Here is a 44,179-nt window from a genome sequence, read left to right as displayed (position 1 = left end):
CTGCTGGCTCCTTTCGCCGCGCGCGCCAAGGTGCTGCTGATGGCGCCGCGGATGATGATCAGGATGTCGTCGCGGTTGAGGTCATAGCTCGGGCGCAGCCAGGGATGCGCGGGCCGCGCCGGGATGTCCGGGTAGTAGCCGAAGAAGTGAGTACCGTCCGACTTGTTCTCGGTCTCTCGGCGGCCAAGGCGGTTACGGCCGGAGAGCTTGCTGCGGTCGCGGTTGACCGTGTGGCCGCCGCCGATTGCATCGGCATCCTGCCGGCGATAGATCGTGCCGCTGTAACCCTTGGTGCCGTACTCGACGAACTTCAGGTAGAAGAACTCGCGGTTGTCGGCCTTGCCAATGATGCCGATCCGGGCGTCCAACCCGTTCTTGCTAACTTTGACCTGCAGCGCGCCGGCACCGTCGCCGGTGTCGCGCGGGATCAGGTTCTGCTGCGTGGCCAAAACCAGGTCGGCGGCCTGCGCCATCGCCTTGGGCAGGTCGCTCTGCTCGATGGCAGCAATCCGGCGGAGCACACCACGCAACTTGAAGTCACCCTTGATGCGCGATCGCCGAGCCATGGGTTACTCCTTTTCGGCGCCCCGCCTTGCAGACTTCACGGGGGCGGGTACATCGTCATCTTTGGCCAAGCCTCTGGCCTTCAGCCGTTCCAGCACGTCGGGTGCCAATTTGCTCAGGTCGTCGCCTTTCTCGGCCTGCACGGCGCCACTCAGGCGCCCTGTCGCTCGCATAACCATCGGTCTTACCTCGGGGTTGGGGTTACGTTGGAGCACAGCAGACGAAGCAAGCTGCGCTTGTTATCGGGCAGCGCGGCCTCGATCACGTAGGTGATACCGCCGTGCACCAGGCGGCGCCCCGCGATCAGATCGCTTCGGGGCCGCGTGCGAATCTCTGCAGTGACCAAGGCCTGCAACTGACTAGCAACGTCAGCGAGCCGTCCGCTGGGCAGGGTGATCTCCACCCACACCTTGCGCAGCTCCACCCATTGCTCGGTGAAACCACCGCCACCGTCGGGGACGCTCTGCTGCGCCTGCAGCGAGGCCCGATGCCGGAACGCTCCTGCTCTAGCCATTTCAGAACCTCGCCGGTACTTCGATTTCCGCCAGGAGCGAGTCGAGGAATGACGACGGCAGTTCGGCGAGTATCGTCCCCGCCACCATCGTCTCCCTGAACTCGTAGGCCGTGGCGGCACTCATCAGCAGCCACAGCCGAGGCCCCGGATACACACTCGGATCGAGCCCGGCCTTGTAACGAATGCGGAGGACTCCAGAGGGTCGGCCACCAGGGAAATGCAGAAAGCTCTCTCGCTGGCCCTGCTCCAGATATCGCGGCACATCCAGCTCAGCAGCAGAACCATCCGCAGCGATGCGATGCACCGACAGAACCTCGGTCGCCTGGCCGACGTCCAGCGCGTGTCCGGAGGCATACTGCTCCGGCCACTCCTCCGAATACTCGGCCGGGCGGATCGCCGCCCCGGTGCGCCCTTCCGCTTGCGCGACCACACCAGGAATGATGACGTGCTCGATCAGCTCGGGCTCCAGGTCCTCGACCTCCACCCGACACTGCCGAGCCACGTCCTCCAGGGTGATCGGCGCATCGCCGCTATACGCGACACGCCGGGCCATGGTTAGGGCTTCTCTTCGTCGTCGCTGTCGCTGCCTTCACCAGCCTCACCAACGGGCGGCGACGACTCCGGCGAAGTGGCAGGCGGGGTTGGCGCAGGCGCCGGAACTTGATGCTTCCGGTTGTTTTTGCGCACCGTCGGTGCGGCAGATGCAGCTTCGGAGGCGTACTCAGCAACGCCACCCTCAACCAGCTCCTCCGCGCGCTCCTTGTCGAATCCCGCCACGTCATTCGTGAAGTAAGTGCGCCACCCCTTCAGGAAGCGCACGGGTACATTCTTGCTCATCGCATCACCTGCAGATGAAGATCAGAAAGAGTCCCGCCATCAGGACGGGGCGTGAATTACATGCCGGCGCCCCACTTAACGGCGGTACCCACCACCACCAACTCGACGTGGCGCGGGCCGAAGTCATGCTTGGCAATCACGCGCACCAGGGTCTGATCGCGCTGGAAGGCGCTGACCATGTTGCCCTGCGCGTCCTTGTAGGAAGCTTCAGCGGAGAAATTGATGACCAGGTCCATGTCCTCGCCGATCATTGCGTCGCCGAAGTTCACGAAGTAGATCTCGGACTCGTCACCGTCGACGCCCAGGTTGACCGGGATCTGCGTGCTGAGGCCCACCGGGTAGCCTTTCAGCATGCCGGCATCGATCTCCGGGTAGGCCTTGTTGCCATTGCCGTCGCGCAGCGCCTGCAACCAGCGGAGGGTGCGCGGGTGCATCAGCCACCCGCAGCCGGTCATGTCGATGTAGGCCGTTTCCACCCGCAGCATCATGCCGCCCAGGTAGAGGTCGATCTGCTCCAGGGTCGGCGCCACCGGTGCCGGCAGCACGTTCGCCGGGATGGCCCAGTAACGCAGCCCCTTGGGCAACACGCCCGAGCCATCGGAGCGGATGAAGTGCAGATCCTCGGAGAGGCCCATGCTGACAGTCAGGTCGTTGGCGACAATCTGGTCGACACGCGGGTTGACGCCGGACATGCGGATCAGATCATTGGACACCGGTACGATCGCCGCTGCCTTCTTCGCCGACAGCTTGGTGTCGTCGAAGGTCATGCCGGTAACCGGAATGTCGGTCTCGGTGCCGATGTAGGTCACCACGGTGTTGCCCGAGATACGCGGCATGGTCAGGTTGCCGTTGTTGAGCGGCACGCTGCGCACACCCATCTTACGGACGATGGATCGCGGGCGCAGGGACTCGATAACCTCGGTCGCCATATTTTCCGGCACCAGGACACCGCCAGCGCCGGGGGTTACGGTGCTGAGCGCCATCTGCACGTCGCTGCTGTAACCGCCATCTTTGGCCAGCTTGGCGGCCTCACTCTGGTTGCCCTGAGTGGCAGCCAGCAGGCGGACCATCTGCGCCACCTTGGCGCCGGCCACGGGCTTACCATACGGGCCTTCCACGCGGCTCGCCGGCGGACCGGTGATGCCGCGCGCACCTTCATCGACCGGGGCCGCAGCGGAAGCGGCGGCGCGCTCTGCGGTCTCCGCGCGGCTGATCTTGTCGGTCAGGGCGGTGATCTGACTTTCCAGATTGCCGAACTCGGTCATCTGCTCGGCGGTCAGGCTTCCGCCCTCGGCCTCGATTTTGGCCAGCGCCTGGAGCTGGTCGTTCAGCTTGGCGCGTTCGCTACGCATTTGAAGTACAAGGGACATGGTGCCTCCTGGGCATGAAAAAGCCCGCACTAGGCGGGCTCGGTTACTGCCGCGAACGCGGTCAGAGATTAGATTGAATGGCGGCAGCCTTGGCGCGCACCGAGATACTGCCCGACCGGCCGGCTCGGCTCAGGGCCACGGCGCGCGAGATTTCGTCCACCGCGTCCTGCGGGCTCTGCAGGCGGTCGGCGAGACCGGCAGCGATTGCTTGTTTACCGCGATACAAACCGGCCTCGGTCGCCATGACCTGCTCCGGAGAGAGGCCGCGATACTCGGCCACGGCGTTAACGAACAGCTCGTAGCTCTCCTGCACTATGGCTTCCAGCACCTGCATGGACTGGTCCGTCAGCGGCTCATGCGGGCTCAGGTCGTTCTTGTGGGCGCCCCGGTAGACGGTCGTCACCTTGACGCCCGCCTTCTCCTCCATTGCGGAGCGGTCCATATGGCTGGCGATGACACCGATGGAGCCGACGCCGCTGGTCTGGCTCACCACCAGCTCGCTGCAGGCGCTGCCGATCAGGTAGCCGCCGGAGTAGGCCATGAAGTTGACCAGACCCGTTGTGGGCTTGATCTGGCTCATGGCTCGAAGGTCGGCGGCCAACTCGAAGGCGCCAACAGCCGCACCACCGGGGCTGTCGATATCGAGCACGATGCGCTCGACAAGCGGATCCGCCACCGCCTGCTTGAGCTGGGCGCGCAAATCCTCGTAGCTGGTCATCGTCTCGCAGGCATTCAGGTGGCTGCCACGGCTCACCAGCACTCCGTGCACCGGGATGACTTCCACCCCGGTCTTGCCGATGGCCGCGCGGCGCTGTTCCTCCATGCGCTCCATCCGGGCGGCGTAATGGTCATCGTCATCGTCGTGCCACAGCTTGTCGGAGACTGCCGGGCCGATGTTGATGATGTTGAGGTTCATCGCCTGGTTGGCCCAGCGCACGCCAAGATCCAGCATGTCGGGCGTTACCAGCAAAGGCTGATTGAAAAGCAGGTTGGCGGCTCGCAGGTACTGTTTCATTGCGCCAGGATCCTCTCGATCTCGCGCTGCTGAAGCTCCAGCTGCGCGCGCACGTTGGGGTTGTTCAAGTCGGGCATACCCTTCGACGCGTCGACCATGTTCAGCGGCTGCAGGTACACATCGCCGCCATCCACGGGCGGCATGTTTTCCAATCGGCGGATGTCGTTGACCGACAGCCACCCCCACTGGCGCCCGATGGCGTAGGCTTCGTATCGACTTTTCTGGTCGCCGCGCAGCAGGCCGGACAGGTTGAACTCGATGAAGTAGTCGCGGCGATCACCTGGCAGCAGGTAGTCGCGCATCATGGTTTCTTCGTGCCGCTTCACCCACGGCAGCAGGCCGAACACCACGAACCAGATCATCAGCTGCTCGGTCGTGTTGTAGTTGGCCTTGTCCAGGTCGTTCACCAACGGCAACGGAATCTTGTAGATCCGCGCGGCATCAGCCCCCGAGAGCTTCAGGAGGTTGACTACTTCGGCGTCGACGTTGGTCATCGACAGCGGCCGGAAGGTCATCCCCTCCTGCAGCAGCGCGACCTTATGGGCGTTGTCGATACCGCTGTACTTCTCTGCCCAGCGGTCGGTGATTCGATCGATGCTCGCCTGATCCTTGATCGCAGGCGCCTCCTTCGGGCGCTCGATCACACCCGACACCGACACCCCATTGGCAAAGGACTTGCCGGTGTACTGCCGCACCGCCTGCGCCAGGCCAACTGCCTCTGCGTGCAGCTCGATCGGCGACAGTCCGGTGTAGTGGTTCAGGCTGTGCCAGCGCACGTGGTGCACCATGCGCATGGGCAACCGCTCGGCGTAGTTGCCCACCTGGTAGTAGGGCAGCAGGTCGGCCCCCTTGTAGACCACCACCTTCTCGTAGGTCAGCGGCCAAAGCGCAGAGACGTTGCCATCTCCCCGCCGCTCCACCAGGGTGTAGGAGTTTCCACGCAGCCCCACCGACATCTGCTCGCATTCGCGCAGTTCGTAGGGTGTCTGGAATCCGTTAGGCTGGAAGCGCAGCACGTCGTACAGCGGGTGATTGGTCGCCGGCTCGCGCTGCCCCTTGTCCTTGCGACGGTACAGTTCGAGCGGCAACTGGCCAATGCTCTCAGCCAACAGGGTGACGCAGTTTTGAATAATGGGTAGGGCTAGCGCCGACTCCGGCGTTACCACAACCCCGCTGCTGTTCGAGCGGCGGCCAAGCATCCCGCGCCAGAAGCTGGTATCAGCCTCCACCAGGTTGCCCTTGCCACCACCGAGAAGGCCGGAGAAAAACATGCTCAGCCCCCCTTCCCTTGCGCCCGCTGCGCGGCAGATGCCTTGTCAGCCAGGCGAGCCCAGGCCACCAAGCAGACGCCAGCCACGATGAATGCCGCCGGCTGATAGATAAGCGCCACGCCGGTAACGAGCAGGGCGAAGCCCAGCAGGCCGGCCAGCCAGGCCAGAATGACCAGCTTCATATCCCTACACCCTCGTCGTAGATGGAAGTTCCGGAATCAGTAGCCTGGCCACTGATGCCCGTTGCGATGACTGCGGCGACCACGCCGTCGATGCGGCCGATCGCCTTTGCCTTGTCGACCTTGCGGTTTCCGGCTGGGTCGCTGACGACCACTGCGTTGCCAGCGTTCCAGGTCAGCACCGGGTTGCCGTCGTGGCGGAGCGTTTCCACCTCAACCGGCTCCTGCGCAACCAGCTCCAGCTCGTCCCCTGAGCCCTCGCCGTCATCCGTTGGTGGCGCCAATCCCAGCAGGCGGCGCTCGAACTCATCGACAGCCGGCCCCATGTCCTTGAAGCCCTGGCCAAACGGCACCAGCTCGGGCAACGTGATGCCGTGTTCAGCCATCAGCTGCAGCAAGTCCTCGATCCGCCAGCGGTCGTAGCCGATCTTCAGGATCTGGAAGTAGTCGCAGATCGTCTGCAGACGCCGGAGCACGTGCAGCTTGCTGATCGCGCGGCCCGGCGTGGTCTCCAGATAACGCTCGCGGATCCAGGCGCTGTACGGCACGCGGTCGCGGCGCTCCCTCTCCTCCAGCTGGAAGTCAGGGATCCAGAAGTACGGCAGGATCCGCCAATGCGGATCCCAGGCGACCGGGTAGAACTTGATCACGAACGAGGTCAAGTCGGTGGTGCTGGACAGGTCCAGCCCCGCCACCGCTGGACGATTGCGCAGCACCCGCATGGGCACCCGCTCCTCGGCCTGGCTCCAGACGTCCCAGCTGATCCAGGGGGAGTCCGCCTGCGTCCATTCGCAGAAGTTCAGGCGCCGCACGACAGACTCTTTCGCCGGCAGGCCGCGCGCCTCCTGTACTTGCTCGCGCAGGTACTTCCGGCCAGGGATCCCGTCGGTTTGACCCTCAACGACAAAATCAAGCGAAGGATTCACCTTCGGCCAGCAAGCCTCGTCCTTGAACGGGTCGTCTCCCTCATCCAGGGAGCAGACGAAACCGAACAGGGTGTCGTTATCCTCCTGCCCCGCGCAGACCCGCTTCGCCAGCTCATGGTACTGACCGCAGACGCTGTTCTTGTCCGACCCGCTATTGGTGATCATCAAGATCAGCGCGTTGCGGCGGGACTTCGTGCCGGCGCGCATCATGTTCACAGCCGACGGCGTTTTGTGCTCGTGCACTTCGTCGAGGATGCCCATGTGCGGGCGAGGACCGGACTGCCCTTCATCGGAGCTGATGGGCCGGAAGAAGCTGGCCGTGCTCGCGTAGTAGAGGTTCCAGACCTTCTCGTTGCGCCCGGACTGCTCCAGGCGGCTTGAAAGCGAGCGCGACATGTCGACCATCGACACGGCATCCCGGAACAGGATCTGCGCCTGGTCCCGCTTGGTCGCGGCAGCGTAGATCTCCGCGCGCTGCTCGCCGTCGGCCACCAGGCCATACAGCCCGATGCCGGCCACCAGCGGCGACTTTCCGGAACCTTTGCCTGTCTCGATGTAGGCAGTACGGAAGCGGCGATAACCGTCAGTCCCGTACCAACCGAACAGGCTCCCGACAACGAACGCCTGCCACGGCCCCAGCCGAAAAGGCAGCCCCTCGTAGTCGCCGCCGTTCAGGCACAGCACGTCCTCAAAGAACCCGATCGCGCGGTCGGCCATGTCCTGGCGCCAGACCAGTCCCCGCAGCGCGCCGCTTTCGAGGTCACGCAGATGGCGCCGACAGGCGTTGCGCACATCGGGGCCGGCGACGATTCGGCGTTCGAGCACGTCGACGGCGAAAGTCTTGACCCTGCACTCAGCTGAAATATCGCTCAGCAGCGTCTCGTTGTTCATTGGGGAACAGCTCACCTTGCGGGCCGGCCAGCGCCTTCATGGCGCGGCGAGCGACCGGGGAGAATCCAAACAGCGCGCCAGCCTGGTTCGCGCGGCGCTCTGCATCGTTCGCGAGCTGCCGCCAGACGCTGATTTGCTTTGCGCCGCTCTCGTACGTCTGCACGTCTCCGCTGTCTCCGACCTTGCTCAACTCGGCGATCTTGCGACGGAACCGAACCCAATCCGCCACGGCCTCGCAGTAGGAGGCAAGCGCCATCATGTCGAGGGTGCTCACCCAGCCCAGCGAAACCAACGCAGCGGTCACACGGTCCCATTCCTGCGATGCTTCTTCGGAAAGAAAGTCCGGCTTGGGTGGCGCCTCCACGGGCACTACAGGGGCCTGCGCAGCCGATAGCAGCGCGGCCATCCCCTTCTTACTGGGGTCGCCGCGCAGCGCGTGAACCGTTGCCGGAAGCGGCGGGCGACCCGAGTTGGCATTCCCAGCCATGGGCACCTCCAGAAATCGCTGCAGGCCGCGCCATTACAGGCTTTCGGACTAGCAGAAACTGGCTAAATGTTGTACAAAATCAGACCCCCACCCCCCTCATTTTTCCCGGCGTTGCGAGGAGAGGGCGAGTGGCGGTCTAGTCATCGGCCAGGTGGAAGTTTTTAACCCCCCCTCCCCTGTCCGCGCTCAGCGGTTCCAGTGGTGACGAGGGTCGAGTGGCCGGCCATCCGTCGAGCAGCCTGCCAGCCGGCCCGACCGCTCCAGCCGCTGCTTGGTCGAGTCGTGGCAGAACTTGCACAGCGACTGCCAGTTGTCCCGATCCCAGAACAACCTCCAAGCATTGGCGATCCGATCACGGTCGCCGCTTGCCTTTGCTTCGCCGAGCTTCGGCGCTTCCCTGTGGTCGACGACCACCGCCGCGACGGGCCGATGATCAGTGCTGCACATCGTGCACCAGGGATGGCGACGCAGGTGATCCGCCCGAGCCAGACGCCAACGATGGCCGTAGCCACGACTGGCGCTGGTGCCTCTGCGTTCAGGAGCCGCGGACCGAGTCATCGCCGGGCACATCGCAGACACCAATACGCTTTGCCGCCCAGCGCTCGTACAACCCAACCGCCACCTCGGCACCGGCCGCAGCAGTCAGGCTGCCGATAGCCGAGGCCAGCATCAGCGGGGCACCGAGCGCCAGGGCCAGGAACAGCACCGCGACACCGCAGACCACCGACGCACCGGAACGCAGCACCAGGCGGCGAGCAATGGCGCGACCACTCAGGCCAGCCTTGTCGGCTCGCCACAACTCACCGCTGACTCCACCAGCGATGGCGAGCAGGATCACAACCCACAATGGCATCTCAGCCAGGGCTTGCTGTTCGGACGGCATGTCGACTCCTCGAAGAAGACGCCCCCGATCCCGGGGGCTGAACCGGCGCGCTATCAGCGGGCCAGGGGTAGGTGCCGGCACGGAGCCGGCGTGGCGCGGTGACCAGGGCGGGGAACCCAAGCGCCAGAAACGCGAAACCCGGCGCGGTGGCCGGGTCTCTGGTTGGTGTCGAAGTGGCAATTCCCTCACGCACTTCAACTAGCTTGCGGACTTTTTACAGGCGTTCTCCGGTGGCAGCAAGCGCAACTTAATGCCACGCGGCAATATGTGGAGTACACGCTGATAATGTATCGGCGAGAAACGGAAATATCTTATTACGGCATTACAGAGCCTACGGCTCTGTCCCACTTGTCCCACCTTTTTACTATATATGTGCGCGCAAACTAAAGAATAAAAAGAAAAGCATGCGCGCGAGCGCGAACGCGTGCACGCTCATGCTCGCACACATTACATAGGGGATTTAGTGGGACAGTGGGACAGCGCAAGGGAGGAGGTGCCAGGCGCACGGGACTGCGCCTGGCGAAGAGGCAGTAGGCCGATCAGGCGGCCCGCCGGCCGAGCAGCAGCTCGGCGATGGCAGCGTGCAGGACGTTAAGGCGCTGGTAGTACTGAGTGCGACCCAGCCTGCAGGACGCCCACTTCATAGAGTCGGGGCTGTCGTAGTCGGTGTAATGAACGCGCACCAGGTGCTCCATATCCGGCGGCAAGTGCTTATTTACGATAAGCTCGATATCCGCCGTAAGATCCCAATGGCAAGTTGAACTTCGTGTAGTCCGGATCAACTCGCCCTTAGTTGCCATCAGGGTTGCGATCATACTCCCGCCGCCACCAACTTCAACATGTGTATTCTCCGGCGGGTGAAGTTCTGCGGCCCATGTCTTCAGTATCTCATCAATGGCTTTGATCAAAATGCCGCCTCCTTTTGGACAGGCTGCGCGCCCCGGCGCCAAGACTGAGGACGTTCGTATCCCCAAGGGCGGACGGTGGACTTACCCGACGAGCTAAGTCGCTTCCGGTGCCAGCCAAGGCGATTCATGATATGGCCGACACGCATCTGCTCCGGCTTACCCCAGTGGCCATAGTCGAGGTTCAACGCCTCCCCGAGGATCTTGTCGCTGGTCACGGTCTCGCCTACATAGTCCTCCAGCCACGGCAGGATCTTGTACTCCCAGGCATCGACGGTGTATCGAGCATCCTGCTCCTCCTCGAACAGATCCTTCTCCTCCTTCGTCACCCACCAGATTTCACCGGCCTTGTAGCTGAACACCGCTTCCGCCCATAGCTGATCACGAATCTCCCGCAGAGCATCGAGGTCGACCTTAGTGCACAGGACCGGCCAGTAACGACGGTTACCCGTGGTGTCCTTCAGGTACTCCTCCTGGTTGGTGGTGCCTGCGAATACACACTGGCGCGGAACATCCGCCGTGCGGCGGCCGTAGCTTTCACGGAAGGTGTCCACCGACGCGGAGAAGAACTGTTTGGCCTTGGTCGAGTCGGCCTTGTTGAAGGCGTCCAGCTCGCCCAGCTCGACGATCCATTTACCCCGGATCATCTGGAAAGCTTCCTTGTCACCAAGGGTAAAAGGTGTGTCCATGAACCATTCACCGCCCAGCACTGCCAGCGCGGTGGATTTCCCCTCGCCCTGCAGGCCCTCCAGAATCATCACGTTATCGACCTTCGCACCAGGCTTCATGACCCGCGCGACTGCGCCGATCATCCAGCGCTTGGAGACCTTCGAACTGTAGGGTGAGAGCGTGACGCCGAGCACATCGTGAAGCCAGCGCTCAAGGCGAGGCACACCATCCCATTCCAAACTATTCAGATATCGCCGCACCGGGTGGAAGCTGTTCTTGCTGGCCGTGACGCTGACGCCCTCCAGCACGGTTCCGGACTTGGCCAACAGGTTGTAGTGCTGCGCGAGCCATTCAGTCGTCAGCATGTCGTCAAGGTCTGTCCACTCCCCCGGCTCGCCGCCGTAGGGCGGAGTCTTGAGCTTCACCGTCTTGCTGCTGAACTGGTCGAAGCCGAGCACGCCCTTCCAGCATTCATCGTTACCGAGGATCAGGCTCACGTTGATCATGTGCCCGGACAGCCCGCCGCTCTGCGTGCGATACAGCAGCGTGCGCCACCCCTCATCTGCTGCCGGCCGAACCACCGCCATCACCTGGCGGCGAACGGCGTCCAATCCCTCGGACAGATGCAGGTCGTTCCAGTCGGTCCACTTCTCCTCGCGCTCACCATCGAACGCCGGGACAACGTACAGGCCGCCGAGGATCACCGCCGCGTTATTGGCCTTCTCAACGCCAGGGTTCCACGGCGTCACCTTGTCCGCCTTGGTCGTCTTCCAGTCGTCGTCGGCGCAGAAGATCAGCGGACGCCCCGGATACTCATCGCGCATCGCCTTGCCAGCCGGGAGCAGGTTGCCCGCGTCGAAGGCGACGCACACCGTCAGCGACGTGGCCATGTGCAGGCTGACGCCAGTTGCATACCCCTCCGCGATCAGGATCGGCGCACCTGGGTCAGGGACGGGGCCGATCAAGCAGTACGCCCCTTCCTTCTGCATGCCGAAGGGCCAATATTGCTTGTCACGGCCGGTGTCAGCCTGGCGTTCGGGATGAATCACCTGCAGGCCGACAATCCCCTTCACCGTCTTCATCGGGACCAGCAACTGGCCGTTCCGACCATAGCGGACATTGATACCGACGATCTGCTTGCGGTCCAGGTAGGGGCTCCGGCCCTTCTCGGGCAACTTCTCCCACATTGCGGACGCCCGGCGGGCAGCCAGCCGCGCGGCCTTCTCCGCACGCTCAGCAGCTCGGCGCTTCGCGTCCTCCTGGCGAGCGCGCATCAGTTCGCGCTCCTCGCTGGTGAGCTTTGCACCCTTGATCTTGAGCTTCTGCGACTCCCCAGACCGCCAGTCACCAAACGCCCCAAAGTAAAGGGTCACCCCCTTCTCGGTGGTATAGGGATGCAGCACATACCAGCCGGTCTCCTCCCCCGCACTGTCGCCCGCTGACTTGCAGCGCGTGAGTTTGCCGAACACCCAATCAGGGCGCCGCTTACTGAACGGCTCCAGCCCGTAGTCCTGCAACTGCACCAGAACTTCATCCAGCCCCTGCTCAGCCATTGGCACGCCCCCGCTTCTCGGTGATCGACTGGCAGAAGGTGCGCAGCGTGCAACCAGGTGCCGCGAGCTGTCGGGCGGACGGAATTTCATCGCCACAATCCAGGCACTCGCTGAGGGATTGACCAACGAAGGCAGGCTGACGCGCGGCCAGCAAATTATCCATGGTCTCCAGCATTGCGTCGTTGGCACGGTCGGCGATGTCAGCCATGGGCCACCTCCGCCTCACGCTCCAGCAGCAGCTCCAGGGCGAGCAACGCACCCTGCACACGGCGAAGCAGAAGTTTCTGCTCGGCCAGCTCGCGGCGGTCGATTAGACCATCGTTCGCCAGGTGGTTAGCGATGGTCTGCGTCAGTATTGATTGGCGCTGCAAGGTCTCACTGATCGCCTTCAGGATCGAAGCGGCAGAATCCATCTCCTCCTTAAACTCGCGCCGGATCTCCTCTATCACGCCGCGAAGGTCAACCCAGGCCGCATCGCCATACGCCTCAATCAGCGAGTCGATGATTCGTGGATCACGGGTTGCCGTGGTCACCTCCTCAATGTCCTGCGGGTTCATGTGGCTATTGGTGTGAGTAGGGCTGAGCTTGTGCTGCAGGGTTGTCTCGTTGCGGCCGAAGATCGCAGCGATTGCTTTGGCACCACCGGGATAGTCCCGGCTGGCGTGGTAGAGAGAGAGGTTGAGCGGAAGAATTTCGCGCTTTGCGCGCTCGGTGCAACTGAGAGCTACACGACTCATGGCATTAATCCCCAAAGTCTGCCCGTGACCGTGCCGACAGCCCTTGGTAGAGTTGTGGCGTGGTCACGTCAGGTGGTCACAAAAGCGGATGGCTGCTCTGTGGTGGAAAGGCCATCCGCGCCCCAATGGCAGGGCGAACATTCCATTGCTCGCTCTGCTGTTACAGCCTGCTGATCTGTGGTGGAGATGCAGGCAACCCAAGGCATCCGTGCCTTGGCTCGGGGAGCGGGTCCGGTTGGCGGTGGGTATTTGGTGTGCTCCCGCCGGCCGGCCCGCCACCCCACCCTCGGTGGTGACGAGGGGGTGTTATGCGGCTTTGTTCGGAGCGGGGAACAGCTCAGGCAGGTCTGGACGCAACTCGTACCCCTGAACGACGCCACCGCAGGCCCGAACTACAGCGGGCACTTTCTCCGGCGGGATCCCCCGGCGCTTCCAGTTGAAAATGTTCTGAGGTGTAACACCCACGGCGCGGGCCAGCTCGGTGGGGGAGCCGGCTGCCTTGATGGCCTTGGAAAGGGCCTCCAGCGGCTTTTGTTCTTCAGTCATGGCATCAACCCTTGATCAAACAAACCAAACAACACACCAAACAATACGTGTGTTATCAAACTTGCACAAGGGCATTAACATTTTGTTTATGACTACACGCCCGAAATCAAACAATGCAGAGCGCTTCGCCCTGGCTCTCGAACAAGCCGAGATGAAGGGGGTCGACCTCGCTCGTCGCCTTGGCATCGACAACGAACAGAACATCACCAACTGGAAGTCGCGCGGTGTGCCATCGGCTCGTTTATCTGCCGTGGCCTTAGCCCTTGGAGTGTCGCGGGATTGGTTAGAAACCGGACACGGCAATATGCATGGAAAGCCCAAAGGTTCCGCATTTGCAGAGGAGCGGGCAGGCTATGCGCTGGAGCCGCTTCACCCTTGGGATAACGACACCCCACTTGACGACGACGAGGTCGCATTGCCCTTGTACAAGGAAGTCGAGCTTGCATCCGGAAATGGCCGGACAGCAGTTCAGGAAGTACCAGGTCGAAAACTCCGCTTTTCCTACGCTACCCTCCGGGAATGCGGCGTACTCCCTGACAACGCCTTTTTCGCCACCAACTCTGGCCACAGCAATCACCCCCTGATCCTTCATGGCGCGACTCTGGGGATCGATAAGGGGATGACGCAGATCGTCGATGGCGAGATCTACGCTCTTGACCATGACGGCCTGCTGCGAGTGAAGATTCTGGAGCGCCTGCCGGGCAACGGGCTCCGGATGCACAGTTACAACTCCACCGAGTTTCCGCCGGAGGACTTCTCAATCGAGAAGATCCTTGAACAACGGATAATCGTGCTTGGCCGAGTGTTCTGGTGGTCGACCATACGCCCCATGAAATCAGGGCCGCTCATCTAACCAAACAAAATGTGTTGACCTAAACGCCAAACATATTGTTTGATTGCCTCGACTCTCCACCACAGAGCGAGGCAATCATGGCTACTTCCGCAACGGTGCATGTCCACCCGGCATGCGCCTCCAATCCCCGACTGATCGAGCGCATCCAAGCCGAAACCGGCTGCCTGGTCGTCGTATCCAACGGCAAACCACGCCTTAACTTCCACGTCGTTCAGAATGGCCAGGCTCAGCTCGAAGCCCTGGACCACCTGGAGGGCAGGCGCTTTATCGTAGTCAGCGATCACCCTCCATTCGGAGGTGACGCGGCATGAGCAATCAATTCACCCTCTCCGATAACTCTCTACGCATGCTGTCGGCTCAACTGGAGCTGAACGGCACCTTCCGACACACCTGCCGCTCGGCCTATGGCCAACAGCAGATCGAGCTGGTGATGAAGGTCGAACGCGATCTCGAAAAGACCAACGTCACCATCACCATGGGCGGCGAGAAGCACTCCATCAGCTTCATCAATCGCGTACTCCACAACGACCGACTTCTGGCCGACTACATCGACGCCATCGCCAACGGCCGCGTGGACTCTGCCGCACCGGCCAACCCGCGCGTCCTGCAGCACACTCCCGAACCTGAGTCTCCCCTGGGCACAGAACAGCAGGAGTCCATCCGAGGCCTGGTGCGCCGCGGGGGCTTCCTGGAGCTGGAAGTTGGCCTTGAGCACCCCATCCGGGTGATGGTTCACCGAACCTTCAACACCCCTGGCATCTGCACGATCCTCAGCATCGGCGCGCGGAAACCCAGGACTGTCTGCTGGACGATCCGCAACGAGACCGACAGCTACTGCGCCAAGCGGCTGCAGGAGTCCGTGGAACACCTTGTCACTGTTGCCACGCCGAAGCCGGCGCGCGCGGCCTGAGAGGTGCCCAATGCGCAATCAGTCCCTACAGGAAGCGGCCAAGGAACTGGAGATCACTCGCCCAGCCTTGATTAAGCGCATGCGCGAGGCAGGCCTGATCGACGACAAGAACCTCCCGACTCATCCACTGCGGGACCGCTTCTATCTCGAAAAGCACGAGAGCAGCTGGCACCACCCGGAGCTTGGGCAGCAGTACAGCTACTCAACCCGCGTGCGGCCCGCCGGCATCGCCTGGCTGCGCGAAAAGCTGGGCATTCCTCTGCCGCTACCGCCAGCGGTACAGGATCGCCGCGATGTCGGCTGACCAAGGCCTGCGCCCCCGCCACTACGCCCGCCAGATCATTGGCCTGCGCTCGCAGGAGGAGCGCAGAGCCGCCCTAGCGAACGTGCCGGCGGAATGGCGTGACCTGGTACGGACCCACGTAGAGATCGCCTGGAATCACCCGAAAGGAGGCAAGGCATGAAACGCAAACCGACCACAAAGCAGGCCGTCCAAAGGAGCCTGCTGGATATCGTCGCGAGGGGCTGCCGAGAAGCCCGCGAGGCAACGAGTGAATACAGCCGGGATACAGCCATGGCGCGCGCCCACGGCGCGATCACGCTCGCGTATTACTCAGACGTCATCGACCAGAAAAGCTACAACGCCCTATGGGATCTGGCCTCAAACGCGCGCAGCCAGCGTGCAACCGAAATGATCTACGACCAAAAGCCCTATACCGGCGCGCAGTTCGCCGAGTCCCGCTGGAAATCCGGCAAGGCGGCGGCATGATCCTGCGTCCTGACCAGCAGCCAGAGCTGCGCCTGCTACCGGCGCCCAGGCGGGAAACCGTCGACTTGGTGTACCGCACCTTCAGTGAGGTGCTGATTCCACTGGAAGCGCTGCGCGAACGCTACTTCCGCAACCTCAACAAGGACAACTTCGCCAAGGCCATCAAGGAAGGGCGTATCGGCCTGCCGATCACCACCCTGGACGACAGCGCGAAGGCTCTGCAGTACGTCGAGGCCCACCACCTCGCCGCCTACATCGAGCAACGTGCCTACCTTGCCGACGAGGAACTGGCCCGCCGCATCGGCACCGCTTGAAACCAACACCGCGCCGCCACCACCGGCGCATCCACCACTAGGAGCACACCACATGGAACTCAGCACCACGCAACTCATTGCCGCAGCCGTGATCGTTGTCTTTGCGCTGATCACGCTCGGCATGGCCCTCGCTGTAGGCTATCGCGCTGGCCACGCCAAGGGTTATAGCGCCGGCCACGCCGATGGCGTCGACTACTGGCACCCACTTTTCCAACGGGAATCAAGAGAGCGCGACGAGGCCCGGCGCCTGCTCGACTGCCGCAACCGGGAAATCACAGCGTTGCGCGCCAACATCCGGATCGAGGCCGATGACAACGCTGCTGTCATCCGCGAACTGCACGAACGCCTGGCCAGCGTCGAACCGCTGACCGAGGAGGACCGGGCCACTCTCCACGGCATCGCCGGAAAGCTCACGCTAGCCGCCGGCACGTTCGCCGGCATGCGCGCCCATGACCATGCGCGTCTCGCCAGGGCGTTCGCTTCCTATGCAACCGACCTGGCGAACCGGCCGGCAACCGCACAGCACCGCCACCCGGACACCGAGCTGATTGAATGGCTGGACCGGGAAGCGACCGTCCACACCGAACTCGAATACGGCGAACTCCGCTTCCTGCTGGCCGGCAAGCCCGAGGGCTACAACCACATCCGCGACCTGCTGCGCGATGCCATGGAGCAGAGCACCGAGATCGAGCAGAACCACCAGGTAACCCTGGAGGCATCGGCATGAGCTGGATTCTTACCAATAGCGGGCAGCGCTTCGACATCCTCGAACCGAACAGCGGTATGGTCCACCCGCAAGACATTGCCCATAGCCTGGCCATGCAGTGTCGCTTCAATGGCCACTGCGGAACCTTCTACAGCGTGGCTCAGCACTGCATCATCGTCGCCAGCCTCGTGCCGGACGAACATAAGCTGGCGGCCCTGCTCCACGATGCAACCGAGGCCTACATAGGCGATATCGTGCGCCCCTTGAAACAGGCCGTGCCCGATTTGCGCCAGATTGAGCATCGGATCTGGCACGCCATCTGCGCCCGCTTCGATATTGACCCTGTGCTGCCGGCCTGCATCCACGACGCCGACATGATCGCGCTCGCAACCGAGCGCCGCGACCTCATGCCCGAGCACCAGGACGAGTGGGAATGCCTTGCCGGCACCCAGCCCATTCAACAGTTCATCAGGGCTTGGTCAGCCGATGAGGCGCGCCTGCGCTACTGGCAGGACCTGCTGCAGCTGCTCGCCACTACCCACCGCGCGAGGGCTGCCGCATGACCCGCATCCACCCGGCTCGCCGCGTAGCGGCACAAGACCAGGGCGGCGCCCTGGCACCCGCCACCACGGGCACCCAAGTTGCGGCCGCGCGAAAGCGCGGCGGTGGCCTGGCACGCCGCACCCTGCTGACTCTGAGTCTCGCAGGCCACCCTTCGATGCCCGAGGGTGGCGCCATAAAAAGCCTCTGCTGCGCAGCAGCAGGCATATTCCTACCCAAAGCCCAAGCCCGCGCGGGGGTCGCATACCCCACGACACGCGTGCGCCGAGGCGCAAAAGATGCTGCAACGCTTCGCTCCCCCAGCGCGCCGCACGCGCAGCCTGTCGAGGGGTATGAGCACGTCAGTGAAGCTCAGTTAGCCGGGGTCGTGCATGTTTCTCGTGCGCTCATTTGCAGGCAACCCTTGCTCAAGCTTGACGATTTCCTTCCAGCACGACTCGACATTCCGCTTGTAGTACTCCCAAAGGTGCCGCAGCGCTGCCTCTCCATCTCCCTGCTTACCGGAAAACTTATCCAGGTTCGCGATGACGGCCGGCAGGTTCTGCCTCAATTGGTGTGTAAGGGCCACTCGACGCGGGTCATGATCATCATCAAACGTAGTGTTCAGCCTAACCAGCACCCTGCTCACCGACTCTATGTCACTACGAGCATCAAAGCCCTTGTAGAGCCCGTACGGGAACATGAAACCCAACCGACCGCTGACCTCATAAGCCGTGTAGTACAGGCGCCGAGCAAGACCCAAGTTCTTCCTGAATTCATCAGCCTCGCGCCTGCGGCCCTCTCGCCAGGGAAGCCACAGGGCAATGCCCAAGCCGATGAGGCTACCAACCGCCTGGACCCACCCGGACGCATTGCTGCTACTCCATGGCCAACTGAAAATCCAAACCGCCAGCACAACAGCAAACGGCGACAACAACACACCGATCAACAGGCTGCGCGGGCGCAATCTGATCGTGAATTCGTTCGGAAGCATGGCCATCTCCTTGCCATCAGTAATGGCCGGAGCATGAAGGCATTGGGCCAGCCGGTCCAGGGGGTGGCAGCATGACCGCCTTCCGCCGGCACGAACTCGCCCAAGCCGTCTACCTCGCCCAGCTCCCCCTCGACCTCCGCGAATACCTGAACGTCGACCTGTTCGCTGGCGGCGGCGGAGCCTCGGAGGCTATGGAGGAAGCCACCGGCGAGTGCGTCGACATCGCCGTGAACCACGACGACGACGCTGTGAGCATGCACATCGTCAACCACCCGCAGACCACCCACTACCGCGAAGATATCCGCCGCGTGGAGCCTCGCGTTGCCACTCGCGGCCGCCCGGTGGGCAGGCTGCACGCTAGCCCTGAGTGCACCCACCACAGCCAGGCTCGGGGTGGCCAGCCTCGCAGCAAGGAAAGCCGCGCGCTGTCGTGGATGGTGATCAAGTGGGTCGGCCAGACGCTGCCGCTGATGCTCACCATGGAGAACGTGATGCAGATCCTCCAGTGGGGGCCGCTGATCGCCAAGCGCTGCGCGCAAACCGGGCGTGTGATCACCCTCGACGTGGTGCCGCACCCCATCACCGGCAAGCCCATGCACCGCGTGGCAGAGCCCGGCGAGCGGGTTCCCGTACAACGGCAGTACCTGGTGCCCGACCCCAAGCGCAAGGGCAAGACCTGGGCGCGCTTCCTGCACCTGCTGCGCGACCTGGGCTACAAGCACCACTACGACAAGCTGGTTGCTGCCGACTACGGCGCCGCGACTACCAGGGAGCGCCTGTTCTTCATCGCCCGACGCGATGGCGTCCCGCTGAACTGGCCGGAGGCAACCCACGCCAAGAATCCCCGCCATGTGCAGCAACCGTGGGTGCCCCAGGCCGCTCACATCGACTGGAGCCTGCCGTGCCCGTCGATCTTCCTCGACGAGGAAGGCGGCAAGGCTGCCGGTGTGCGCCGCCCTCTGGCCGCCAAGACCATGGAAAGGCTCCGCAAGGGGGTGAAGAAGTTCGTCCTCGATCACCCGGATCCCTTCATTGTCAGCGACACCGCCCACCCAACACTCGCCCCATTCGTCACCGAGCATGCGAACGCCAGCAACCAGCGCAACATGCCGGCCAACGAACCCGGGCGAACGATCTGCAGCGAGGTGAAAGGCGGACACTTTGCCGTCGTCGCGCCGGTACTGGTGGGCGCGGGCGGTCCGTCCTATGCCGGCAAGCCGACCAGCTGCGAGCAGCCTGCCGGCACGATCCTCACCGAGAACCACCGCGCGCTCGGCGTGGCGTACCTGGCACAGCACAACGGGGGGCACAATAAGACGCTCGGCCGGCACCCGGAGGAGCCGGCGACCGCGCTGACCACCACCGGCAGCCAGCAGAACGTCGTGACCGCCAACCTGGTAACCCTGCGGAACGGCTGCATCGGCCGCGACCTACGCGACGGCGCCCCAGCGATCACAGCCGGCGCCGACGACCTGGCACTGATGGAGTGCACCCTGTCGCCGGAGAACGAAGCCGGGGCGCTGCGCGTAGCGGCCTTCCTGATGGGGTACTACGGATCCGACAACACCTATGACCCGCGAGATCCGGCCGCAACCATCACCACCCGCGACCGCCTTGCCCTGGTGACTGTGACGATCAAGGGCAGCCCCTATGTGATCGTCGACATCGGCATGCGGATGCTCACTCCGCGCGAGCTGTACCTGATCCAGGGCTTCCCGCCGGACTACAAGATCGACTTCGGTCACGACGGCCGCAGGTTCAGCAACAAGGCCAAGGTGCGGATGTGTGGCAACTCGGTATCGCCGAAGCCCTACTACGCCCTCCTCAAGGCCAACCCCCTATTCCCCGAAGAATCCATGCGGGAGGCTGCATGAACACCCAACTCAACCAACTGCAGCGCCTGCTGGTCGAGATCGACAGCATCATGAGCAGCGCGGAAGCGCAGATGCTGGTGCGAGACATCCGTAAGGACCTCAAGCTCGGCCGCAACGTAGCGGCCAAGGCGATCAGGCTCCTGCAGGAGCGACCCTCTCTGCCGGTAGAACTTGTCGGCATCACGGCTCAACTCGAAGAGGGCAATGGCTTCTGGCACTCCTGCTCCGGCTGCTACGAAACCGAAGACGGACACCCGGTCGGCCAGTACCCTCACAGCTCGACAATGAAATGCCCTCTCGGCTCCGGCTGCAGCGAATGCGGAGGACTCGGGGCCGTGTGGGATAACAACGACTACACACCGGCCTGTGAGACCTGCCTCGATGCGGGCAGGATCGAGTACGACCCGGAAACCGGCGAGCACACATTTGCACCGTGCCCGGATTGTCCGTGCGAACAGGACGATGATCCCGCAGCAAACGCGCAGGAGGCGAAAGGCAATGCGTAAAGCCTTGCTCTACACCGGAGGCCTCATCACCTTCGGCCTGGCCGTGACAGGCATCTACATCGCCCTGCCAATGGTGCCGGCTCTGGTCGCACTGGAATGGGGGTGCCACCTGTGAAAGAAGCCTTCCCGAACCCGCCCCTAGAAAACGCAGTCATCAGCGCCAACGTAAGCACCGGCTTCCGCCTCACCACGAAGGACGGCAAGCCATTGCGGATGGCCTTGGTAGACGAGGCAGGCAGCATTGTTGAAGTAGGTGAGGACGTGGCGCTAGCTGCCTGGCGCGTCTGCATCGAGGTACAGGAGAACTTCTGGGAGGGTAAAGGGCACCTGATCGTGTACACCAGCCCGCCGTGTCAGACGTTCAAGACCAAGAAAGCAGCCTGATCAAACCGGGCGGTCATTTCCGACCGCCCACTCCCCTGACTTCCTATCTAGCCGCATCCAGCGCCGCTGTCCCGACCTCGATATCAGCAACACATCCATGAAGGGCGCCTTCCGCCCCGCCGGCCTGATACCGCGCAGGTAGATCACGATCTGCGAGAACGTATCCATCATCATCTGCCGCACCCGCTCCCGTGACTCAGCGTCCTGCGCCATTACTCCCTCGGCCAAAGAAGCCCAACGCGCCGCATCGGCCGGGCTTTGGTACCGAGCCAGCCCAGCCAGCTCGCGCTCCAGCTGCTGCACACTGGCCTGCCGCACCTGCAGCTCCTGCTCCAATTCACGAGCTTTACGAACGAATGCCAACGGCGCAGCACCTTCGCTCTCACCGGCCAGCAAGGCATCGGTCACCCGCTCCAGCTGCTGCTCCACTTTCTGGACCTCGGTGCGCGCCTCCACCAGGCGCGCCCTCAAGGCAGTCGCCTGGTCGACCGGCTCCATGAATCGCTGCAGGTTCATCTGGTCGGAGCAATAGTCCATCAGAGCGCGCTCCAGCGGCACAACACTGCAGCTGCCATGAACCCTGCACTCCGAATGCTCAGCTGTCACCGAACAGGCAAGGCGTCGGTGACCTGGCATCAGCGTCCCGTCCGGTCGAACCTTACTCATCTGATTCTGCGCCTCCATTGCTGAGCCACAGTAGCCGCACCAGGTGAGGCCGATGCTGGTCACGACGCCTGGAATAGCCCCTTTGCCACGCCGACGATGGCGCTGGCCGGTAAGGGCGCTCAGCTCAGCAAACTCGGTATCACTCAGAAGACGAGGGTAGTAATCCTCCAAGATGAACTCGTCATCATCAACCGAGATCCGCTTGCCGCCACGCAACGGCTGCAGATGAACCAGGCGATAGAGCTGCTGGCCACCCAGCTTTAACTCAGCAGGATCCATCCCCTTCTCTTGCATCAGTTCCAACGTCCGCTTCGCCCCGAGCCCTTGGCGATAGCAGTCCAGGGCGAACCGCACAGCCTCAACTCTCGCCGGCACGAACTGCCAGGCAGCCCCATCCCACTCCAGCCAGTGTGGATCTGCACCATTGCGGATCAGCCCGCGATAGGTGCCGGCTACCCATCCCTCACACTGCCGACGGATCGCCGCTTTCACCCGCTTACTCTTGGTATCGCTCTCCTCGTGCGCCCGGATCATGACCAACAGGCTGTAAACCAGATCCATCGGCTGAGCCTTCAGGCTTTGCCGGTTGTACTCTCGCCCGTCGCTGGCGGTGACCACGGAAATGCCGGCGTTGATGATCTGCGCGAGCTGCGCCTGCGCCAGAATCGGCTCAGCCCGGCTCAATCGGTCCAGCCCCTCGACCACCAACACCGAGCCTTCAGGAATCCGCCCGGCGTCCACCGCCTGGAGGAATACCCCGAGGGCACCTTGCTTGATGTGCTTTTGGTGATAGGCGGACAAACCTTCGTCTCGAAGGGTCAGCGACTCATCCAGCACCAGGCCACGCTCAGCGGCCCAAGCCTTTGCGTACTGGGCCTGACGGTCGGCACTATGTCCAGCGGCTTGCTTGGGGTCCGAAAACCTCAAATAGCTGTATACTTTCGCCCCAATTTTTGGCATGTCAGGATCCCCAGGAACAAGCGTGATGCTTTGCGAGACACTGAGTATATATTCGCAATCATTGGGGAACCTCAAGGCGATCCTCATCTTCACCGCTTTCCTGCCGCAGTTCGTCGATCCGCGTCAGGCCGTGGGCGCCCAGTTCGCCCAACTCGGCGCAGCCTTCCTGCTGCTGGAATGGCTGGCCATCGCCCTTTACGGGCTCGCCGGGGTCCGCCTCGGCAAGCTGCTCGCCGGTGCACGCGCCCGGCGCCTGTTCAACCGTGGTTGTGCCGCGCTGCTGGGCAGCGCCGGGCTGGGCCTGCTGCTCAGTCGCCGTCCGGCCTGACCGAATTCATTCTTCGAGAATCTCTTTCAAGGAATCCCCCTCATGTCGAAATCCCTGTTCAGCATCGCTTTCGGTGTCGGCACCCAGAACCGCCAGGGCAACTGGCTGGAAGTCTTCTACGCGCAGCCGCTGCTCAACCCCAGCGCCGAACTGGTCGCAGCCATCAGCCCGCTGCTGAATTATGAAGGCGGCAACCAGGCGATTGCCTTCACCGCCCACCAGGCCTACCAGCTGGCCGACGCCGTCGAGAGCGTCGACGCTGCCCAGGCCGCGCTGCTCAACCGCCTGGCCGAAAGCCAGAAGCCGCTGGTCGCCACCCTGCTGGCCGAAGACGCCGCCCCCAGCTCCACTCCCGAGGCGTACCTCAAGCTGCACCTGCTGTCCCATCGCCTGGTCAAGCCGCACGGCCTGAACCTGACCGGCATCTTCCCGCTGCTGCCGAACGTGGCCTGGACCAACCAGGGCGCCGTCGACCTGGCCGAACTGGCCGAGCTGCAACTGGAAGCGCGCCTGAAGGGCAAGCTGCTGGAAGTCTTCTCCGTCGACAAGTTCCCGAAGATGACCGACTACGTGGTCCCGACCGGCGTGCGCATCGCCGACACCGCCCGCGTACGCCTGGGCGCCTACATCGGTGAAGGCACCACCGTGATGCACGAAGGCTTCGTCAACTTCAACGCCGGCACCCAAGGCCCGGGCATGATCGAAGGCCGCGTCTCCGCGGGCGTGTTCGTCGGCAAGGGCTCGGACCTGGGCGGCGGCTGCTCCACCATGGGCACCCTGTCCGGCGGCGGCAACATCGTCATCAGCGTCGGCGAAGGCTGCCTGATCGGCGCCAACGCCGGCATCGGCATCCCGCTGGGCGACCGCAACATCGTCGAAGCCGGCCTGTACGTCACCGCCGGCACCAAGATCGCCGTGCTGGACGACCAGAACAACCTGGTGAAAGTGGTCAAGGGCCGCGACCTGGCCGGCCAGGCCGACCTGCTGTTCCGCCGCAACTCCCAGACCGGCGCAGTCGAGTGCAAGACCAACAAGACCGCGATCGAGCTGAATGAAGCGCTGCACGCACACAACTAAGCTGGGCGCCCCGCTGATGCGGGGTACGCACTAAGCTTGGAGAAGCGGGGGCTGCGGCCCCCGTTTTACTTTTTCCGCAACCGGCCGCACGCCCATGTCCATTCCCTCACCCTGGCGCTCCGACTTCCCGGCCCTCGCCGCCTTCGAGGCCGAAGGCCAGACCTACCTCGACAGCGCCGCCACCGCGCAGAAGCCGCGCGCCATGATCGACGCCCTCGCCGGCTACTACGCCAGTGGCGCCGCCAACGTACACCGTGCCCAGCACCTGCCCGGCGAGCGCGCCACCCGCGCCTTCGAAGCGACCCGCAGCCTGGCCGCCAGCTGGCTCAATGGCGGCAGCCCGGCGCAGATCATCTTCACCCATGGCGCCACCGAAGCCCTGAACCTGCTGGCCTACGGACTGGAGGCGGACTTCCACAGCGGTGACGAGATCGTCGTCAGCGCCCTGGAGCACCACGCCAACCTGCTGCCCTGGCAGCAACTGGCCAAGCGTCGCGGCTTGAAACTGGTGATCCTGCCGCTGGACAGTGACGGCCGCACCGAGCTGAACCGCGCCGCCAGCCTGATCGGCCCGCGCACGCGCCTGCTTGCCGTCAGCCAGCTGTCCAACGTGCTTGGCACCTGGCAACCGCTGCCGGAGCTGTTGCAGATGGCTCGGCAGCACGGCGCGTTGACCGTGGTGGATGGCGCCCAGGGCGTTGTCCACGGCCGGCACAACCTGTCGGCACTCGGCTGTGATTTCTATGTCTGCTCCAGCCACAAACTTTACGGCCCGGAAGGCCTCGGCCTGCTCTGGGGCCGCCCGGAGTCGCTCGAGCGACTGGCGCACTGGCAATTCGGCGGCGAGATGGTGCGCGTTGCGGACTACTTCGACGCACAGTTCCACAGCGCCCCGATGGGCTTCGAGGCCGGCACCCCGCCCATCGGCCCGGTGATCGCCCTGGGCGCCACGCTGCAGTGGCTGGCCGCCCAGGACAGGGCCGAAGTCAGCGCCCACGAGGATTTCCTCCACGCCCGCCTGCTCGCCGGCCTGCGCGCCCGTGATGGCGTGCGCGTGCTGGGCGAACCGGAAGTGGCGCTGGCCAGTTTCGTGGTCGAGGGCGTGCATGTGGCCGACCTCGGCCATCTGCTCACCGAACAGGGCATTGCCGTGCGCGCCGGGCACCACTGCGCCATGCCGCTGATGAAGACCCTCGACGTGGCCGGTGCCCTGCGGGTCTCCCTTGGCCTCTACAACGACAGTGCCGACCTGGAACGTTTCTTCATCGCTCTGGACAGCGCCCTGGAGTTGCTGCGATGAGCCTGCCCGCCGCAGCCGCCGAGGCGCTGCAGGCCTTCACTGCCTTGCAGGGCTGGGAGCAACGGGCACGCCTGCTGATGCAATGGGGCGAACGCCTGGAGCCGTTGAGCGAAACCGAGCGCAGCGACGGGCACCGCGTGCAGGGCTGCGAGAGCAACGTCTGGCTGCTGGCTGACTCGCGGGATGGCCGCTGGTATTTCCGCGCCTACAGCGATGCGCGCCTGCTGCGCGGGTTGCTGGCGTTGCTGCTGGTACGGGTGGAAGGCTTGCCGGTGGACGAGCTGTCTGCCATCGACCTGCCCGACTGGTTCAATCGGCTGGGCCTGGGCCGGCAACTCTCGCCGTCGCGCAGCAACGGCCTGAATGCAGTCCTGAAGCGCATGCAGGAACTGGTCAGCGACTGAGCACCTGCTTTTTCGTAGGAGCGAGCTTGCTCGCGAACCCGCCCGACACCAAGGCATCCAGCCGAAGCGTTCGCGAGCAAGGGCTAGGCGCCCCTCAGTCCTACAAAGGCGCCTAGCCTGCGGAACGCTCCGAAGGCCGCCGCGCCCCGGCGACGATCTTGTCCACCGCCCGCGCCGCCGCGACCATGCCGAAGGTCGCCGTGACCATCATCACCGCGCCGAAACCGCCGGCGCAGTCCAGCTTCACGCCCTCGCCGACGAAACTCTTCGACTGGCACACCGTGCCGTCCGGCTTGGGATAGCGCAGTTGCTCGGTGGAAAACACGCACTGCACGCTGTAGTGCCGGCCCGGCGTGCGCGAGAAGTTGTAGTCGCGGCGCAGCATGGAACGGACCTTGGCGGCCAGCGGGTCGTTGAACGTCTTGTTCAGGTCGGCGACCTGGATCTGCGTCGGATCGACCTGCCCGCCCGCGCCACCGGTGGTGATGATCTGCAGCTTGCGGCGCTTGCACCAGGCGATCAGCGCAGCCTTGGCGGCGACGCTGTCGATGCAGTCGATCACGCAATCCAGCTCCGGGGTGATGTAGTCCGCCATGGTTTCACGAGTAACGAAATCGGCTACAGCGTGTACGACGATGCCGGGATTGATTGCCTTCAGGCGCTCGGCCATGACCTCGACCTTGGGCTTGCCCACGGCGCCGGCCAGCGCATGCACTTGGCGATTGGTGTTGGTGACACAGACGTCATCGAGATCGAACAGGGAAATCTCGCCCACGCCGCTACGCGCCAGGGCCTCGGCCGCCCAGGAGCCCACGCCGCCGATCCCGACCACCGCCACATGGCTGGCCGCCAGACGCTCCAGGCCCTCACGGCCGTAGAGCCGCGCGATTCCGCCGAAACGCTGTTCATCCAGTTGCATCGCCCACACCTCGCATCGAAACGGCCGGCATTCTATAACGACCGGTCGCCCATAACGACCAGCCTTGGCGAGCGTGCAACAAAGCCGGATTGCCGCAGTCTCAGCCACGCGCCTGCCACACATTCTAAACTGTCGGAAAATACCCACGCTCGCCGTCTCGGCGGGAGGTGCCGGCAACCTGTACAGCCCCCGGAGTGCGGGGTAGGATGCGCCCCGACCGAAGAGTCTCCCGCGGAGACTGTCCCGGCCCCTCCCCGTTCCACCCTTTGGAACCCGATCGCACCATGTCTTCACGCAAGTTCGGCCTCAACCTGGTGGTTTTCGTCGCCCTCGCGGCACTCTTCACCGGCTTCTGGGCTCTCTACAACCGTCCGGTCAGCGTTCCCGACTGGCCGGAAAGCATTTCCGGATTCTCCTTCTCGCCCTTCCGCCTGAACCAGAATCCGCAGAAGGACCAGTTCCCCAGCGATGATGAGATCCGCTCGGACCTGGAACTGGTCTCCAGGAACACCGACAACATCCGCACCTACTCGGTGAAGGGCTCACTGGCCGACATCCCGCGCCTGGCGGAAGAGCTCGGCATGCGCGTCAGCCTCGGCATCTGGATCGGTCCGGACGAGGCCGAGAACGAGGCCGAAATCGAGCGCGGCATCGAGATCGCCAACAACTCGCGCAGTGTCGTGCGGGTCATCGTCGGCAACGAGGCGCTGTTCCGCCGCGAGGTCACCGTCGAGCAACTCACCGCCTACCTGGACCGCGTGCGCAAGGCGGTGAAGGTACCGGTGACGACCGCCGAGCAATGGCACATCTACGAGAAATACCCGGAGATGGCCAAGCACGTCGACCTGATCGCCGCCCACGTGCTGCCGTACTGGGAATACACGCCGATGGACAACGCCGTGCCGTTCGTCCTCGAGCGCGCCAAGGAGCTGCGCGCCAAGTTCCCGCGCAAGCCGCTGCTGCTGGCCGAAGTCGGCTGGCCGAGCAACGGCCGCATGCGCGGCGGCGCCGACGCCACCCAGGCGGATCAGGCCATCTACCTGCGCACGCTGACCAATGCGCTGAACAAGCGGGGCTACAACTACTTCGTCGTCGAGGCCTTCGACCAACCCTGGAAAGTCGGCGACGAAGGCTCGGTGGGTGCCTACTGGGGCGTGTATAACGCCCAGCGCCAACCCAAGTTCAACTTCACCGGGCCGGTGGTGAACATCCCGCAATGGCGCGCCCTGGCGGTCGCCTCGGTGGTGATGGCGCTGCTTGCCCTGACCCTGCTGATGATCGACGGCAGCGCCCTGCGCCAGCGCGGGCGGACCTTCCTCACCGTGGTCGCCTTTGCTGGCGGCTCGGTGCTGGTGTGGATCGCCTACGACTACAGCCAGCAATACAGCACCTGGTTCAGCCTGACCGTCGGCGGCCTGCTGGGCATCGGCGCGCTGGGCGTATTCATCGTCTTGCTCACCGAGGCCCATGAACTGGCCGAGACCGTGTGGGTGCGCAAGCGCCGCCGGCCGTTCGACCCAGTGCTGACCGATACCGGCTATCGGCCCAAGGTCTCGGTGCACGTGCCCTGCTACAACGAACCGCCGGAGATGATGAAGAAGACCCTGGATGCGCTGTCCAGGCTCGACTATCCGGATTTCGAAGTCCTGATCATCGACAACAACACCAAGGACCCGGCGGTCTGGGAACCGGTGCGCGACTACTGCGAAGTCCTCGGCCCGCGCTTCCGCTTCTTCCACGTCGCGCCCCTGGCCGGCTTCAAGGGCGGCGCGCTGAACTACATCCTGCCGCACACCGCGCCGGACGTCGAAGTCGTCGCGGTGATCGACGCCGACTACTGCGTCGAGCCGAACTGGCTCAAGCAGATGGTGCCGCATTTCAGCGATCCGAAGATCGCCGTGGTGCAGTCCCCACAGGACTACCACGACGGCGAGGAAAACGTCTTCAAGAAGCTCTGCTACGCCGAGTACAAGGGCTTCTTCCACATTGGCATGGTCACCCGCAACGACCGCGACGCGATCATCCAGCACGGCACCATGACCATGATCCGCCGGACCGTGATGGACGAACTCAAGTGGGCCGACTGGACTATCTGCGAGGACGCCGAGCTGGGCCTGCGGGTGTTCGAGAAAGGCTATTCGGCTGCCTACTCGCACCAGAGCTTCGGCAAGGGCGTGATGCCCGACACCTTCATCGACTACAAGAAGCAGCGCTTCCGCTGGGCCTATGGCGCCATCCAGATCATGAAGGGCCACGCCCGCGCGCTGTTCCAGGGCAAGGACAGCAAGCTCACCCTCGGCCAGCGCTACCACTTCATCGCCGGCTGGCTGCCGTGGATCGCCGACGGCATGAACATCTTCTTCACCGTCGGCGCGCTGCTCTGGTCCTCGGCGATGATCATCGTGCCCAAGCGGGTCGATCCGCCGCTGCTGATCTTCGCCATCCCGCCGCTGGCGCTGTTCTTCTTCAAGTTCGGCAAGATCATGTTCCTCTACCGCCGCGCCGTGGGCGTCAACCTCCTGCGTTCGTTCCAGGCGGCGGTGGCAGGCCTTGCGCTGTCGCACACCATCGCCAAGGCGGTGCTCTACGGGGCGTTCACCAAGACCATCCCGTTCTTCCGCACGCCGAAGATGGCCTCCAACCACGGCCTGCTGGTGGCACTGGCAGAGGCGCGCGAGGAGGTCTTCATCATGCTGCTGCTGTGGGGCGCCGCACTGGGCATCGTGCTGGTGCAGGGCGTACCGAGCCGCGACATGATGTTCTGGGTGGCCATGCTGCTGGTGCAGTCGCTGCCCTACCTCGCCGCACTGGTGATGGCGCTGCTGTCGGCCGCGCCCAAGGCTCAGGAGGCGCCGGCAGCGGATGTCGCGCCGGCCAACTGATGCAAAGCCTGCGGGAGCGAGCCAGCTCGCTCCCGCTGGGTGAACCGTACCGCTGATCCGCTCCCGAGAACGCCGGCCAAACGCCGGCGTTTTTGCTTTAAGATGGGCGCCTTTTTCCGTTCCACCCCCAGGATGCCCTCAATGTCCCTCTCGCCGACCCTGGCCCTCGCCTGCGAGCTGATTCGCCGTCCCTCCGTCACACCGGTCGATGCCGACTGCCAGCAGTTGATGATGCAGCGCCTGGACGCCTGCGGCTTCGCCCTGGAGCCCATGCGCATCGAGGATGTGGATAACTTCTGGGCCCTGCGCCAGGGCCGCGACGGCGCCAATGGCCCGGTGCTGTGCTTCGCCGGCCACACCGACGTCGTCCCCACCGGCCCAGAGCAGGCCTGGCAGCACCAGCCGTTCGACGCCCTGATCGATGCCGACGGCATGCTCTGCGGCCGTGGCGCGGCGGACATGAAAGGCAGCCTGGCGTCGATGATCATCGCCACCGAGCGCTTCGTCGCCGACCACCCCGACCACCGCGGCAGCATCGCCTACCTGATCACCAGCGACGAGGAAGGCCCCGCCCATCACGGTACCAAGGCCGTAGTCGAGCGCCTGAAGGCCCGCAATGAGCGCCTGGACTGGTGCATCGTCGGCGAGCCGTCGAGCACCACCCTCGTGGGCGACATCGTCAAGAACGGTCGCCGCGGCTCCCTCGGCGCCACCCTGACCGTGCGCGGCAAGCAGGGCCACGTGGCCTATCCGCACCTGGCGAAGAACCCGATCCACCTCGCCGCCCCGGCCCTGGCCGAACTCGCCGCCGAACACTGGGACAACGGCAACGACTACTTCCCGCCGACCAGCTTCCAGATCTCCAACATCAACGGCGGCACCGGCGCGACCAACGTGATTCCGGGCGACCTGAAGGTGATCTTCAACTTCCGCTTCTCCACCGAATCCACCGTGGAGGGCCTGCAGCAACGCGTCGCGGCGATCCTCGACAAGCACGGCCTGGAGTGGCACATCGACTGGGCGCTGTCCGGCCTGCCCTTCCTCACCCAGCCCGGCGAGCTGCTCGATGGCGTGGCGGCGGCGATCCGCGCAGTCACCGGCCGCGAGACCACGCCGTCGACCTCCGGCGGCACCTCCGATGGCCGCTTCATCGCCACCATGGGCACCCAGGTGGTCGAACTCGGTCCTGTGAACGCCACCATTCACCAGGTGGACGAACGTGTACTGGCCAGCGACCTCGATGTGCTGACCGAAATCTATTACCAGACCCTGGTGCGGCTGCTGGCATGACTGGACCGAACAAAGGCTTCTGCCTGGGCGCCATCCAGCCCGACACCCCGCCGCCCGCGCCAGCCGCCGAGCGCCGCTATTCCTTGCGCGTGTACCAGATTGCCCAGCGCCGCCGCTCGCTGCCCACCGTGCTGCGCAACGACCTGCCGCAGCCGCTGGGACCGGGGAAGAAGTGATGCTGATCTGTCCACTGTGCCGCGAGGCACTCACCGAAGCCGACAACGGCGTGGCCTGCCCCGCCGGGCACCGCTTCGACCGCGCACGCCAGGGCTACCTGAACCTGCTGCCGGTGCAGCACAAGAAGAGTCTCGATCCAGGCGATAACGCCGCCATGGTGGAGGCGCGCCGCTACTTCCTCGGCGCCGGCCACTACGCCCCGCTGGCCGGGCGCCTGGCCGAACTGGCTGCCGAGCGTGCTCCAGGGCGCTGGCTGGATATCGGTTGCGGCGAGGGTTACTACACCGCACAGCTGGGCGAAGCCCTGCCGCAGGCCGACGGCTATGCGCTGGATATCTCCCGCGAGGCCGTCAAACGCGCCTGCAAGCGCGCCCCGCAACTGACCTGGATGGTCGCCAGCATGGCCCGCGTGCCGCTGGCCGATGCTTCCTGCCAGTTGCTGGCCAGCGTGTTCAGCCCGATCGACTGGAGGGAAGCCACACGCCTGCTGACTCCCGGAGGCGGCGTGCTGCGCCTGGGCCCGGCACGCGACCATCTGCTGGAACTGCGCGAACGCCTGTACGATGAAGTGCGCGAATACGTCGAAGACAAGCACCTCGTCGATCTGCCTGAAGAACTGAAGCTGGCGCACACCGAACAACTGAGCTTCAAGCTGCCGCTGGAAACCCGCGAAGCCCGCGAGCACCTGCTGGCGATGACGCCCCACGGCTGGCGGGTCAATGCCGAGCGACGCGAACGCATCCTCGCCGAGCCCTTCGAGGTGACGGTCGCGGTACGCTACGATTGGCTGCAACGCCAAGAACCCTGACGAGGACGCCATGCGCCAACCGGATATCGAGATCTACATCAAGGATGCCGACCAGGCCGCCGTCAGCGCCTGGCTGGAAAAGGCACTTGGCCCTTGCAGCGAATGGCGCAAACAGGGCGAAACCCTCAAGTGCACCGCCGGTGGCATCCCTGCGACCTGGCTGCCGAAAGCCGTGGGCAAGTGGAACAGCCTGTTCCTCGAAAGTGACCGTACGCCATGGGACGACGACGCCGCCTGCGCCCGCGATGCCTGCGCCGCGCTGGACGTGGAAGTGCGCTGTGCACCAGGCAGTTGGAGCGAGGATCAGGGCGAGGAAGACGCGGACCGCTGGCTGAAAGTGACCGCCGCGGGCGTCGAGGAAATCACCTGGCGCACGGGCTGAACGCTGGCTTGCGCAAGGCTGTAAAAACAAAGGCCCGTCCAATGGACGGGCCTTTGTTTTTTCGGGGGCTCAGACCTTGGCGACGTCTTCCGCCTGGAGGCCTTTCTGACCCTGGATCACCGAGAACTCCACTTTCTGGCCTTCGACCAGGGAGCGGTGACCATCGCCACGAATGGCACGGTAGTGAACGAAAACGTCCGGACCGCTATCGCGTTGAATGAATCCATAACCTTTGGCGTCATTGAACCACTTGACGGTTCCGACCTCACGATCAGCCATTACCACACTCTCCAACTTGCCTATTATTTTTGGATGGCCCCCGGGAATGAGGACTTCGGCAGTCGCCGGCTGAACGCTTTCCTTATCATCCAACCCGCACCGAATGGCACGTAGGAAGGTAATTCGAATAACGCCGACGGGCGACAGCGCTCCCGAGTATATAAATCAAAAGTTACAGCTGAAAAGCACTTTTTCATCCCCTCCGCGCCCCTATGACCAAAGAGGACAAAGTGCCATTTTTCGGGGCCTGCAGAGCCATTTTGGTGCTCGTTACCACGCGTAACGAAAGTGTTTCGAACGTGGACCTTTTCGCACTTTCACGCATTTGCGGCGGGTAGTTTCGTTCCCGCTCGTCCGCTTGAGCGAGCTTCCGAAAAATCTTTCAGACAACGGATCAGCCGGCGCTCCAGTTGCCTCTGCGACGATATGCCCGACTATTCCGCTGCTGAATAGGCATTCCGTTCTTCATCCAAGTCAATGGAGATATCCCGGATAATTCCGCTTCCACTCAGCAAACTGCAGACAGGCTGTGCACCATCGCGGTTCTTTTGTCTCGGCAACCCACTGCCGCAGTTCAGGGACTGACCTGATAACCCCGGCCCTGCATACAACCGCCATAGGCGCTGGCACTAGCCGAACTCTGGGTGCGCCGATCCTGCCGACGCTCCTGGCGCTGCCGCATGCCACCGACCGCCGCACCGGCAGCCGCCACTTCGCCGGCACGGTTCTGCCGGTACTGCTGTTTGGCATCGTCGCTGGCGCGGTCGTAGAGTTCATCATGCTGCTGCCCGCGCACTTCTGCGCCGACGGCTCCGGCTGCCGCGCCCTTCGCCGCGCCGCGAACCCGCCCGCCGACATGCGGATCGGAACTGGAAGTGCTGGCCGCCGCCGCGTTGCAATCGGCCATATCCAGCTGCATCTGCTGGCTGCTCTGCCCTTTGAGCGGAACCACTGTCTGGGCCTGGGCAGGCAGCGCGGCGCAAAACGCCAGCAGGCATCCCAAGGTAAGCGCACGCATCGCGGAACCTCCCTAGAAGTTCATCCCTCAAAGGGCAGGATAGCCGCTACCCACGGGGCATCCGCGCAACTCCGACCAAGCGCTCGCGGCTTTGCTGGCGGGGGCCTAATCCGGCAAACTAGCCGGTCTGAGCAATCGCTCGTTTTATCTCTGCCAGCCATAGGGCCTGTATGCCTCGTTACCCGTTCCGCCGCTTCGGTTTCGGTGCCCTGCGCCGCCTGCTTTATCTCTGGGTGCGCTCGGAAACCATCAACCAGTCGTCCTTCAGCCTGAAGATCGACCGCAGCAAACCGGTCCTGTACGTCCTGCAGCAGCCCTCGGTGAGCGACCTCGCCGTGGTGGATACCGAATGCCGCAAGGCCGGCCTGCCGCGCCCGGTCATGCCGGTGGCAGTGGGTGAATCCATCGAACCCGCCGCCTTCTTCTACCTGACCCCCGAGCCCGACTGGCTGGGTCGCCAGGACAAACGCGGCGCCCCGCCAGCATTGGTGCGCATGCTCGGCGCCATCGGCCAGAACGGCATCGACGATGCGCAGATCGTCCCGGTCAGCGTGTTCTGGGGCCAATCGCCGGACAGCGAAAAGAGCGCCTGGAAGCTGCTGTTCGCCGACAACTGGGCCGTCACTGGCCGACTGCGCAAGCTGGCGCGCATCCTCATCCTCGGCCGCAAGACCCGCGTGCAGTTCTCCGCCCCCATCCATCTGCGCGAACTGGTGGAGCAGAACAAGGGCCACGAACGCACCCTGCGCATGGTCCAGCGCATCCTGCGCGTGCACTTCCGCAACCAGAAGACCGCAGTGATCGGCCCTGACCTCTCCCACCGCCGAAACCTGGTCAAGGGCCTGTTGCGTGCGCCGCTGGTGCGCCAGGCGATCCAGGAAGAATGCGAAACCCAGAAGATTTCCCAGGAAAAGGCTGAAGCCGCCGCCCTGCGTTATGCCAACGAGATCGCCGCCGATGTCTCCTACCCGGTGATCCGCTTCCTCGAAGTGACCCTGACCTGGTTCTGGAACAAGCTCTACGAGGGCGTGAAGGTCAACCACATCGAGCGCGTCCAGGAAGTCGCCCAAGGTCACGAGATCGTCTACGTGCCCTGCCATCGCAGCCACATCGACTACCTGCTGCTGTCCTACCTGCTGTTCCGCAACGGCCTGACCCCGCCGCACATCGCCGCCGGCATCAACCTGAACATGCCGGTGGTGGGCTCTATCCTGCGTCGCGGCGGGGCCTTCTTCATGCGCCGCAGCTTCAAGGGCAACCAGCTGTACACCGCGGTGTTCAACGAATACCTGCACACTCTGTTCAGCCGTGGGTTCTCCACCGAGTACTTCGTCGAAGGCGGCCGCTCCCGCACCGGGCGCATGCTGCATCCACGCACCGGCATGCTGGCGATCACCCTGCGCAGCTTCCTCCGCGACTCGCGCCGTCCCATCGTCTTCGTCCCCGTGTACATCGGCTACGAGCGCGTGCTCGAAGGCCGCACCTACCTGGGTGAACTGCGAGGAGCGGCGAAGAAGAAGGAGTCGATATTCGATATCTTCAAGGTCATCGGCGCACTCAAGCAGCGCTTCGGTCAAGTCTGGGTGAACTTCGGCGAGCCGATTCACCTCGACCGCTTCCTCGATCAGCAACAACCGGATTGGCGCCAACAGGAGCTGGGGCCGGAATACCGCCCAGCCTGGCTGTCGGAGACCACCAACCACCTGGCCCGCGACGTCGCCCGCCATCTCAACGATGCTGCCGCGATCAACCCGGTAAACCTGGTGGCACTGGCACTGCTATCCACTACCCGGCTGGCACTGGACGAAACCGCCCTGGCGCGGGTGATCGACCTCTACCTCGACCTGCTGCACAAGGTGCCCTACTCGCCCAGCGCCACACTGCCCGAGGGCGACGGGCAGCAGTTGATCGAGTACGTGAAGAGCATGAACCTGCTCAGCGAGCAGAAGGACGCCCTCGGCCGCATCTGCTACCTCGATGAACAAAACGCGGTACTGATGACCTACTACCGCAACAACGTCCTGCACATCTTTGCCCTGCCGGCGCTGATCGCCAGCTTCTTCCAGAACAGCGGCCGAATCAGTCGGGAACAGCTCCTGCGCTACACCCGCGCGCTGTACCCGTACCTGCAGGCCGAGCTGTTCATCCGCTGGAGCCTGGACGAGCTGGACGCGGTGGTCGACCAGTGGCTGCAGGCCATGGTCGCCAGCGAACTGCTCAAACAGGAGAACGACACCTTCATCCGCCCAGCCCCCAGCTCACGCCAGTATGTGCTGCTGACCCTGCTGGCCCGCGCCATCACCCAGACCCTGCAGCGCTTCTACATGTCCATATCGCTGGTGCTCAACGCCGGACAGAAGCAGCTCACCGCCGAGGAACTGGAAAACCTCTGCACCGTGATGGCCCAGCGCCTGTCGGTCCTCCATGGCCTCAATGCCCCGGAGTTCTTCGACAAGAGCCTGTTCCGTCACTTCATCCAGACCCTGCTGGACGAAGGCGTGCTGCGCAGGGACGAGAACGGCAAGCTGAGCTACCACGAACTGCTCGGCGAACTGGCCGAGGGAGCCGCCAAGCGCGTGCTGCCAGCGGAAATTCGCCTATCCATCCGCCAGGTCGCTCTGGAGCGCCCGCCCCAGGAAGAAACCGCTCCCGCCGAGCAGCCGCCCGCCAGCTAGAGCTGAGCCCTGCTGCCCTCTGACGGCGGCTTGACGCCCCTGCACCACGACCGATAGATTTCTGACGATTATCGGTCGCGGTCAGGGACGCTCAACGTGTTCAACAGGATTCTGATCGTCTGCGTCGGCAATATCTGCCGAAGCCCAATCGCCGAACACCTGCTGCGCGAATCCCTGCAGGGCACCGATATCGCCGTGGCCTCCGCCGGGCTCAGCGCGCTGGTCGGCCACCCCATCGACAACACCGCCCTCGCCATCCTCCGCCGCCACGGTCACCACCCCCAACCTCACCGAGCCCGCCAGCTCAACGCCGAGATGATCCATGAGGCCAATCTCATCCTGGTCATGGAGCAATCGCAGATCGACAGCGTGATTCGCCTGGCGCCTGAGGCCCGCGGCAAGACCTTCCTGCTGGGCAAATGGCAGACCGATCAGGAGATTCCGGACCCTTACCGCAAAGGCCCGGAAGCCTTCGAACGCGCGTACTCGCTGATCGAATCGGCGGTCGCCCCGTGGATCGGTCGCGTACAAGTTCGCCGGTAATTTGGCAATTAATTCGCCATCCGACAAAAGCGTCAGAAATCCTTACATTGCACTGTTGAAAAAGGCTACGCTCTAGCCCAGCAAGACCATATCCAGCTGTTTGGTCTCCCAGTTACGACAAGTAATTTTCCAGGGGCCTACATCGCTTTATGAAGATCCTGCACATCACCGAGTCCTTCGGCGGCGGCGTCACCTCGGCCATCAACTCCTACATCCTCAACTCCCAGCAGCATGAGCACTACCTGCTGGCCTCGGTGCGCAAGGGCGATACCACCGGTGAGGAAAGTCAGGGCCTGTTCAAGCACATGGAACTGGTGCCGCGCCGGCTTTCCAGCCTGGCGCGGGTGAGGCCCTACATCGATCGCATACAGCCGGACGTCATCCACCTGCACAGCACCTACGCCGGCGCGCTGATCCGCGCCTTGCCGTTCATCCCGGCGCAGAAGATCGTCTACACCCCGCACGGTTTCGCCTTCCTGCGTGGCGATCATCCCTTGATGCTGAAGGCCTACCGCGCCATCGAGTCGCTGCTGGCACGGCGCACCGCAGTGATCGCCGGCTGCGGCATGGATGAACAACGCATTGCCGGGGAACTGATCGAACCGGGGCATACCCTGGGGCTGGTCAATGTTTGCGACGAACTGCCGGAGGTGCCGACAGTTCGCAGCCTCACCAGCAAGCCTGTGGTCGGCATGGTCGGGCGTATCAACCGGCAGAAGGGCCATGAATACTTCCGCGCCATGGCCGAAAGCTGCCGGGAAATCGCCCACTTCAAATGGATTGGCGGAGGCGATGCTCGCGCCATGGCGGAACTGGAGCACGCCGGTATCGAAGTGACGGGATGGCGCCCACGCGCTGAAGTCATCGCACACATGCAGGGGCTGGACCTCTACTTCCACACTGCCGCGTGGGACGGATTTCCGATTTCAGTGCTGGAAGCAGCGAAACTCGACCTGCCCATCGCACTGCGGCGCATCGGCCCCTTTGTCGCCGAAGGACTGGTCACGGCAAAGGATGCGGACGATGCCCGGAAGACGGTAATTGCCTTCGCCAAGGGCGAGTCTTCCACGCTGGCCGACCTCCGACTCAACTGCAGCAGCATTCGGAGTCTGCATTCCGGTGAACAACTGCAGTCGTCCCTGGAGGACCTCTACTCCCGCTTCACTCAGCGACCCGCCGCCGATCACCTGGCGATCGGCTGAAGCATTGCCGAGAAAATGCCCTGCGAGAGGACAGTCTTTTGCCCGGGCGAACCGATAGATAATCGCCCCTCCCGACTCCGTTTGCGAATCGCCAGCGGAGACCTTCTTCACACTCTCACCCGCCCCCGATAGTTCCATTGCGCCACATTCCCGGCTTGTGGGAATTCATCGCGCGAACCACCCAGCACTTGTCTCCGCCAATGCCGGAATATTCCTAAAGCCGCCAATCGGCGGGAAAGCGCATTGAATCACCCTCCCGCGCGGCTTAATTTCGCCAGCCTCCGGTCTCCACCACCATGGCGAGATTCAGCGTGTTCAATCAGGTGCTCATCGTTTGCGTCGGCAATATTTGCCGCAGCCCCACTGCAGAGCACCTGCTGCGACAGGCTGTTCAGGACTGCAACATCGTGGTCGGTTCCGCCGGTTTGGCTGCACTGGTCGACCAGCCGATCGAGCAGCACGCCCTCGCGACACTCTCGCAGCACGGCCAACAACCCGCATCGCATCGTGCCCGTCAGCTGACGCCGAAGATTCTCCAGGACGCCGATCTGGTGCTGGTCATGGAGCGCAATCACCTGCGCGACATCAACCAACAATCCCCGCAGTCCCGAGGCAAGACCTTCCTGCTCGGCAAATGGCAGCACGATCGTGAAATTCCAGATCCGTACCGGCAAGGTGAGGCGGCCTTCGAGCATGCCTATGCCTTGATCGATGAGGCAGTCGCCACATGGTCCCGATATCTCCGCACCACTCGATAAGCGTTCACCGCGAAGTACCCCTCATGCAACATGCGCAATCCCTCGCACCGCAAGCGTCCGTCGATGATGACGAAATCGACCTGCTCCGGCTGTTCGGCGTCCTGATCGATCACAAGTGGATGATCACAGGCATCACCGCCGGATTCCTGCTCGCAGGGATCGCCTATGCCGTACTCGCCACCCCCATCTACCGCGCTTCGGCGACCATTCAGGTGGAGCAGAAAGCACCCGGAATTCCCGGGCTGACCGAGATGAGCGACATCCTCGGCGGCTCGCAATCCCAGGCCGTGACCGAGATTCAGTTACTGACCTCGCGCAACGTGATCGGCAAGGCCGTGGACAATCTGCACCTGGATATCGATACCCAGCCGTCGTTGTTCCCGCTAATCGGCAGCTTTCTCCAGCGACGCTATCAGCCAGACAACCCCGGCGACATTGCCCCAGCGCCGTTAGGCTTGAGCCGCTTTGCGTGGGGCGGCGAGTCGCTGGAAATCTTCCAGCTGGAAGTCCCCGATAGCCTTCTCGAAAAGAACCTGACGCTGGTCGCCGAAGAAGCCGGAGGTTTCCGGCTGCTCGATGACAACGATGAGTTGCTGGTCGAGGGCTCCGTCGGTCAGGCCTATGACGAGCGAGGTATCAAGCTGCAGGTCAAGACCCTGCACGCCAACGCCGGGACTCGGTTCCTTCTCACCAAGCAACGTCGGCTCAGCACCATCCTCGACTACCAGGACGCACTCAAGGTAGCCGAGACCGGCAAGGACTCCGGCATCATCGACCTGACGCTGGACGACGATGATGCGGCCAGGGCACTCGCCGTACTGAACGAGATCAGCCAGCAGTATGTGCGCCAGAACGTGCAGCGCGCTTCCGCCGAGGCGGCTTCCAGTCTCGAATTCCTGCGCGGCCAGTTGCCCGATGTTCGCCGCGATCTGGAAACTGCCGAGAACGCATTGAGCAGCTACCAGACCAGGGCCAAGTCGGCCGACATCAGCCTTGAAACCAAGGCGCTGCTCGACCAGAGCGTCGCCCTGGATACCAGCATTTCCGAGCTGAAGCTGCAGCAGGCCGAGATGGACCGCAAGTTCACCCGCCAGCATCCCGCCTACCAGGCGCTGGCCAGGCAGATCGGTGAGCTTACGGCCAAGCAGAACGGCCTTGCCAAGCGCGTCGAGGGCCTACCGGAAACACAGCAGGACCTGTTGCGCCTGACCCGGGACGTAGAAGTCAGCACTACCATCTATACGCAGTTGCTGAACAAGAGCCAGGAGCTGGATGTTGTACGTGCGGGCTCCGTCGGCAATGTGCGTGTCATCGACACCGCCGACGTCGACGTCACCAAACCCGTGAAACCCAAGAAGCCGCTGATCGTTGTGATCGCAACCCTGCTGGGTCTGTTCATTGCCATTGCTCTGGTGCTCCTGCGCAAAGCGTTGAATCGAGGCATCGAAACCGCGGACGCCATCGAGCAACTGGGTCTTCCGGTCTACGCCTCCGTTCCCTTCAGTGCCCTGCACAAAGCCGATGAAGACCAACTGGGGGCAGGCAAGAAAGACAGCCGTGCGGTCGCTCCCCTGCTAGCGACGAGTCATCCTACCGACCTCGCCATCGAGTCGCTGCGCAGCCTGCGCACCAGCCTCCACTTCGCCATGCTGGAATCGGGGGACAACCGGCTGATGATCTCCGGCCCAAGCCCGGATGTCGGCAAATCCTTCGTTAGTTCGAACCTTGCTGCCGTAATCGCCCAGACCGGCCAACGCGTCCTTCTGATAGACGTGGATATGCGCAAGGGTTACCTGCACAAGACACTCGGCGCAAACGACAAGTTCGGTCTGTCGGACCTGCTGATCCAGCGCTGCAGCTTCCAACAGGCGGTGCAGCTAACCAAAGTGGAAAACCTTCACTTCATCTCCCGCGGGGAGATTCCACCGAACCCTTCCGAATTGCTGATGCACCCGAACTTTACCAGCTTGCTGGAGGCAGCCAGCAGCGAGTTCGACCTCGTCATCCTCGACACCCCTCCTCTCCTGGCCGTCACCGACGCCGCCATCGTCGGCCACCAAGCAGGTACCAGCCTGATCGTCACCCGCTTCGGCCGCAATGCTCCGCGGGAGATCGAACTGACCATCCGCCGCTTTGCACAGAACGGCATTCAATTGAAGGGCGCCATTCTCAATGGAGTCGAGCGGCGTGCCGCGGATTACTACGGCAATGGCGCCTACAGCAATTATCAGTATGAGTACCTCTCGGATAAGTCTTGACACTTTCCCGAGAGCGATATCCCTGACCAGGGGAGTGAGATATGCAAGCTACAAATGAAAAACGCTGGTACCTGGTGCAGTGCAAACCAAAACAGGACTTTCGTGCACTCGAGCATCTGCAACACCAGGGGTACGAGTGTCTGCTACCAATACACCAGATTGAACGACTACGTAAGGGTCGATGGACTCACCAACAAGAGCCACTATTTCCGGGTTATATCTTCATTGAACTGGACACTTTCCAGGACAATTGGATGCCCATTCGCTCTACACGTGGAGTGAACCAGATCGTCCGATTTGGGGCTAATCCGCTACCGGTCCCCATCAGTATCATCACCAGGCTACGCGATAGATCAGAACTTATAGAGCATGAACTTCAACCTGGAGACAGAGTGATAATAGACCAGGCTGGAAGCCAAGGGCTCGAGGCTGTTTTTCTGACTAAGGATGGTACGGAAAGGGTTATATTATTAATGAATATTCTCCAACGTGAAGTGAAAGTCACCGTATCACTTCACGGAATTTCAAGAGTAGTCTGAATACTCAGCCCCAGCATCACCTAGAAAATCAGACATACATAAGTCGACTTGTACAGCTACGTCTCAGGGGCTAACGAATAATCCTGGGGCGGTAGCGTGCATTAATATCAGTAACCCCCGTAACCCCTGATCCATCTACTCTTGCCTGCTGGAATACTCTAAACAGCAAAAACTTCTTGGCCGGCCGCCATCAAGCAAAAAAACACCGTTTAAACCACGATTAAATGAATAATTAATCAGCTTATCCGCACTGGAAAACCAATTAGGATTTACTTGTGACAATCAGGACCCTTTGCATTTTCGGCACACGCCCGGAGGCCATCAAAATGGCACCTTTGGCCTTGGCTCTGGCAAGTGATAAAAACTTCGAATCTAAAGTGTGTGTAACCGGGCAGCATCGAGAAATGCTCGACCAAGTTCTGCAGCTTTTCAATATAAGTCCGGACTTCGACCTAAATATCATGAAGCCCGGACAGGATCTGACCGATGTAACGACCGCTATCCTGCAGGGGCTGAAACACATTTTCAGCTCATATAAGCCAGATATAGTACTTGTACATGGTGACACCGCGACTACTTTCGCTGCCAGTCTGGCCAGCTACTACCAGCAGATTCCGGTAGCGCATGTTGAAGCCGGATTGCGTACGGGAGACCTCTACTCTCCCTGGCCAGAAGAGGCCAACCGGAAGCTGACCGGGGCTCTGGCCAACCTACACTTCGCACCAACCAATACCTCTAGAAACAATCTCGTGCAAGAAGGGATCGATCCAGAATCTGTCATTGTCACCGGTAACACCGTAATCGACGCCCTTCTGGATGTAGCTTCCAGACTCGACAACGACACAACACTTCGGACCCAAGCAGAAATACCCCTCGGACACCTCAACTTGAGTCGCAAGTTCATACTTGTGACGGGCCACCGCCGCGAAAGTTTCGGCGGTGGTTTCGAGCGCATATGCCAAGCCCTCATGGAAGTGGCACAGCAGCACCCCGAGGTCGACATCATCTACCCAGTTCACCTCAACCCCAACGTCCATGAGCCCGTCAACCGCCTACTGGCCGGCATACCCAACATCTACTTGATCGCACCTCTGGACTACTTGCCATTTGTCCACCTGATGAGCCGAGCGCACATAATCCTTACCGACTCCGGCGGTATCCAGGAGGAAGCTCCCTCGCTGGGAAAACCCGTCTTGGTTATGCGGGATACAACAGAGCGGCCTGAGGCGATCGCAGCCGGTACGGTCAAGCTGGTTGGCACTGTAAGTGCGAATATTGTCCGAGCACTTAACACACTTCTGACTGATCCGAACGCCTATCGCGCCATGAGCTTTGCCCACAACCCGTACGGGGATGGTAAAGCCTGCAGCCGCATTCTCGATGCATTATCCGCCCGCCAATAAGCAGCAGATGGCCTCGCACAGTTCGCAGTAGCAATTTTCAACTCTCTGCTTCAGCCTATATAAGGACGCAAATATGCATTACCAGACAATCTCGGTAGTAGGTCTGGGCTACATCGGTTTGCCGACAGCTGCCGTATTCGCCTCTCGAAATAAGATGGTTATCGGCGTCGATGTGAATCCACTAGCAATCCAGACCATCAATCGTGGGGAAATTCATATTGTCGAACCCGATCTAGATAAAGTGGTGCAGGCCGCTGTTGCTAATGGTTACCTACGTGCAACCCTTATCGCAGAGCCAGCGGATGCCTTTCTGGTTGCTGTACCGACTCCATTCAAAGGAGATCACGAACCCGACTTGAGTTACATCGAATCGGCGTGCAAATCCATTGCGCCAGTATTGAAAAAAGGGGACTTGATAGTCCTCGAATCCACCTCGCCAGTAGGCGCTACTGAGCAGATGGCCGCCTGGCTTGCAGAGGCGCGGCCGGACCTATCATTCCCCCAAACTCATGGCGAGGCCTCGGACATTCGTGTAGCTCACTGCCCCGAGCGCGTTCTTCCAGGCCATGTTCTGCGAGAGTTGGTGGAAAATGACCGTGTCATTGGTGGCATGACCTCCAAATGCTCAGATGCAGCAGTAGCACTTTATAAGATCTTCGTCGAGGGTGACTGCATCATTACCGATGCTCGCACTGCAGAAATGTGCAAGCTGACGGAAAACAGCTTCCGAGATGTGAACATTGCCTTCGCCAATGAACTTTCGATGATCTGTGACAAGCTGGATATAAATGTTTGGGAGCTGATCAAACTAGCCAATCGGCACCCTCGCGTCAACGTTCTTCAGCCAGGCCCAGGAGTGGGAGGTCACTGTATAGCAGTCGATCCTTGGTTCATTATCCACTCTGCTCCACAACAATCAAAATTAATAAAGACAGCAAGAACTGTAAACAACAAGAAGCCGGAACACGTTATTGAGAAGATACAGGAAAAAGCAAAATCATTTGACAATCCGATAATAGCTTGGCGGCCGCAAAAACTGAGTGCAACACCCGACCATTTCGGTAAGGTGTTGCCCCATGTCCTATCACGAACTCAGCGCCACAGAGCGCGTCAC

At 62.7% G+C, this 44,179-nt stretch carries 51 protein-coding genes and 1 pseudogene; 30 read left to right on the top strand and 22 right to left on the bottom strand.

Features of this window, described 5'->3' with window-relative positions:
- The 17 genes from A9513_RS09515 to A9513_RS09440 all read right to left on the bottom strand — a co-directional run.
- The coding region (locus tag A9513_RS09515; protein WP_065084576.1) for a hypothetical protein at positions 1-566 on the bottom strand (566 nt) is incomplete at its 3' end.
- A gap of 182 nt (positions 567-748) precedes the next feature.
- Positions 749-1,078 (bottom strand): phage head closure protein, encoded by a 330-nt coding sequence (locus tag A9513_RS09510; protein ID WP_065084575.1) that lies wholly within the window; start codon positions 1,076-1,078, stop codon positions 749-751.
- A gap of 1 nt (position 1,079) precedes the next feature.
- Positions 1,080-1,631 (bottom strand): hypothetical protein, encoded by a 552-nt coding sequence (locus tag A9513_RS09505; RefSeq protein WP_065084574.1) that lies wholly within the window; start codon positions 1,629-1,631, stop codon positions 1,080-1,082.
- Positions 1,632-1,633: 2 nt separating this feature from the next.
- A complete protein-coding gene (locus A9513_RS09500) occupies positions 1,634-1,915 on the bottom strand; it encodes a hypothetical protein (protein WP_065084573.1) in 282 nt (93 codons plus the stop codon).
- Positions 1,916-1,971: 56 nt separating this feature from the next.
- Entirely contained in the window at positions 1,972-3,285 is a 1,314-nt protein-coding gene (locus A9513_RS09495) for a phage major capsid protein (RefSeq protein WP_065084572.1), read from the bottom strand.
- Between the two features lie 61 nt (positions 3,286-3,346).
- The gene (locus A9513_RS09490; RefSeq protein ID WP_065084571.1) at positions 3,347-4,300 is read right to left on the bottom strand and encodes a S49 family peptidase; all 954 of its coding nucleotides are present in this window, start codon (positions 4,298-4,300) and stop codon (positions 3,347-3,349) included.
- Complete coding sequence (locus A9513_RS09485; RefSeq protein ID WP_065084570.1) at positions 4,297-5,571, bottom strand: phage portal protein; 1,275 nt, start codon at positions 5,569-5,571, stop codon at positions 4,297-4,299. The genes A9513_RS09490 and A9513_RS09485 overlap by 4 nt, the downstream gene beginning before the upstream one ends.
- 2 nt (positions 5,572-5,573) lie before the next feature.
- Positions 5,574-5,753, bottom strand: coding sequence for a hypothetical protein (locus tag A9513_RS09480; RefSeq protein ID WP_065084569.1), 180 nt, complete (start codon positions 5,751-5,753; stop codon positions 5,574-5,576).
- Positions 5,750-7,567 carry a terminase large subunit gene (locus A9513_RS09475; protein WP_065084568.1) on the bottom strand — a complete coding sequence of 606 codons (1,818 nt, stop codon included), beginning with the start codon at positions 7,565-7,567 and terminating at the stop codon, positions 5,750-5,752. Before A9513_RS09475 ends, A9513_RS09480 begins: the two co-directional genes overlap by 4 nt.
- Positions 7,530-8,054 carry a P27 family phage terminase small subunit gene (locus A9513_RS09470; RefSeq protein ID WP_065084567.1) on the bottom strand — a complete coding sequence of 175 codons (525 nt, stop codon included), beginning with the start codon at positions 8,052-8,054 and terminating at the stop codon, positions 7,530-7,532. Before A9513_RS09470 ends, A9513_RS09475 begins: the two co-directional genes overlap by 38 nt.
- Before the next feature lie 186 nt (positions 8,055-8,240).
- Entirely contained in the window at positions 8,241-8,501 is a 261-nt protein-coding gene (locus tag A9513_RS34760; protein WP_240157905.1) for an HNH endonuclease, read from the bottom strand.
- Between the two features lie 88 nt (positions 8,502-8,589).
- Complete coding sequence (locus tag A9513_RS09465) at positions 8,590-8,937, bottom strand: phage holin family protein (protein ID WP_065084566.1); 348 nt, start codon at positions 8,935-8,937, stop codon at positions 8,590-8,592.
- A gap of 539 nt (positions 8,938-9,476) precedes the next feature.
- Positions 9,477-9,845 (bottom strand): hypothetical protein, encoded by a 369-nt coding sequence (locus tag A9513_RS09460; RefSeq protein ID WP_065084565.1) that lies wholly within the window; start codon positions 9,843-9,845, stop codon positions 9,477-9,479.
- Positions 9,842-12,064 (bottom strand): VapE domain-containing protein, encoded by a 2,223-nt coding sequence (locus A9513_RS09455; RefSeq protein WP_065084564.1) that lies wholly within the window; start codon positions 12,062-12,064, stop codon positions 9,842-9,844. Before A9513_RS09455 ends, A9513_RS09460 begins: the two co-directional genes overlap by 4 nt.
- On the bottom strand, positions 12,057-12,272 hold the full coding sequence (locus A9513_RS09450; protein WP_065084563.1) for a TraR/DksA C4-type zinc finger protein: 216 nt from the start codon (positions 12,270-12,272) through the stop codon (positions 12,057-12,059). The genes A9513_RS09455 and A9513_RS09450 overlap by 8 nt, the downstream gene beginning before the upstream one ends.
- Positions 12,265-12,801 (bottom strand): phage regulatory CII family protein, encoded by a 537-nt coding sequence (locus tag A9513_RS09445; protein ID WP_065084562.1) that lies wholly within the window; start codon positions 12,799-12,801, stop codon positions 12,265-12,267. Before A9513_RS09445 ends, A9513_RS09450 begins: the two co-directional genes overlap by 8 nt.
- 306 nt (positions 12,802-13,107) lie before the next feature.
- Positions 13,108-13,347: a YdaS family helix-turn-helix protein gene (locus A9513_RS09440; RefSeq protein WP_065084561.1), complete on the bottom strand. Its 240-nt coding sequence runs from the start codon at positions 13,345-13,347 to the stop codon at positions 13,108-13,110.
- 88 nt (positions 13,348-13,435) lie between these two features.
- Between A9513_RS09440 and A9513_RS09435 the strand changes: the two genes are divergently transcribed.
- From A9513_RS09435 to A9513_RS09400, 9 genes are all read left to right on the top strand, one after another.
- A complete protein-coding gene (locus tag A9513_RS09435; protein WP_065084577.1) occupies positions 13,436-14,200 on the top strand; it encodes a helix-turn-helix transcriptional regulator in 765 nt (254 codons plus the stop codon).
- 77 nt (positions 14,201-14,277) lie between these two features.
- Positions 14,278-14,511 carry a hypothetical protein gene (locus tag A9513_RS34755; RefSeq protein WP_083196062.1) on the top strand — a complete coding sequence of 78 codons (234 nt, stop codon included), beginning with the start codon at positions 14,278-14,280 and terminating at the stop codon, positions 14,509-14,511.
- On the top strand, positions 14,508-15,110 hold the full coding sequence (locus A9513_RS09425) for a hypothetical protein (protein ID WP_141678366.1): 603 nt from the start codon (positions 14,508-14,510) through the stop codon (positions 15,108-15,110). Before A9513_RS34755 ends, A9513_RS09425 begins: the two co-directional genes overlap by 4 nt.
- Before the next feature lie 10 nt (positions 15,111-15,120).
- On the top strand, positions 15,121-15,414 hold the full coding sequence (locus A9513_RS09420) for a phage antirepressor KilAC domain-containing protein (RefSeq protein ID WP_065084558.1): 294 nt from the start codon (positions 15,121-15,123) through the stop codon (positions 15,412-15,414).
- Positions 15,404-15,574 carry a hypothetical protein gene (locus A9513_RS36000; RefSeq protein ID WP_169887325.1) on the top strand — a complete coding sequence of 57 codons (171 nt, stop codon included), beginning with the start codon at positions 15,404-15,406 and terminating at the stop codon, positions 15,572-15,574. The genes A9513_RS09420 and A9513_RS36000 overlap by 11 nt, the downstream gene beginning before the upstream one ends.
- A complete protein-coding gene (locus A9513_RS09415) occupies positions 15,571-15,879 on the top strand; it encodes a hypothetical protein (protein ID WP_065084557.1) in 309 nt (102 codons plus the stop codon). The genes A9513_RS36000 and A9513_RS09415 overlap by 4 nt, the downstream gene beginning before the upstream one ends.
- Positions 15,876-16,193 carry a pyocin activator PrtN family protein gene (locus tag A9513_RS09410; RefSeq protein WP_065084556.1) on the top strand — a complete coding sequence of 106 codons (318 nt, stop codon included), beginning with the start codon at positions 15,876-15,878 and terminating at the stop codon, positions 16,191-16,193. The genes A9513_RS09415 and A9513_RS09410 overlap by 4 nt, the downstream gene beginning before the upstream one ends.
- A gap of 52 nt (positions 16,194-16,245) precedes the next feature.
- Positions 16,246-16,920: a hypothetical protein gene (locus A9513_RS09405; protein ID WP_065084555.1), complete on the top strand. Its 675-nt coding sequence runs from the start codon at positions 16,246-16,248 to the stop codon at positions 16,918-16,920.
- Entirely contained in the window at positions 16,917-17,462 is a 546-nt protein-coding gene (locus A9513_RS09400) for a phosphohydrolase (RefSeq protein ID WP_065084554.1), read from the top strand. Before A9513_RS09405 ends, A9513_RS09400 begins: the two co-directional genes overlap by 4 nt.
- Positions 17,463-17,815: 353 nt before the next feature.
- On the opposite strand, the gene A9513_RS09395 is transcribed toward A9513_RS09400, so the two are convergent.
- Positions 17,816-18,433 carry a hypothetical protein gene (locus A9513_RS09395; protein WP_065084553.1) on the bottom strand — a complete coding sequence of 206 codons (618 nt, stop codon included), beginning with the start codon at positions 18,431-18,433 and terminating at the stop codon, positions 17,816-17,818.
- A 71-nt stretch (positions 18,434-18,504) separates the two neighbouring features.
- Here A9513_RS09395 and A9513_RS09390 point away from each other — a divergent pair, with 71 nt between their 5' ends.
- Genes A9513_RS09390 through A9513_RS09380 form a run of 4 tightly spaced genes read left to right on the top strand, consistent with a single transcriptional unit; the run spans position 18,505 to position 21,197 of the window.
- A complete protein-coding gene (locus tag A9513_RS09390; RefSeq protein ID WP_065084552.1) occupies positions 18,505-20,307 on the top strand; it encodes a DNA cytosine methyltransferase in 1,803 nt (600 codons plus the stop codon).
- Positions 20,304-20,813, top strand: a complete 510-nt coding sequence (locus A9513_RS09385) for a hypothetical protein (RefSeq protein ID WP_065084551.1) — start codon at positions 20,304-20,306, stop codon at positions 20,811-20,813. The genes A9513_RS09390 and A9513_RS09385 overlap by 4 nt, the downstream gene beginning before the upstream one ends.
- Positions 20,806-20,928: a hypothetical protein gene (locus A9513_RS36450; RefSeq protein ID WP_255302835.1), complete on the top strand. Its 123-nt coding sequence runs from the start codon at positions 20,806-20,808 to the stop codon at positions 20,926-20,928. The genes A9513_RS09385 and A9513_RS36450 overlap by 8 nt, the downstream gene beginning before the upstream one ends.
- Complete coding sequence (locus A9513_RS09380; protein ID WP_240157904.1) at positions 20,925-21,197, top strand: hypothetical protein; 273 nt, start codon at positions 20,925-20,927, stop codon at positions 21,195-21,197. The genes A9513_RS36450 and A9513_RS09380 overlap by 4 nt, the downstream gene beginning before the upstream one ends.
- Here the strand turns inward: A9513_RS09380 and A9513_RS09375 are convergent, their stop codons facing one another.
- Positions 21,198-22,823 carry a recombinase family protein gene (locus A9513_RS09375; RefSeq protein ID WP_065084549.1) on the bottom strand — a complete coding sequence of 542 codons (1,626 nt, stop codon included), beginning with the start codon at positions 22,821-22,823 and terminating at the stop codon, positions 21,198-21,200.
- A 64-nt stretch (positions 22,824-22,887) separates the two neighbouring features.
- Between A9513_RS09375 and A9513_RS09370 the strand changes: the two are divergent.
- From A9513_RS09370 to A9513_RS09355, 4 genes and pseudogenes are all read left to right on the top strand, one after another.
- Positions 22,888-23,151, top strand: a pseudogene (locus A9513_RS09370) (LysE family translocator); the annotation flags it as partial.
- A 42-nt stretch (positions 23,152-23,193) separates the two neighbouring features.
- Complete coding sequence (gene dapD / locus A9513_RS09365) at positions 23,194-24,228, top strand: 2,3,4,5-tetrahydropyridine-2,6-dicarboxylate N-succinyltransferase (RefSeq protein ID WP_065084548.1); 1,035 nt, start codon at positions 23,194-23,196, stop codon at positions 24,226-24,228.
- A 94-nt stretch (positions 24,229-24,322) separates the two neighbouring features.
- Positions 24,323-25,528 (top strand): aminotransferase class V-fold PLP-dependent enzyme, encoded by a 1,206-nt coding sequence (locus tag A9513_RS09360; protein WP_065084547.1) that lies wholly within the window; start codon positions 24,323-24,325, stop codon positions 25,526-25,528.
- Entirely contained in the window at positions 25,525-25,932 is a 408-nt protein-coding gene (locus A9513_RS09355; protein WP_024766091.1) for a SufE family protein, read from the top strand. The genes A9513_RS09360 and A9513_RS09355 overlap by 4 nt, the downstream gene beginning before the upstream one ends.
- A gap of 112 nt (positions 25,933-26,044) precedes the next feature.
- Here the strand turns inward: A9513_RS09355 and tcdA are convergent, their stop codons facing one another.
- Positions 26,045-26,851 carry a tRNA cyclic N6-threonylcarbamoyladenosine(37) synthase TcdA gene (tcdA, locus tag A9513_RS09350; RefSeq protein WP_024766092.1) on the bottom strand — a complete coding sequence of 269 codons (807 nt, stop codon included), beginning with the start codon at positions 26,849-26,851 and terminating at the stop codon, positions 26,045-26,047.
- Between the two features lie 284 nt (positions 26,852-27,135).
- On the opposite strand from tcdA, the gene A9513_RS09345 reads away from it, so the two are divergent.
- The 5 genes from A9513_RS09345 to A9513_RS09325 all read left to right on the top strand — a co-directional run bounded on the left by A9513_RS09345 (position 27,136) and on the right by A9513_RS09325 (position 32,390).
- Entirely contained in the window at positions 27,136-29,733 is a 2,598-nt protein-coding gene (locus tag A9513_RS09345; RefSeq protein WP_024766712.1) for a glycosyltransferase, read from the top strand.
- A gap of 132 nt (positions 29,734-29,865) precedes the next feature.
- Positions 29,866-31,023 carry a succinyl-diaminopimelate desuccinylase gene (dapE, locus tag A9513_RS09340; protein ID WP_169887319.1) on the top strand — a complete coding sequence of 386 codons (1,158 nt, stop codon included), beginning with the start codon at positions 29,866-29,868 and terminating at the stop codon, positions 31,021-31,023.
- The gene (locus A9513_RS09335) at positions 31,020-31,199 is read left to right on the top strand and encodes a hypothetical protein (protein WP_024766714.1); all 180 of its coding nucleotides are present in this window, start codon (positions 31,020-31,022) and stop codon (positions 31,197-31,199) included. The genes dapE and A9513_RS09335 overlap by 4 nt, the downstream gene beginning before the upstream one ends.
- Positions 31,199-32,008 (top strand): putative RNA methyltransferase, encoded by an 810-nt coding sequence (locus A9513_RS09330; RefSeq protein WP_065084545.1) that lies wholly within the window; start codon positions 31,199-31,201, stop codon positions 32,006-32,008. The genes A9513_RS09335 and A9513_RS09330 overlap by 1 nt, the downstream gene beginning before the upstream one ends.
- Before the next feature lie 10 nt (positions 32,009-32,018).
- Complete coding sequence (locus A9513_RS09325) at positions 32,019-32,390, top strand: hypothetical protein (RefSeq protein WP_024766716.1); 372 nt, start codon at positions 32,019-32,021, stop codon at positions 32,388-32,390.
- Positions 32,391-32,459: 69 nt separating this feature from the next.
- On the opposite strand, the gene A9513_RS09320 is transcribed toward A9513_RS09325, so the two are convergent.
- Positions 32,460-32,669 (bottom strand): cold-shock protein, encoded by a 210-nt coding sequence (locus A9513_RS09320; RefSeq protein WP_015476243.1) that lies wholly within the window; start codon positions 32,667-32,669, stop codon positions 32,460-32,462.
- Positions 32,670-33,243: 574 nt separating this feature from the next.
- On the bottom strand, positions 33,244-33,687 hold the full coding sequence (locus A9513_RS09315; protein WP_065084544.1) for a YMGG-like glycine zipper-containing protein: 444 nt from the start codon (positions 33,685-33,687) through the stop codon (positions 33,244-33,246).
- 170 nt (positions 33,688-33,857) lie between these two features.
- Between A9513_RS09315 and plsB the strand changes: the two genes are divergently transcribed.
- From plsB to wecC, 8 genes are all read left to right on the top strand, one after another.
- Positions 33,858-36,362 (top strand): glycerol-3-phosphate 1-O-acyltransferase PlsB, encoded by a 2,505-nt coding sequence (gene plsB, locus A9513_RS09310; RefSeq protein ID WP_065084543.1) that lies wholly within the window; start codon positions 33,858-33,860, stop codon positions 36,360-36,362.
- A 96-nt stretch (positions 36,363-36,458) separates the two neighbouring features.
- Positions 36,459-36,905, top strand: coding sequence for a low molecular weight protein-tyrosine-phosphatase (locus tag A9513_RS09305; protein WP_065084542.1), 447 nt, complete (start codon positions 36,459-36,461; stop codon positions 36,903-36,905).
- Positions 36,906-37,054: 149 nt separating this feature from the next.
- Positions 37,055-38,107 (top strand): glycosyltransferase family 4 protein, encoded by a 1,053-nt coding sequence (locus tag A9513_RS09300; protein WP_065084541.1) that lies wholly within the window; start codon positions 37,055-37,057, stop codon positions 38,105-38,107.
- Positions 38,108-38,418: 311 nt separating this feature from the next.
- Positions 38,419-38,865: a low molecular weight protein-tyrosine-phosphatase gene (locus A9513_RS09295; RefSeq protein ID WP_065084540.1), complete on the top strand. Its 447-nt coding sequence runs from the start codon at positions 38,419-38,421 to the stop codon at positions 38,863-38,865.
- Between the two features lie 23 nt (positions 38,866-38,888).
- Positions 38,889-41,123 (top strand): polysaccharide biosynthesis tyrosine autokinase, encoded by a 2,235-nt coding sequence (locus A9513_RS09290; protein ID WP_065084539.1) that lies wholly within the window; start codon positions 38,889-38,891, stop codon positions 41,121-41,123.
- Positions 41,124-41,164: 41 nt separating this feature from the next.
- Positions 41,165-41,662: a transcription/translation regulatory transformer protein RfaH gene (rfaH, locus tag A9513_RS34750; protein WP_083196060.1), complete on the top strand. Its 498-nt coding sequence runs from the start codon at positions 41,165-41,167 to the stop codon at positions 41,660-41,662.
- Between the two features lie 275 nt (positions 41,663-41,937).
- Positions 41,938-43,065, top strand: coding sequence for a non-hydrolyzing UDP-N-acetylglucosamine 2-epimerase (wecB, locus tag A9513_RS09285; RefSeq protein ID WP_218060699.1), 1,128 nt, complete (start codon positions 41,938-41,940; stop codon positions 43,063-43,065).
- Between the two features lie 73 nt (positions 43,066-43,138).
- Positions 43,139-44,179: UDP-N-acetyl-D-mannosamine dehydrogenase (gene wecC / locus A9513_RS34745; protein WP_141678364.1), on the top strand; the 1,041-nt coding region annotated here is incomplete at its 3' end.

The sequence above is a fragment of the Pseudomonas sp. AU12215 genome, assembly GCF_001675465.2.
Lineage (GTDB): Bacteria > Pseudomonadota > Gammaproteobacteria > Pseudomonadales > Pseudomonadaceae > Pseudomonas > Pseudomonas nitroreducens.
The sequence above is the reverse complement of the archived record's forward strand: the minus strand, read 5'-3'. Positions and strand labels throughout refer to the sequence as shown.

What these genes read in the sequence shown, in the direction of transcription:
- A9513_RS09510 (WP_065084575.1), bottom strand. Translation starts at nt 1,078, where the DNA reads ATGGCTAGAGCAGGAGCGTTCCGGCATCGGGCCTCGCTGCAGGCGCAG.
- A9513_RS09505 (WP_065084574.1), bottom strand. Translation starts at nt 1,631, where the DNA reads ATGGCCCGGCGTGTCGCGTATAGCGGCGATGCGCCGATCACCCTGGAG.
- A9513_RS09500 (WP_065084573.1), bottom strand. Translation starts at nt 1,915, where the DNA reads ATGAGCAAGAATGTACCCGTGCGCTTCCTGAAGGGGTGGCGCACTTAC.
- A9513_RS09495 (WP_065084572.1), bottom strand. Translation starts at nt 3,285, where the DNA reads ATGTCCCTTGTACTTCAAATGCGTAGCGAACGCGCCAAGCTGAACGAC.
- A9513_RS09490 (WP_065084571.1), bottom strand. Translation starts at nt 4,300, where the DNA reads ATGAAACAGTACCTGCGAGCCGCCAACCTGCTTTTCAATCAGCCTTTG.
- A9513_RS09485 (WP_065084570.1), bottom strand. Translation starts at nt 5,571, where the DNA reads ATGTTTTTCTCCGGCCTTCTCGGTGGTGGCAAGGGCAACCTGGTGGAG.
- A9513_RS09480 (WP_065084569.1), bottom strand. Translation starts at nt 5,753, where the DNA reads ATGAAGCTGGTCATTCTGGCCTGGCTGGCCGGCCTGCTGGGCTTCGCC.
- A9513_RS09475 (WP_065084568.1), bottom strand. Translation starts at nt 7,567, where the DNA reads ATGAACAACGAGACGCTGCTGAGCGATATTTCAGCTGAGTGCAGGGTC.
- A9513_RS09470 (WP_065084567.1), bottom strand. Translation starts at nt 8,054, where the DNA reads ATGGCTGGGAATGCCAACTCGGGTCGCCCGCCGCTTCCGGCAACGGTT.
- A9513_RS34760 (WP_240157905.1), bottom strand. Translation starts at nt 8,501, where the DNA reads ATGTGCAGCACTGATCATCGGCCCGTCGCGGCGGTGGTCGTCGACCAC.
- A9513_RS09465 (WP_065084566.1), bottom strand. Translation starts at nt 8,937, where the DNA reads ATGCCGTCCGAACAGCAAGCCCTGGCTGAGATGCCATTGTGGGTTGTG.
- A9513_RS09455 (WP_065084564.1), bottom strand. Translation starts at nt 12,064, where the DNA reads ATGGCTGAGCAGGGGCTGGATGAAGTTCTGGTGCAGTTGCAGGACTAC.
- A9513_RS09450 (WP_065084563.1), bottom strand. Translation starts at nt 12,272, where the DNA reads ATGGCTGACATCGCCGACCGTGCCAACGACGCAATGCTGGAGACCATG.
- A9513_RS09445 (WP_065084562.1), bottom strand. Translation starts at nt 12,801, where the DNA reads ATGAGTCGTGTAGCTCTCAGTTGCACCGAGCGCGCAAAGCGCGAAATT.
- A9513_RS09440 (WP_065084561.1), bottom strand. Translation starts at nt 13,347, where the DNA reads ATGACTGAAGAACAAAAGCCGCTGGAGGCCCTTTCCAAGGCCATCAAG.
- A9513_RS09435 (WP_065084577.1), top strand. Translation starts at nt 13,436, where the DNA reads ATGACTACACGCCCGAAATCAAACAATGCAGAGCGCTTCGCCCTGGCT.
- A9513_RS34755 (WP_083196062.1), top strand. Translation starts at nt 14,278, where the DNA reads ATGGCTACTTCCGCAACGGTGCATGTCCACCCGGCATGCGCCTCCAAT.
- A9513_RS09425 (WP_141678366.1), top strand. Translation starts at nt 14,508, where the DNA reads ATGAGCAATCAATTCACCCTCTCCGATAACTCTCTACGCATGCTGTCG.
- A9513_RS09420 (WP_065084558.1), top strand. Translation starts at nt 15,121, where the DNA reads ATGCGCAATCAGTCCCTACAGGAAGCGGCCAAGGAACTGGAGATCACT.
- A9513_RS36000 (WP_169887325.1), top strand. Translation starts at nt 15,404, where the DNA reads ATGTCGGCTGACCAAGGCCTGCGCCCCCGCCACTACGCCCGCCAGATC.
- A9513_RS09415 (WP_065084557.1), top strand. Translation starts at nt 15,571, where the DNA reads ATGAAACGCAAACCGACCACAAAGCAGGCCGTCCAAAGGAGCCTGCTG.
- A9513_RS09410 (WP_065084556.1), top strand. Translation starts at nt 15,876, where the DNA reads ATGATCCTGCGTCCTGACCAGCAGCCAGAGCTGCGCCTGCTACCGGCG.
- A9513_RS09405 (WP_065084555.1), top strand. Translation starts at nt 16,246, where the DNA reads ATGGAACTCAGCACCACGCAACTCATTGCCGCAGCCGTGATCGTTGTC.
- A9513_RS09400 (WP_065084554.1), top strand. Translation starts at nt 16,917, where the DNA reads ATGAGCTGGATTCTTACCAATAGCGGGCAGCGCTTCGACATCCTCGAA.
- A9513_RS09395 (WP_065084553.1), bottom strand. Translation starts at nt 18,433, where the DNA reads ATGCTTCCGAACGAATTCACGATCAGATTGCGCCCGCGCAGCCTGTTG.
- A9513_RS09390 (WP_065084552.1), top strand. Translation starts at nt 18,505, where the DNA reads ATGACCGCCTTCCGCCGGCACGAACTCGCCCAAGCCGTCTACCTCGCC.
- A9513_RS09385 (WP_065084551.1), top strand. Translation starts at nt 20,304, where the DNA reads ATGAACACCCAACTCAACCAACTGCAGCGCCTGCTGGTCGAGATCGAC.
- A9513_RS36450 (WP_255302835.1), top strand. Translation starts at nt 20,806, where the DNA reads ATGCGTAAAGCCTTGCTCTACACCGGAGGCCTCATCACCTTCGGCCTG.
- A9513_RS09375 (WP_065084549.1), bottom strand. Translation starts at nt 22,823, where the DNA reads ATGCCAAAAATTGGGGCGAAAGTATACAGCTATTTGAGGTTTTCGGAC.
- dapD (WP_065084548.1), top strand. Translation starts at nt 23,194, where the DNA reads ATGTCGAAATCCCTGTTCAGCATCGCTTTCGGTGTCGGCACCCAGAAC.
- A9513_RS09360 (WP_065084547.1), top strand. Translation starts at nt 24,323, where the DNA reads ATGTCCATTCCCTCACCCTGGCGCTCCGACTTCCCGGCCCTCGCCGCC.
- A9513_RS09355 (WP_024766091.1), top strand. Translation starts at nt 25,525, where the DNA reads ATGAGCCTGCCCGCCGCAGCCGCCGAGGCGCTGCAGGCCTTCACTGCC.
- tcdA (WP_024766092.1), bottom strand. Translation starts at nt 26,851, where the DNA reads ATGCAACTGGATGAACAGCGTTTCGGCGGAATCGCGCGGCTCTACGGC.
- A9513_RS09345 (WP_024766712.1), top strand. Translation starts at nt 27,136, where the DNA reads ATGTCTTCACGCAAGTTCGGCCTCAACCTGGTGGTTTTCGTCGCCCTC.
- dapE (WP_169887319.1), top strand. Translation starts at nt 29,866, where the DNA reads ATGCCCTCAATGTCCCTCTCGCCGACCCTGGCCCTCGCCTGCGAGCTG.
- A9513_RS09335 (WP_024766714.1), top strand. Translation starts at nt 31,020, where the DNA reads ATGACTGGACCGAACAAAGGCTTCTGCCTGGGCGCCATCCAGCCCGAC.
- A9513_RS09330 (WP_065084545.1), top strand. Translation starts at nt 31,199, where the DNA reads ATGCTGATCTGTCCACTGTGCCGCGAGGCACTCACCGAAGCCGACAAC.
- A9513_RS09325 (WP_024766716.1), top strand. Translation starts at nt 32,019, where the DNA reads ATGCGCCAACCGGATATCGAGATCTACATCAAGGATGCCGACCAGGCC.
- A9513_RS09320 (WP_015476243.1), bottom strand. Translation starts at nt 32,669, where the DNA reads ATGGCTGATCGTGAGGTCGGAACCGTCAAGTGGTTCAATGACGCCAAA.
- A9513_RS09315 (WP_065084544.1), bottom strand. Translation starts at nt 33,687, where the DNA reads ATGCGTGCGCTTACCTTGGGATGCCTGCTGGCGTTTTGCGCCGCGCTG.
- plsB (WP_065084543.1), top strand. Translation starts at nt 33,858, where the DNA reads ATGCCTCGTTACCCGTTCCGCCGCTTCGGTTTCGGTGCCCTGCGCCGC.
- A9513_RS09300 (WP_065084541.1), top strand. Translation starts at nt 37,055, where the DNA reads ATGAAGATCCTGCACATCACCGAGTCCTTCGGCGGCGGCGTCACCTCG.
- A9513_RS09290 (WP_065084539.1), top strand. Translation starts at nt 38,889, where the DNA reads ATGCAACATGCGCAATCCCTCGCACCGCAAGCGTCCGTCGATGATGAC.
- rfaH (WP_083196060.1), top strand. Translation starts at nt 41,165, where the DNA reads ATGCAAGCTACAAATGAAAAACGCTGGTACCTGGTGCAGTGCAAACCA.